Below are 57,671 nucleotides of genomic sequence, written 5' to 3'. Positions count from 1 at the left end.
TCGCGGGTCGTCGCGGATGCATCAGTCATCGTCCTCGGTCCCCATATAGGCTTCGCGCACGCGCGGATCGGCGCTGACCTCGTCATAGCTTCCCTGCGTGAGGATCTCGCCGCGCTGCAGCACCGTGATGTCATCGCCGATATCGGCAACAACCTTGATATTGTGTTCCACCATCAGGACGGCGCAGTCCCGGGCGACATCGGCAATCAGCCGGGCCATCGTCTCGACATCCTCCTGGCCCATGCCGGCGAGCGGCTCGTCGAGAAGCAGCACCTTCGGGTCCAGCGCCAGCGTGGTGGCGATCTCCAGAGCGCGCTTGCGCCCATAGGAGAGGTCCGCCGCCCGGTGATCGGCCATATCAGCAAGGCCGACGCGTCCGAGCAGCTCCATCGCGCGGGGCCTGAGCCGCGACAGGCTGGCGAGCGAGCGCCAGAACTGCACGGCAAGCCCGTTTTGCCTTTGCAGCGCCACACAGACATTGTCCACCAGCGACATGTCGCCAAAGGTGGCGGAAATCTGGAACGACCGGGCGACGCCAAGCCGCGCCACCTGCGCCGGCGCCATCCGGGTGATGTCCGTCTCACCGACCATGATCGTCCCCGCGCTCGGCTGCAGGAACTTGGTCAGGAGGTTGAACACCGTGCTTTTGCCGGCGCCGTTCGGACCGATCAGCGCGTGGATCCGGCCGTGACGGATGTCGATATCGACATTCGTCACGGCCTGGAAGTTCCCGAAACTCTTGCTGAGACCCCGTGCCGACAATGCGGCACGGGCGCTCTTCGACGCGGTATGCGCCGAAACGTTTGCCATCGTCATGAGGTCGCCTTACCCGTCGACGAGCGGGCAATCGCTCTGGTCGAGCGGCCGGAAAGCCTCGTCGCCCGGAATGGTGCGCAGGACCTTGTAGTAGTCCCACGGCCCCTTGGATTCCTCTGGCGTCTTGACCTGGACGAGGTACATGTCATGGACGACGCGGCCATCCTTGCGCAGGGAGGCATTGTGGTTGAAGAAGTCGTCGATGTCCATGCCGCGCATGGTTTCCATGACCTCGGAGCCGCTCTTTGCCTGGCCCGATGCCTCGGCGGCCTTGAGGTAGTTCATCACCGACGAATAGACGCCGGCATGCACCATGGTCGGCATCTTGCCGTCCATCCGTTCGCCGAACCGCTCGGACCAGGCGCGGGTTTCGTCGTTCATGTCCCAGTAGAACGCGGTCGTTAGCGTCAGGTTCTGCGCGATGTCGAGGCCGACGCCATGGACGTCGGTCAGAAACAGCAGCATGCCGGCAATATCCTGCCCGCCGGCGGTGATGCCGAACTCTTCCGCCTGTTTCAGCGCCGTCATGGTATCGCCGGAGGAGTTGGCAAGCGCAATCACATCCGCGCCGGAGGCCTGGGCCTGAAGCAGGTAGGACGAGAAATCGGAGGTTTCGCGCGGATGCATGACCTGCCCGACAACCGTGCCGCCGGCGGCCTTGACGGCCGCAGCCGTATCGGCCTCAAGCGCGTGGCCGAAGGTGTAATCGACAGTCAGGAAGAACCACGTCTTGTCGCCCTGCAGCGTCATCGCGCGACCGGTTCCGTTGGCCAGCGCATAGGTGTCCCAGGTCCACTGGGCGGTCGACGGCGAGCAGGACGCGCCTGTCAGCGCCGAGGAGCCCGCGGTCGAGATCAGCAGCGCCGTATCGCTCTGGCGGGTGATTTCCTGCACGGCGAGCGCCACCGAGGAGGTCGGCACGTCGGCGATCGCGATCACGTTCTGCTCGTCGATCCAGCGGCGCGCCAGCGTGGAGCCGACATCCGGCTTGTTCTGGTGGTCGCCGACGATGACCTCGACATCTTCGCCCAGAAGCTTGCCGCCAAAGTCCTCGACAGCCATCTCTGCGGCGACTTGCGAGCCCTTGCCGGAAAGATCGTAATTCATCCCCGACATGTCTGTCAGAACACCGATCCGATAAGGCTCGGCCTGCGCTCCCGCCGCCAGCGCGACGGAGAAGGCCGACGTCAGAATGGCCTTTGTTATTGCAGTCATAAATATTCTCCTCCCAATTGGCACCACTCGGGTGCATGAAAAAGCCGGGCGAACCCACGCGCCGGCCGGTGATCAGGCCCCGCCGCCGCCTTCGGCAAGCAGCTTGGCCAGCAGAAACTGGTCGCCCTCGGCGCCTTCGGCCCAATTGCGACGGGCATGAGCGTCGATGGCGGATTTGGTCATGCGCAGCGACATCGGCGGTATCTCCGCGATCGCGTTCGCCCATGTTTTCGCCTCTTCAAGGGCCTTGCCCTGATGAACCGTGCGGTCGGCGAGGCCGAGCGTCAGCGCCTCGTCGGCACCGATCGTTTCATCGCAGCACAAAATTCTCTTGGCGCGGCCCGCGCCGACGCGTTCGGTCAGAAGGGCCAAACCGCCCCAGCCGAGTGTCATGCCGAGACGCACCTCCGGAAAGCGCAGATAGGCACCCTCGGCCATGACGCGGAAATCGGCGCAAAGGGCGAGGATCGCGCCGCCGCCGATCGCCGGCCCCTCGAGCGCGGCGATGACGATCTGCGGAAGCCGCCGCCAGGCCGTGCTCATGCGCACGCCCGCATTCATCGAGAGATGACGGGCGACAGCCGGTGCCTGCGGGTTCCACAGCCGCTCATCCTTCAGATCGACGCCGGCAGCGAAGATCTTTGGCGTGCCGGCCAGAACGACCACCGAAACATCGGTATTCAGCGAGAGCTCGGTCGCCGCCGCTTCCAGCGCGCTGATCATCGCATGATCCAGCGCATTCGCCTTTCCGCCACGATCGAATCGTACGGTTGCAATCGCGCCCTGAACTTCAACCTCCACACCTGACATTGCGGCCATTTCCCTCGTCATTTCATCGTCGCCGAGCGACATACTACTAAGTATGTTGCACATTGAGGCCCAACAATGCAATATGAAATATGAGAGGACGAGGAGCCGACGTGCGTCCTGAACATGACCTTTTCTGAAGGAGGAGAAGATGGCCCGTATGTCTGAGGACAAGGCCCGCGGAACCGTTGCGCCGGCCGATCCGGCACTTGATCGCAAGCGTTCCGTTCTGCGCTATATTCTTGATGGATATGCACAAACCCAGCCAGAGGCGCCGTTCGTCCAGTTCTGGCCCGGCCCGACATGGACCTATGGCGAGTTGCATCGCAAGGTCCGCCTCAGGGCCAGCGCGCTGGCGCATGCGGGCGTCAAGCGAGGCGACCATGTGCTTTGTCTGATGGGCAACAGTCCCGATCTTTTATGCAGCTGGTTCGCAATCAACTATCTCGGCGCGGTCTATGTGCCGATCAATACCGGCGCGCGCGGTCACATGCTCGAACACATCCTCAACGATGCCGATGCACCCGTCCTGATTGCGCAGGCCGCGCTGATCGAGCGATTGGCGGAGGTGAAGCCCGGAAAGGTGGAGACCGTGCTGGTGGTCGAGGGTGAACCCGCCGTGATCGAGGGCTACGACATTCAGCCGCTGGTCGACCCGCAAGTCGAGGACGCGGAAGCGCTGAACCTCGCGCAGCCGATCGAACCCTGGGACCTGCATGCGATCATGTATACCTCAGGCACGACCGGCAACGCCAAGGGGGTGATGAGCACCTATGCCCAGCACTACACGATGGGGCCGGACGCTTTCGATTGTGTCGAGGCCGATGACCGCTGCATGATCTGCGGGCCGATCTTCCATTGTGGTTCGACGCTTTACGTGAACGCGATGCTGGCGCGCGGGCTTTCGATCGGCATGATGCGCGAGTTCAAGACCGATACGTTCTGGCAGGCCGTTCGCGAGACCGGCTCGACCTACTGCCTCCTTCTCGGCGTCATGGCCGCTTTCCTGCTGAAGGCGCCGGTCCGCGCGGACGATCGCGACCATCCGCTGCGCCGCGCCTTCATTACGCCCTTCGGCGAGGATGGCCCTCTGTTTGCCGAACGGTTCGGCATCGAGGCCTGGACCATCTACAACATGACGGAGATTGCGAGCCCCTTGCATGCCGGCCCCGGCATCAAGACCAAGGGGATCGCCGGCAAGCCGCGCCCCTGGTGCGAGCTTCGGATCGTCGATGAAAACGACATGCCGCTGGGCGACGGCGAGGTGGGTGAACTGATCATCCGGTCGCACCGCCCCTGGGCGCTGATGGCGGGCTATTACAACAATTCCGCGGCGACCGTCGATGCCATGCGCAATGGCTGGTTCCACACCGGCGACAGCTTCCGGCGGGACGAGGACGGCACCTATTACTTTGTCGACCGGCTCAAGGACGTCATCCGGCGGCGCGGCGAGAACATCTCGTCCTTCGCGCTGGAGAGCGAGGTCCTGAACCTGCCGGAGATCCGCGAATGCGCCGCCGTTGCGGTGCCGTCCGAGTTCAGCGAGGATGACGTGCTGATCGTCGTATCGCCCGCCAGCGGGCAAGGCATCGATCCGGCCTCCGTCATCGAGCGGCTCGCCGGGACGCTGCCGCGCTTCATGGTGCCGCGTTACCTGCGCGTCCTCGAAGACCTGCCGAAGACGGCATCCGGGAAGGTGCAAAAGCACCTGCTGCGCAAGGACGGCGTCACCGCCGACACCTGGGATCGCGAGGGCGCAAAAGTTGGGCGCGCGGCAGGAATGTAGCAGGAATTTGAGGAGCCGTGATCCACGCCCACCGCCCTGCGTCTCGGGCAGAAAGTTGAAGTGCAGATGGGCGGGATATCGTCGGGCAATTTCAAGAGGCACGCGCGCGGGCTTGGCGACATAGCGCGAAGCCGTCTTTACGGCGCCAGATCGTACACAAGCGCATCGGCCTTAATCTGCAACAGTGCCGAGGGGATAATGGCAGGCTACCTGATGGCCGTCGCCGAAATCCCGCAGTTTTGGGCGCTCGGTGCGGCAGCGATCGGTGGCGAACGGACAGCGGGTGCAGAACTTGCAGCCTTTCGGCGGGTCGAGCGGGCTTGGAATTTCACCTTCCAGCAGGATACGCTGACGTTTCCCGCGGTTTTCCGCCTGCGGCACGGCGGACAGCAATGCCTGCGTATAGGGATGCCGGGGCGCGCGATAGAGCGCATCGGTTTTTCCGATTTCCACCAGCGAGCCGAGATACATGACCGCGACGCGTGACGATACCTGACGGACCACGGCCAGGTCATGCGCGATGAAGATATAGGTGAGGTTCAGCCGTTCGCGCAGATCCGAAAACAGGTTGACGATCTGGGCCTGAACAGACACATCCAGCGCGGAGACGGGCTCGTCGGCAACGATCAGCTCCGGCTCGACCGCCAGCGCGCGGGCAATACCGATACGCTGGCGCTGACCGCCGGAAAATTCATGCGGATAGCGGTCGAGATATTCCGCGCGGAGGCCAACGATATCCATCAGCTCCTCGAGCCAGTGATCGACCGCGTTGCCCTTGCGGATGCCATGCACCCGCACCGCCTCGCCAACGATATCGCGCACGCGCCGTTTCGGGTTGAGCGAGGCCGACGGGTCCTGAAAGATCATCTGCATGCGCCGGCGCACCGGCAGCAGTCCGCGCTCGCCGGTGCGGGTGATGTCGCTGCCGTCAAATTCCAGCGTCCCGGAGGTCGGATCGTAAAGCCGCGTGAGGCAGCGGCCGAGGGTGGATTTGCCTGATCCGGACTCCCCCACGAGCCCCAGCGTTTCGCCCTGCTGGACTTCAAGCGTGATGTCGTCCACGGCATAAAGCGTCCGGCCCGAACCGGGCCGCATGGTCTTGCCGACGGTGAAGTGCTTGGAAAGGTCGCGGGTTGCGATCAGCGGCGTCTTCGCCGGCGCCGTCTCGCGGCTCGTCATTTCGCTCATGCGACCACCTCATGCCCCAAAACCATCCGTCGCGCCGTCTCGCGCTCGGCGCCATCAAGCACGCACAGCGCGGTATGGTCGCCGTCCCGGCGGGTCGGCGGACGGGCCTCGCATTCCGGCCTTGCAAACCGGCAACGCGGCGCGAAACCGCAGCCGGTCGGGGCCTGCTGCGGGGTTGGCGGCATGCCGGGAATGGAGGGAAGGCGTGACAGCTTTTCGCCGTAGAGCGGCGGGATGGAGGCCATCAGCCCCCAGCTATAGGGATGCATCGGCCGGTCGAAGACCTCCGCCGTCGTTCCCTTTTCCACCATCCGTCCGGCATACATGACATGAACACGGTCCGCGACTTCGGCGACCACGCCCATATCATGGGTGATGAGGATGATCGCGGAGCCGAACTCGTCGCGCAGCTTCAAAAGCAGATCCAGAACTTGCGCCTGCACGGTCACGTCCAGCGCCGTCGTCGGCTCGTCGGCAACCAGAAGCGAGGGGCTGCAGGACAGCGCCATGGCAATGACGGCGCGCTGGCGCATGCCGCCGGAAAGCTGATGCGGATAGCGGTCGACCGCCTCGTTGGGATTGGGCAGGCCGACGGATGTGAGGAGTTCGACAGCGCGCAGACGCGCGGCCTTCTTCGAAACATTCTCATGGGTGCGGATCTGTTCGGCAATCTGCCAGCCGATCGTATAGACCGGCGTCAGCGCCGTCATCGGATCCTGCGAAATCAGGCCGATTTCCTTACCGCGCAACCGCCGCAGCGCCCGGTCCGGCATTTCGAGCAGGCGCTTGCCCTGAAACGCGACGGAGCCCTCGACGAAGGTGGTCTTCGGATCGTTGAGGCCGAGCAGCGACAGCAAGGTCACCGATTTGCCCGATCCGGATTCGCCGACGATCGACAGGATTTCTCCCTTTTCAACACGAAAGGACACGTCGTCGATTGCCTTTACCCGTCCCCGGTCGGTGGCGAAGGAGACCGACAGGCCCTGTACATCGAGCAGCGGCGCGTTTGCGCTCTTTTCCATCAGCGTCCCCTCACACGCGGATCGATGACGACATAGATGATGTCGACAATGGCATTGGTGACCACGACAAAGAACGAAGCGTACATCACGGTCGCGAGGATCATCGGCAGGTCAAGGTTGAGCATGGCCTGATAGGTCAGGCGGCCAACGCCATTCAGACCGAACACGACCTCCGTCAACAGCGCGGCGCCGCCGACGAGAACGCCGAAATCGAGACCGAACATGGTGACGAACGGGATCATCGACATTCTGAGCGCATGGCGCAGCATGACGCGGCCGGGCGACAGGCCCTTGGCGCGGGCGGTGCGGACATAGTCTTCCTGATAGGCCTCCACCAGATTGGCCCTCAGAACCCGGCCATAAATGCCGATATAAAGGGCGGCCAGCGTAAACCACGGGATCACGAGCGTCTTGAACCACAGCCAGGGGCCGTCGAAGAACGGCTTGTAGCCGAGGCCCGGCACCCAGGAGAAAAGCCAGGTGTCATGAAACCGGCTCTGGGAAACGAGGTTCATCAGTTCTCCGAGCCAGAACACCGGCATCGACACGCCGATCAGCGCCAGGATCATCAGCCCCTTGTCGATCACCGTATCGCGGTACATCGCCGCCAGAACCCCGACCGCGATCGAGCCGAACACCCATAGCACCGCCGCGCCGAACACCAGCGACAGCGTGATCGGGGCCGCGCGCATCACCTGCGGCACCACTTCGAGCCCGCGATTGACGAAGGAGGTGAGATCGCGGGTGACGAACAGCTTCTTCATCATGACCACATATTGGACGGGCAGCGGCTTGTCGAAGCCGAAATCCTTGCGGATCGCCTGAACCGTTTCCTGGGCGGCATTGCGTCCTGCAATGCGCGCGGCGGGATCGGAACCGGGCGTTGCAAAGAAGATCAGGAACACGAGCGCCGAGATGCCGAACATCACGAAGATCATCTGGCCGAGGCGCTGAAGGATGGCAAAAAACATCGGATCGGCCCTCAGCGCATCTTGGTTCTGGGATCGAGCGCATCGCGCACGCTGTCGCCGAGCACATTCAGCGCCAACACGGTCAGCACGATCGCGATACCGGGGGCGAGCGCGACCATTGGCCGGGTGTAGAGCAGGCCCTGGCCGTCCTGAATGATCGTGCCCCAGCTCGCATCGGGCGGCTGGACGCCGATGGACAGGAAGGAGAGCGCCGATTCCGTGACGATGTTGAGCGCCATCATGATCGGGATATAGACGATCAGCGTGGTCGTCACATTCGGCAGGATATCCTTGACGAGGATTCGCCAGCGCGGAATGCCGAGGCCGCGGGCGGCAAGCACGAACTCGCTTTCGCGCAAAGACAGAACCCGCCCGCGGATCGGTCTTGCGATATAGGGAACGTAGATGATGCCGATGATTACGATCGGCAGCGCGAGGCTTCCCGAACTGATCTCGATCGGACCAAGAACGATCGTCTGCGACAGCAGCACGATCGAAAGCGAGATTGCGAGAAGATAGACCGGGAACGCCCACAGCACTTCCAGTATCCGCGACAGGACCATATCGACCCAGCCGCCGAAGAAACCGGCTGAAATGCCGATGGCCGCCGCCAGCACCAGACAGATCAGCGTTGCCGCCGATGAGATCAGCAGCGAGTTGCGCCCGCCGTAAAGCAGGCGGGCTGCGACATCGCGGCCCTGATTGTCGGCGCCGAGCATGTATTGGCCATGCCAGGTGGGGCCGATGGGAGTAACGCCGAGGCCGAGACCGGTGGTCGAGGCCTGCATGATCTTCTCCGCCTTGCCATCGATCTCGATTGTCCCGGAAAGATTGGAGCGAAACGGATCGGACTTCGCGACATATTGCGCATAGAGCGGCGCGGCGAGACAGGCGAGCACGATCACCACCAGCACGGCGAAGGCGGCGATGGCGGCCTTGTCGCGCGACAGGATCAGCCAGGCGCGCCGCATCGGGCTCTGTCCGGCGCGGCGTGCGGGTTCTGCCGTTGTTGCTGGTATCGCGGCGTCTGTCATGGGCATGAATCTCGTCTGGTCGGCGGCAGGGCGCAAACGCCCTGCCTGTGATGTCTTCCGGGCCCTGCCGCTTCCGGTCGCCGGCCTTCAGGCCATCAGACCGGGAGCGGCAAAGCCATCCTAGTTACTGCACCCAGGACTGGTCGATGAGCCAGCGGAACTGGTTGGAGAAGATGAAATTGCCAACGCGCTTGGATGTGAAATCGACATTCTTCGGCGTGAACAGCGGCGCAACCGGCGCCTGTTCCATGAATGCCTTGTCGATCTCTGCCCACATCTTGTTGGCGCTTTCCGGGTCGGTCACGGCCGTCTGCATGGCTTTCGCCATCTTGGCGTCGATCTCTTCGTTGCAATAGCCCGCGATGTTGATCGAGGCGTCCGAACCCTCGTTGAACGAAGCGCAGGACAGGAGAACGTTCAGGAAGTTCGAAGCCTGCGGATAGTCCATGAACCACTGCGAGACCGAGATCTGCACATTGTTGTCGGTGTTCTGGATATAGGTGAACTGGATGTTCGGCGAGATCGCCTGCATCGTGGCATCATAGCCGAGTTCGGCCAGAACGCTCTGCAGATAGGTGCCGACCGCCCGCGATGTCGCGGTGTCTTCGGCGACCACCGTCACCTTCTGCCCGGCTGTGCCGGATTCCTCGACAAGCTGCTTGGCCTTTTCCATATCGGGCGCCGTCCAGGTCGTGCCCGGATTTTCGGTATAGAGGCAGCTTTCCTCAAAGCCTGGGAACTCCGGCGGCAGGATCTGGCAGGTTGGCTGGGCGAGAACCGGACCGCCATAGATGTTGACCAGCGCATTGCGGTCGATGGCGTAGTTGACGGCCTGGCGCACCTTGACGTTGTCGAACGGCGCAAGATTGGTGTTCATCGGCGCATACCAGAAGGCGGCCAGCGGATTGACGTGAACCTGGTCGGCATATTGCGTGCCGAGTTCGTTCAGCCGGTCTGCCGGCGGCGGATCGAACATCCAGTCGAGCTGGCCGTTCTGGATCGCGTTGATCATCGACTCCTCGTTCATGCCGAAGCGGTAGACGATCTCGTCCGGGTAACCCTGCGGCTGGGCGTCGACGCTCCATTCGGAAAATTCCGGATTGCGCTTCATCACCATCTTGTCGTTCGGATCGTAGCTCTCTATCATGTAGGGACCGGTGCCCGGAATATAGCTGGTGCCGGCATCCGTCGCAGCCGTTTCGGCGGGCAGGATTGCCGCATGGGGAACGGCGAGCTTGTCGAAGAATTCCGAATCCGGCGCGACCAGATGGAAGGTCACGGTGCCGGCCTCTTCGTCAGCGACAACACCGCCTTCCAGTGTGCAGCTTGCCGCCTCGGCCAGGCATTTATCGGCGCCGACGATGTTGTTGTAGAACGAGCCGGAGGTCGGGCCGTTGATCTTGAAGATGCGCTGGAACGAGGCGACGACATCCTCCGCCGTCACATCCGTGCCATCGGCGAACTTGATGCCGTCGCGCAGCTTGAACACGTAGGTCGTACCGTCGTCCTGCGGTTCCGGGATCGCCTCGGCGAGATCGGGAACGATCTCGTAGCCTTCCGCGCGCGAGGCCTGTTTGAACTTCACCAGACCATCATAGAGGATCTGGAACACCTGCCAGAATTCGGCGGTGTAGTTGACATGCGGGTCGATGGTGCCGGCCGCCGAAACAGCGCCCAGCATCATGGTGCCGCCGCTGTGCTCTTTCAGAAGCGCGTCGCGATCCTGTGCCTGGGCAAGGCCGCCAAGCGCCGTCTGCGCAAGAAGGCCGACGGCGAGCGCGGCTCCTGCTGTCTTCAAATGCCTGATTGTCTTCATCACTGCTGTTCCTCTTTTGCTTTCTGGTTCAGGGTTGATCGCGCGCCGCTCAGGGGGCCTTTTCATCGAGATAGGCGCAGACCGCCGCCATGCAGGCGTCCCGCTCCTCGACATGCGGCATGTGGGACGACGCGCCGAACACGGTCCAGCGGACATCCGGGATTTCTTCAAGGTAAGGTGTGACGCAGGCCTGGGTCGCCTCGTCGAAACGGCCGGAGATCAGATAGGTCGGGGCTTCGATGGCTGAGAGCTTGCCGACCACCGACCAGTTCTTCATCGTACCGACGACATGGAACTCGTTCGGCCCGTTCATGGTGTGATAGACCGTCGGGTCGGCGTCGATCTGATCGAATGTGTGCTGGACCTCCGGCGGCATTGGCACGATGCGACAGACATGGTTCTGGTTGAACACGTCGGTGGCGGCCTTGTACTCGGCGCTGTCGGTCGTGCCGGCCTGTTCGTGCTTCAATAGCGTTTCGTGAATGCCGCCTGGAAGCGCCTTGCGCAGCCGGTTGGCTTCGGAAATCCAGGTTTCCATCGCGGCCGGGGAGTTGGCGATCACCAGCGCCTTGAGGCCTGCGGGGCAATCGATTGCGAATTCCGCCCCCAGCATGCCACCCCACGACTGGCCGAGCACACAATAGGCATCGCGAATGCCGAGATGGTCGATCAGGTTGTGCAATTCCTTCTTGAAGAAATCGACGGTCCAGAAATCGGCGCCCTTTTCCGGCAGATGCGTGGACTTGCCGTTTCCGACCTGATCGTAGTGAACGACGGCGCGCCCGCTTTCGGCGACATCCTTGTAGCTGTCGACATAATCATGGGTGCAGCCAGGACCGCCATGGACCACGATCAGCGGCGGCTTACCGGATTTCAGATCGCCGGTGATCCGGTACCAGGTCCGATATTCGCCATAGGGTGCAAAGCCTTCCGTCACTGACACGTCTTTCTCCTTGTCTTTCATGCGCCGCGTTTGGTGCGGCCCTCATTGTTGCAGATGGCTTTCGCCGCTTCCTCGATCGTCATCCGCCAGGTCATGGCAATGGCGCGCAGGGTCTTCATGGCCGCTTCCTGGTCGCGCGCGCCCTCTTCCATCAGCAGGAGAACGGCCTGGACGACCGACGGCCGCTGGCGCAGCCGGCCTTCTAGCGCGCGAATATCATCCGTCTGCCGGCGCATTGTCTCGAAGGCGTGGCTTGCAACAAGCAGCGCGCTGTAGACGCCGGTGGAGCCTATCGGCTTCAGGAGATGGGCATCGGCGCCCTGTGCAATCGCCCATTCGATCCGGCCGGGCGCTTCAGAACCGATCAGCGCGATGGTGGGCATGGGGGCACGACCCGGCTCCCAGGGAAACTGGCCTTCATGGCCGCCATCGACATCGAAAAACACAAAATCGGCTTCGGCATCCGCCAGATCGAGCTGCGGCCAGACCACCCGCGCCGAGATCCTCAAAAGCGCCAGTTGCCGCGCCAGCGCGTCGGCGGTTGCATGCGGCGGGTGGAGAATGAGAGCCTTCGTGCCGGCGAGGTCCGGTCGCTTGAACGTCTTCATCTGACCACCTTCAAACCTGCGGCGCCTTCGGCGCGCGGCATCGGCCGGAAGGCTTCGCGCGCGGGGTCACCGGAAAGATAGGGGTCGGCCACGATCGGTCCGATGCTGCGGTCGAACAGGCGGAACCGTCCGTCTTGCCCGACCTCCGCCATATGGCACGAAAGCGCTGCGTGCTGTGTCGCGGGATCGACCGTGAGCGCCCCGATCGGCGTATCGAACCGGCGCGACGTCACGACCCGGCGCACGATCCGCGGATCGTCCGTACCGGCCTCGGCAATGGCATGACCGAGCACCGAAACGGCGGAGTAGACCGAAGCGAAACATGACGAGACCGCCTTGCGGTGGCCCTGGCGCTCGGCAATCCGGGCCTTGAATGCCCGATTTTCAGGGGTGTCGAGCCCGTCGAAATAACTCGACGTGGTGATGTGTCCGTAGGCGGTCGCGCCGAGCACCTCGATGTCCGCCTCGGTCACGTTGCACGAGACGACCGGACAGCGCTCCGGCGCGAAGCGGTCATCCTCCTGCGCAAGCGCATGAAAGGCGCGGACAAAGGCATGAAGGCTTTCGCCAACCAGATTTGACAGGATGAAATCCGGACGGCGCTCGCGGATTTCCGCAATCAGATGGTCGCAGGATGTGTAGCCGAGCGGAAGATAGCGTTCACCGGCAAGGGAGCCGCCGCGCGCTTCCGCAAGCTCGCGGGCAATGCGCGCCACCTCCCAGCCCCAGATATAGTTGGAGCCGATGACGAAGGGCCGGTTGCCATGGCGCGGCATCACATATTCGAACAGCGGCAGGAGGTGCTGGTTGGGACACGCGCCGAAATAGAGCGTACTGTCGCTGGCCTCGTAACCTTCATACGGGAAGGCGTACCACAAAAGGCCGCCCTGTCTCTCCACCACCGGAATCACTTCCTTGCGGCCGGACGACGTGATCGTTCCGACGATATGCCGGGCGCCTTCGCCGAGCGCGACCTCCGCCAGATGCGCGTAGTGCTGGCCCTGCGGATCGGCGATCGAAGGCGCGAGACGAACGGGAAGATTTTCGTCCGCGTTGATCTCGGCGATGGCCGCAAGCGCGCCGGCAACCGCTTCCCGGCCGAGCGAGGCATAGGTGCCCCCGGCCGAAAACAGCAGCGCAACAGGATAAACAGGGCCTGATCTGGACACGTGCCTGCGATTCCCCAGTCAAAAAATAAAAAACCCCGTCGCGTCCTTGAAGGACGTTCAACGGGGCGCGGTTGCCGATGGCCAGTGGGGCCTATATCTAACCCGAAGCCTAAGCATGGATTAAAATTCAGTCAATAGCCGAGATTGCACATTTGTTGATCTTTTGCCGATTTCATTCATCATAAGCAAACCGCAGAAAAACCTTCTGTCGGTTTCTCTATCGCTGCCGAAATCTAGAGTATCCGGCTTGTTCAAGCGGGCTGACAACAATCTCGCCGCCTTGCACTCGAAGCGCGCTTACGCTTGCTCAAGCCGTTCGTAGCGCTGGTCATGGATGGTAGCAATAGGGTGATAGCGCCAGGAAAAGCCGCGAATGCAAGGGCATTTCAGCGCAGGTCCACTGGCATCAAAGCTGGAATGACGTTCGGAGATGATGGCCCTGCCGCCACGCTACAGCCAGTCGTCGTTTCTCAATGCGATGTCGATTGCTGGCCAGCGACCGTCATCCACGACCTCGCGCAGAACCTCGACCAGGATCTGGCGCACGGCGCGCACGGCGTCGGTCATCGGCCGGTTGGAGGGCCAGGTCAGCGAAATCGTGCGCCTGGCCTCGGGTTCGACGATCTTCCATGCCGCCAGCATATTCATGTCCCATCGGCTTCCCAGCAGCGCCCAGTTCATGATGGCGTAGCCAAGCCCGGCCTCGAGCAGAGAATAAAGGACATGGAGCCCGGTGATCTCGAACGCGGTGTTCAGCCGGATCCCCTGCGAGGTCGCGAGCTCCTCGATGGCGCGCCGCAACACCAGGCGTCTGTTTGTCTGGATCAGCGGATAGTCAGGCAGCGCGCTCAACGGCACTTCGCCTACGCGTGGCGACTGCCCGTCCCATTTTCCGACGAGATAGAGATGTTCCTGAAACAGCGCCACCGATTCCAGGTTCGGCAGGTCGGCGGCATTCGGCACCAGCCCGAGGTCGCCGCGGCCGGACGACATGATGTCGCCGCTTTCGAAACTCAGCCCTTCCACGATGCGCAGTTTCACGCGCGGCAAGTCCCGCGCCACACGCTCATACAGGGGGGCCGCAAGCAGATAGGCGGCAGTCAGCGGCAGGGCGACCATGACTTCGCCGCCAGGGCCGTCGTCGCCGGCGACATCGGCCGCGGCAAGATCGAGTTGCCGGAGGATCGCGGCAGCATGCTGCCCCAGCCTGACCCCGGCCGAGGTGGCCGTGACGCCCTTGTTCGTCCGCTCGAACAGCTTCACGCCGAGCTCCGCTTCCAGCGCGGCGATATGGCCCGAAAGAGCGGGCTGCGCCACATTCAGCCGTCTTGAGGCTGCGGAAAATCCGCCCTCGCGCAGAACGGCGTAGAAATACTGAAGTTGCCGTGAGTTCATGGCGTCGCCTCCCCTCGCTATATCAAAACCATATGGAGGCCAGCTGCAAATTGTTTTTTGGACATGGCCAGCGCTGGCGCTAGCCTGCCGATCAACATGCTCGGGAGGAGACGGATGAATCTGGGACGAGTCGTGCAGCGATCTGCATGCTACTGGCCGAATGCGCTCGCCGCCGTGGACAAGCGACGGCGGCTTACCTTCGCGCAGCTCGATGCGGAAACCAGCCGGCTAGCGAGCGGCCTGATGGCCGCGGGCTTTCCGGCGGGCACCCATGTCGCGATGCAGGCGCCGAATTGCACGGAAATCCTTGCGACCGAAATTGCCTGTTACAAGGGCGCGATGGTCAAGGTGCCGGTGAATGCGCGCCTCTCCGCCGAGGAGACGGTTCACGTCATCAACGACAGCCATGCAGAGGTCGTTATCGCCGGGCCGAAACACGCCGCCGACCTTGCCGAGCGTCGGGACCTTATGCCGCGCCTGAAGAAGGTCGTCGCGATTTCCGGCGATGCGGGCGACATCCTCTATTCCGACCTTCTGGAGTTGGGGAAAGCCGGGTTCGAAAGCCTTGAGACGAAGGAAACGGACCTTGCGGTGCTGCATTACACCTCGGGCTCCTCCGGCGTGCTGAAGGCGGCGATGCAGAGTTACGGCAACCGGATGGCGCTGTTGCGCAAGCACCTGGTCCGGCCGAGCAAGGACGGCGGCATCGGCGTAAGCATGGGGCATGTCGGCCCGATCACCCATGCCTCCGGTATGGCGATCCTGCCGACACTCTATATGGGCGGCTGCAATGTCCTCTTCGATCGGTTCGACATTCCGGAGTTCCTGGCGACCATCGAGCGGGAGCGGATCAACCGCATCTTCCTCGTGCCGACGATGGTCTCCCGCATTCTGGCGTCCGGCGAGGTGCAAAAGCACGACCTGTCCAGCCTGACCAGCGTTGCCTATGGCGCCGCGCCGATGGCACCCGCGGTGGTGGCCGAGGCGATGGAAACTTTCGGACCGATCCTGTCGCAGGGCTATGGCGCGGGCGAGACGACGTCCACCATCACGGTGCTCACCGCCCAGGACCACATCGACGCCCTGGCCGGCGATCGGACGAGACTCGCAAGTTGCGGACGCAGCTATTTCGAGAATGACGTCCGGATCCTGCGCGACGACGGCAGCGAATGCGCGCTCGGCGAGGCCGGAGAGATCGTCGTGCGCGGCCCCGATGTCATGCAGGGCTACTGGGGCGCGCCGGAACTTTCGGCCGAAGTTCTCAAGGACGGCGCCTACCACACCGGCGACGTCGCGACCCGGGACGACGAGGGCTTTATGTTCATCGTCGACCGCAAGAAGGACATGATCATCTCCGGCGGCTTCAACGTCTATCCGTCCGAGGTGGAAAAGGTGCTCTACAACCACCCCGCCGTTTTGGACGTGGCTGTTGTCGGCGTGCCCGATCGCGAATGGGGCGAGGCGGTGAAGGCCGTCATCGTGACCAGGGACGGAGCCGAGGTGTCGTCCGATTCCCTCGAGGCCCTCTGCCGGGAAAACCTGCCGGGGTTCAAACGCCCGCGCAGCTTCGATTTCGTGGACGACCTGCCCCGCAATCCCAATGGCAAGATCGTCCGCCGCAAGGTGCGCGATGCCTACTGGGCCCACTCAGAGAGGAAAGTATGATGTCGGATCGCCTGTCCCCAGACGCCCGCGAAAAGGCCCGCGCGCGTGCCCTCGGCGACTTCCGCGGCAGCGCGGCCGCCCTTGCCGCGGTCGAGCCCCTGGTCGACTTCCTGACCGGCGAGATCGCCGATTTCGAGCGAGAGAACGGCCTCGACTGGGATACGCCGGTCGCGCATGAAACGCTTCGGCAGGTCTGGAAAATGTCCGCCGATCGCGGCTTTTATTCCTATCTTCTGCCGAAGGAACTCGGTGGCCAGGGGCTTTCCGTCTCCGACATCTGCGCCGTGCGCGAAGCCGCGCTGACGACCGGTTCCGTGCTTGCGGCCCATGTGCTGGGCGACCTGTCCGGCCCGCCGCGCATCGGACACTTGTTCAAGCAGGCCAGCCCCCTCCAGGTGGAGACCTTCCTGAAGCCGGTCCAGACCGCCGAGCGCGCCGTCTGCTTCGCGCTGACCGAGACCGGAGCCGGCTCCGACGCGGCTTCGATCAAGACTCGGGCCGTGAAGACCGCCGAAGGCTACCGCCTGAACGGCGCGAAGCGATTTATCTCAGGCGGCAGCTTTGCCGATATCGCGATCGTCCTCGCCGTTACCGATCCCGACGCCGGCGCGCGCGGCATCTCCGCCTTTTTCGTCGACCTGCATGCCGAGGGCGTATCGAAACGCACGGATTATGAGGTTCTCGCGGGCAAGGGGGTCCATGCCGATCTGGTCTTCAATGATGTTCTGGTCCCGGCGCAAAACCTGATCGGCGAGGAAGGCGCCGGCTTCCGCCTCGCCATGGCCCGGATCTCGGTCAACCGACTGTTGCATTGTTCGACCATTCTGGGCTTCGCCCGGCTGGCGCTTGAACTCTCGATCGAGCGCGCGGGCGGGCGTCATCAGTTCGGCCGGCCGATCGGCGGCTTTCAGGCGATCCAGCACATGCTGGCCGACATGGCGACCGACCTCTACGCCGGCCGCGCAATGATGTTCGACGCCGCACGCCGTCTGGACGAAGGCCACGACATTCGCGCCGAGGCCTCGATGTGCAAGCTCTTCTGCGCCGAAAACGGGTTCCGTATCGCCGATCGGGCGATGCAGGTGCATGGCGGCGTCGGATTGCTCAAGGGCGGGCCGATCGAGTTCATCTTCCGCAACCTGCGCACTTTCCGGATCGTGACCGGCACGTCCGAGATCCAGAAGAACACCATCGCCAAGGCTCTGCTCGAGCGAGCCGACTGATGCCCGGCTTTCCGCAACCACTCTCGGGAAAGCGGGTGCTTGACCTCTCGCTTCTCTATCCCGGCCCCGCCACCGCCGCCACGTTGCGCACCCTTGGCGCAGACGTCACCAAGGTCGAACCGCCAGCCGGCGATCCGGCCGAACGCCTCTTTCCGGAAAGCTATCGCGTCCTCAATCGCGGCAAGACGGTCCTGCGGCTCGACCTGAAATCGGACGGCGGAAAAGCGGCGCTCGCCGATCTCGTCCTGCAGGCCGATGTCCTGATCGAGAGCTTTCGTCCGGGCGTTCTCGCCCGGCTCGGGATCGGGGTCGACTGGCTCCACGCGATAAAGCCGCGGCTCGTTATCGTCTCGATCAGCGGATACGGAGCAACCGGGCCTTATCGGCATTGGCCTGCTCATGATCTGTCCGTCCTCGGGGTCGCCGGATATTTCACGGCGCCATCCGAACTGGAACCGAGGGTCGTTCGCCCCAATATCCGGCTCGCCGATGCCCTGACCGTGAACGCGGCAAGCCTTGCCGCCTTCGCCGCGATCGTGGAGGCGGAGCGGACCGGCGAAGGCCAGGTGGTCGACACCTCCATTTTCGACGCGACCGCCGCCGCCTGCCTGACGATGTCCCTGTCGCGCCTCGACCCGGATGGCGCGCCGGCCGACCAGCCGCAGGTCATGGCCGACAGCGCGATCTACCGGTGTCGGGACGGAAAATTCATCGCCATCGCAACACTGGAAGACCATCTGTGGTCAGAATTCCTGAATGCCGGCACCCCTGAAGGGCACCCTCTCCGCGGCGAAACCTTCCGGACGCGGCAAGGCCGCGATGCGCAGAAAGCCCGTCTGGCCGACCTTTTGGCGCGGCTCTTCGAAGAACGCGATCGTGAAGACTGGATCAAGACCTTTGCAGCAGGCCGGGCGCCGGTGGTGCCGGTTTGGCAGGGGGGCGAGGCCCTTGACGACCCGCATCTCAAAGGGCGCGGGTGCATCGGCAGGTGGGAAGAGGACGGCACTTTCTTCGCGTTCCCGCATTTTCCGGCGGTGATCAACGGTTGTCGCGACCGGGCAGGCGAAAAGGCCGGCTTCCCGTCCGTTCCCGATCCGAACGCTCCAAAGCGGCAATAGTCCATATCGACACACCGCCTCTGTCCGGATCACGACCCGGTCTGCTACCGGAAGCGGCAGCGCTGCGGCTGTCGCTGCTGCCAGGAATCAGCTGCCAGGACAGTGCCTGTGGGACGTCGCTTACGCACCCAGGCCATAGACCGCTGCGCGTCGCTTCCTGATGGCCTCTGCCACCCTGTATGGCTCAAGGCGCATCCCGGGCGGGGACCGCATTTCCTTCCAGTCGGCCATCGCGCCAGGGCTCGTGTGAAACGGGGCCCCCGGCGTCGTAATAGGTGGTGGGGCCGTCGCGCTTGTCGTCCTTCCACATCTGCACTTCCTCAAGCGCGCCGTTTTCCGCCAAGATGTAGCTCGGCCCGTCCTTCATGCCGTTGCTGAAGCTTGTAACCGCCATGCGGTAACCATTGCCGTCGAACGTCGTCCAGCGGCCTTCCTTGATGCCGTGGTCGTAGCGGCCCTGCTTCGTTTCATCCCGGTAGGGCACCTGTTCCAGCCATTCGCCGTGCTTTTCGCCGTCGACATAGCGGCCGCCGGCAATCATCCGGTCGCCATCCAGCTCCTTGTAGGGGCCGTCCAATACGCCCGCGTCATAGGTGGCGAGCCGTTTGAGCTCGCCGTTCATCCTGTATGTGCGCTGCGCGCCGGTCAGCTTGCCGTCATCGTCATAGGTCTCGCGGATGATGTCGCTGGAGTGTTCCGTCCGGCGCCAGTCGCCGACGCGCTTGCCATGGTCGTAGTAGCCCCGGTCCCACTCCCGGCCGCGCCAGGTGCGGGTGTAAAGACCGTCCTCCTTGCCGTCGACATAGTGGACGCGGGTGGTGATCTGGTCGATTTCGGTGGTCGACACGAACAGCCCGCGATATTCGCCGTCAACCAGTTCGGTGCGGTCCAGCAGTTCATCGTTGAGATACTTCGTGAAGAGGAGATAGCCGTCGGCCTTGATCTCGGTTTCGGTGAAATTGCCGTAATGCTCGACGGTTTTTTGCCCTTCGCCGCGGCCGTCGATCTGCACCGGTTCCTGGAGCCAGATCAACTCACCGTCCTTCCACTTCCGGTTTCTCACCTCGCTGCCATCCTCGGCATAGTCGGTTTGGGCGACCAGTTCGCCGGATTCCGACCAGCGTTTTGCACTGCCCGTCGGTTTGCCCATCTCATAGTGGCGCTCGGCCCGGCGCGCGCCCGAGGGCCAGTATTCGGTGACGACCCCATCGGCCGCGCCATCGACATAACGGCCTTCCTCGATAAGGTTGCCGTCCTCATCGTAGTCCCTGTAGGGCCCTTCGCGCCGGCTCATCGTCCAGTGGATCTCGGCGGCAAGCTTGCCATTTTCGTGGTATTTGCGTTCCACGCCGTCGATATGGCCGTCGACATGATTGTTTTCGGCCGAAAGCGTGCCGTCCTCATAATAGAGCCGCCACGGGCCGTTTAGCACATCATCCTTCCAAGTGGTTTCGCGCTGGGTCTTGCCATCCGCCCAGTAGCGGACCTCCGTGCCGTTTTTCTTTCCATCCTCATAAGGCGTGCGGCCCACGACATTCTCATCCTCGTCGAAGGTCACCATCTCGCCGTCGCGGCGGCCGGCCTCGTTGAGCGGCACGCGGGTCTTGAGGTAGTCCGAGCCGGGATAGAAAGTCTCGATCTTTCCGACCTTGCGGCCTTCATCCAGCGTCGGAGCGGTGTTCCAGACGCGGGCGTAGCGGTCATCGTCTTCGTCGTAAATATCGATGATATAGACGCCGTCCTTTGCCTTTTCCGGCGGGGTGTAGCTGTAGGCCCCGTCCGGGGCGGGAGCCAGGTTTTCATCGACATTGGCGGCATGTGCCGCGCTTGCGGCAAGGGCGAGCAGAAGAGCGAGAGCGGTTTTCATCGGGCATCCTCCCTCGGTTCGGGCAGATCGGGAAAGCGGATTTCGAAGCGTCGTGTCACCGGGTCGGAACCAGTATCCGCTTCAAGGATGCGTTCGGGCCGGCCGGCGGCGCGGATGTTCCCGTCGTCGAAGAGCGCCGAAGCGAGCGTGTCGTCGGGGGAAAGGGGCGTGCCATCCGGCGTGACCAGCGCCAGCGCGGTGCCCTCGGCATTGACCAGCCGGAAACGCGCGTTGAATGCGCCGATCGTCATGGTGTTGTCTGCGCCGAGGGTTTCAGGATCGATCAGCCATGGCCGCGCGGGATCGAGCGCCTCGCTTGCCTCGCGCCATGCGATGGTGGTCTCGCAATTGATGACGACGGTGATCGGTTCATGCCCGTAGAAATGGGTGCGGATGCCGTCATCGGTCTGAAGCTGCAGCGTCGTCGTGCCGGTCCGTTCGTCCGCCTGCGTTTCGAAGACCAGGTCGTGACCGGCAAGCGATACGGGCTCATCCAGCTCCGCCGCGCAGTGCTGTGCCTGCGTCGTCGCGAGCCTGAAACGCAGCGCGGCCAGATCAAGGCCTTCGGGCGTGAGTGCATCGAGCGCCGGCGGCGCGCCAACCGGATAAAGCGCCCGCGTCTCGGGTTCAGTATCGGGATCGAGGCGTTTGCCGCGCTCGGTGCGGAAGGTGACCGCGCGGGTCGCGGCCGGCGTTTCGGCATAGCGCTCGACGCGGATCTCGATCTTTTCCGGCACGGTTTCAGCCTTGAGCACAACCTTGAGGCCGCTGTAATCCGGCAGTGCCAGTCGTCTTGCCTGGCTTTCTTCTGGCGTCAGCCAGTCCGCGCCGCTGTCGACGGCGTAGATCCGTCCCTTGACGTCGCTGCCTTCCGGGAAGGAGAGACCAAAGAAATCCCAGGTTTTTCCCGACAACAGCAGCTCATAGCCCTCATCTGTCGGCCGGAATTTTGCCGAAGCGCCGTTGCGGCCTACGCTGGCCTTCCCGTCCGCATCCGGTCGCAGCGTCAGCGTGAAAGGTTCCGACGGATACCAGTCGACATCGGCGGTGAGCGCCGTTGCCCGTTCCAGATCGTCGCGGACATCGCCGATGCCGACCGGGCGCGCCCGCGAGACCGTCCGAAACCCGCCATCGCCCGGAACAGTCACGGGCGAGGTGGCAATGAACTGCGTCGGCAACGCGGTTTCGCCGTCGAAGAGATGAAAATCATGAAGTGCGAAACGACCGATATTGCTGCCCGCTGCGGGATCGTGCGCGAAACTCAGCGTGTAGGTCTTGCCATGCCTGTCGGCTTCTCCCGGCTTGCCGGGAAACACCATGTCCGGCTCGGGCGGCATGACGATGGTTGAAAACGGAAAGGTCGGCATGTCATGCCATTCAGGCTCGCCCCGGAATGCGTGGGTGTAGAGCGGGAAGGGGCTTTCCGTGTTCGCCATCGCGATGGTCTGGCGCGAGAAACGCTCATCCTCCGCGCCGGGATTGATGCGCGTATCATAAGTCATCACTGACCGCTCGACCCAGCCGCTGCCGCGCGCCAGCATCGAAACGCCGGACAGTCTCGTATCCGCCGACGCGCCCTCATAGCTGAGGAAAACCGCATCCGGCGTCACCGAGGTGACCGTGATGTCCACGTCAGCGACGCCCGGCAGCGTGGTGGTGGTCGTCCAGCCTTTCTCGGCTTCGATTTCGACCGGCAGGACCGGCTGGCCGAGCTGGTCGCGCATCTGGGCCAGCATGGCTTCCGGCATCTCGGCATCGCCGCGGGGGGCGAAATCCTTGAGCCCGTGACTTTCCGGATCGATCGTGGCGGAAAAGCCCTCGCGCATCAGGTCGGCAAGATCGTCGGGCGCGTCGCCGAAGGCGGTGCTCGTCACTCTCGATCCCTCGTCATAGGCAAACCACAAAGGGAAGACATCCATGCTGATCTCGCCATCGTCGTCGCGATCGGTGACCGCAAAGCGGGTTAGCGCCGAAACGAACTGGTTGTCGCGGAAACTCGAATCACTGAAGCCGGAAGCCATGGAAATTTCGAGGTGATAGGTCCGTTCGCTGCCGACAGCCGGGTCGAAAATGATGGTCTCGGCCTTTGCCACGCCGGGAATGGCGGCGACAAGCAGGGCGAACCAGAAACGTCGTTCGGTCATGCTTTCTCCTTCGATGGCGCAGTCATGAAGGGGCGGGCTGAGAGAGGCAAGTAACTGTAAGTTGAGATTTACTCCCTGCCGGGAAAGATCGTTGTAACAAACGGATTTGTTTATGCTTTTTCACCGGGCTATAAGGCCCCCTCAGCCGGATTCGCCATACGGAACAACAGGGTCCCCAGCAGTCTTGTTCATGAAATCACGCCCGATTTTTCAGACAGTTTTTTATGTGCGTCATTGCAAAACGAATAGCGGGGACCGCCGTTTGTCAGCGGCGAAGCGGTTTGTCACGACCTTCCTGCTTGTGCTGATCTGGTTCGCGCCGGCCTTGGCGCGCGAGCGGATCGAGCGTTTCGAAAGCGATATTGCGATTGGCCCGACCGGCCGCCTCGATATTACCGAGACCATCGCGATCAAGGCGGAGGGATACCGGATCGAACACGGCATCTTTCGCGATCTGCCGATCGCGGGACGGACGGCGGAGGGCGGGGTCGATCCCGGCGCGCTGCAGATCTTTTCCGCCACGCTCGACGGCAAGCCGGTGCCCATGCGCGTTGCCCGCCGCAGCGACTATATCCGCATCTTTCTGGGAGATGCCGGAACCGATCTCGAACCAGGCGTTCACACCTTCCGGCTTTCCTATCGCACCGGCCCGCAGATCGAAAGCCGCGAGGGTCAGGACGAATTCTACTGGAATGTAACCGGCTCCTACTGGGCCTTCCCGATCGACAATGCCTCAGCGACCATTCATCTGCCAGAGGGCGCAGCGGCCACACAGATCGCCGGCTATACCGGCCCGCTCGGCGCGACGCGCGCGGAAGTGTCACGCGGCCTCAGCCCGGACGGCGCCACGGTCGATGTCTCGACCTACCGTATTCTTGACCCGGAGGAGGGTCTGACGGTCGCTGTCGGCTTTCCGAAGGGCTTCGTCAGCGAGCCGTCGGCCGCCGAGCGGTTCCGGTGGTGGGTGCGTCGCAATCCGGGCGTGGCGATTTCCGGCGTCGGCCTTGGCGCCCTCGGCCTCATGTTCCTGTTCGTCTCCCGTAGAATCAGGCGCCCCGGAGAGGATCAGGCCTCACGATACCCGGTGGTCGAGCGGCGAAAGCCGCCGCGCGGCACCACGCCGGCACAGGTGCAGTATATTTCGATGCGGCGGATGCTCGGCCATTCCGCGCTCCTCGCCACGGTCATCAATCTCGGCCTGCGCGGGCTGATGACCATCGTGCCCGAGGGCAAGGCCTGGCGGATCGTGCTGGACCCGGGCGATACCGGCGCGCTGGCACCCGGGGAGGAAGCGCTGGTTTCGGGCGTGCGCGCTGAAGGCGGCAGCGTCCTGGTCGAGCGCAAGAACCGGCAGGTCCTGCGGCGGCTTTACGGCGATTTCGCCCGCGCGGTGCGCACCACCCATGGCCGGCGGTATTACGCGCCGAACGGCAGGTGGAAGCTGGCCGCCGCCTTCCTCTGCTCCGGCCTTGCCGCGGCCCTTGCACTGACCGGCATGGATGGCGAAGGGTGGATCCTCGCCTATGGTCCGCTGCTGCCGATCGTGATCGGCCTTGCCTTTGCGGGCTTCGATGCGCGCGCCTCGGCGGATACGTTCAGCAATGCGGCGGGAAACGGCATGGGCGGGGGACTTGTCGCGAGCGCGGGGCTGTGGCTGGTGACGGGTTTCTTCACCGGCGCCTTCGGCTGGGCGACGGCGCTTGGCCTCGTGGCAACGCCGGTGCTGTTCTGGTGGTTTGCCGCGCGGATCGGCCAGCCGACGGAGGAGGGGCGGGCGCGTGAGGCGGAAATCGCGGGGCTGCGCCTCTATCTCGAACGCGTCGGCGACATGCGCCACGCCAATCGCAGCGAAAGGGACGCGCTACCGGCCCTTCTGCCCTTCGCGGTGGCGCTCAACATGAAGTCAGAATGGAGCCGCGCCTTCGACAGTGTCATGGAAGCCGGCTCCGGCACCATCAACCCGATCCCCTTCGGCCTGCACCCGACCTTCTACGATACGGGCGCGAACGGCGCGACCATCTTCGGCGCCTGCCAGGCGCTCAGCACCAACCTCACGGCCTGCATCTCCCCCAACGGATCGGGCTCTGGCGGCGGTTTTTCGGGCGGCGGCTTCTCCGGCGGGGGAGGCGGTGGCGGCGGTGGCGGCGGCTGGTAAACCGACCGCCACCATCGCTATCTTTGCGAGTGGGGCCAAAGGCCTTGATGATCGGCTAGAAGCGGACCTCGAAATGGTCCCCCATATCGGGCTCCTCGTCCGTCACCTTGGCCTTTGCGATCTGGATGGCAAACCCGATCGAGCCCTTGGTGGCCCAGACCTCGGCGAAGTCTGCTTTAGTCAAACACCTCTGCGAGGTCGGCGTAGCCGATGCCTTCCTTGATGTCGCGCAGGCGCGCATAGGTCACCGAAACCGCAATTGAAATCAGGGCCGTGGCGACGCCGTTGATGAGGCCGAGCACGATCGCGACGATGAGCGTCGGGATCGGCAACAGGCCTGCCGCGAGCGCGACCAGGAAGGTGATGACGAAGATGATGATGTAGGCGACCACGATGAAGCCGATGATCGGCCAGCGGTATTCCTTCGTCAGCTGACGGCTGCGCGCAAGGGCGCCGAAACCCATGCCCTCGATCATCACGACGGGGACGCAGACGGCCCAGACGCCGGCGAGCCAAAGCCCCGGAACGAGAAACAGTATAAAGGCAATGGCAACGCCGAAGGACGCAACCAGCGTGACCAGGATGAGCGCCGGCAGCCGGTTGATCACGGCTTTCAGATAGGCACCGAGGCGGACCGGACGGCCCGATTTCGTGTCATAGGCGGCCAGAACCATCATGCCGGTCATGATCGAATAGAGCAGCATCGGCAGTATCGCCGAAACGAGTATGATCATGAAGACGGATGGCGTCGCCTGACCCGGTGCGAACGGGTCGGCTTCCAGCCCGGTGCCCAGACCCGTGGCATAGGAGGCGAGCTCGACGAGAATGCCGGGGACGGCGGACAGGATGACAAAGGTCATGAAACGCTGGCGCAGCACGGAGAATGTTTCTCCGATCCGCTCGTTCACGCCAAAGGCGGGCTTGGCGGCCGTAGGGTCGGTGGATGTCATGTTTGGCTTGCTCCTTCAGATTCGTCGAAACCTGTCGCTGACTAACCGATGTGTCGAAAAAGTCCATGGTTTCAATGGAAAATGCCGTCAGTCGGCGACCGAACCCTCGCTTCCATAGTGCTTGTCGGCGCGCGCGTCGCCGAACAGTTTCTTCTGTTCGAGATAGCCCCGCTGGGCGGTGTAGAACGCCTGCAGGAATGCTTCATCCTCATGCGGCGCGACGGCCTCTTCATAGCCGATCTTGCGGCGAATGCGCATGGCGGCGTCGGAAAGCCGCGGACGGCTGATTTCGTTTCGCTCGCCGCGCAGCAGTTTTTCCAGAACCTGCAGCTCATAGGCGCCGTAAAGGTCCATCTGCGCGGGCGTGAAGACGAAGCGCTCGGCCGATGGCGTTGCGGGGGCGCTGGCCAGATCGGGCAGAAGCGCCGCAGCGGGCCTTGCAATCACCGCCGTGCCGGCGATCAGGTCGCCGATGCGCTGGCTGTGCGCGGTAAATGCCGGAAAGGCGATCACGACAATCAGCCATACCAGTGCGATCAAGGGGATCAAAATATTGTCGGGCGTTGCGGAAAACAGGATGAGGATCGGCGTGAAGATCTCGATTTCCTTGAGCAGATTACGCACCACGATCTGATGCACCGACAATCCGCCACCCTTAACGGAGACCGCGCGGATGCCAAGCATCCGCTTGCCCGGCGTGCGGCCGTTGGCGAGCAGTTCGGCGAGGATATAATAGGGCGTCCCGATGAACAGGAAGATCAGCGATGCGATTGCCGTGGCGGTCGCAAAATCCACCGATCCGATCAGCCCCACCGCCACCAGCAACAGCAGGCTGGCGCCTACCGTGATGATGATGTCGATGATTTGCGCGCCGGCGCGGGCGAACAGGCTGGCGATCCTGAGATCGAACGGCACGCCCTCGGGCGGGATGATGGTCAGCAGCCGGCCGCCCGCTTTCGCCTTCCCGCCGCTGCGTCTGGCGTTGGCGGCTCCGGGCTCTATTGTGGCTGTTTCGGCGCTCATGATATCGCCTCCGTGGTAACAGGGTGGGTGTTGCCGGCCTGCCGCCCGGCGCCGAGCAGCCAGCAGAACCAGAGCGCGCCGATGCTCCAGCCGATCGCGATCCGCCACACCGGCGCGGTCACGAGTTGCCGGGCGAAGCCTTCCAGCAGCCCGGCGGCCACCAGCATCAGGGCCGCCAGCACGGCGAGCTTGACCGCATCATGCGCGGCATCGGAAAGCGCGGCCTTGCGCGTTTTATCGCCGGGAAACAGAACCGCGCGCCCCAGCCGGAAGCCGCCTGCCGTGGCGATGGCGATGGCCGAAAGCTCGGTCACGCCATGGATCGAGAGCCAGGCGAACAGATCCAGCCCCAGGCCCTTGTCGGCATAGATCGCGCCGAGCGCACCGATGACGCTGCCATTGTAGAGCATCAGCAGCCCGCTCGGCACGCAAGCCAGGATGCCAAGGACGAAGGAGAAAATGGCGACCCTTGTATTGTGCGAAAACAGATAGGTCGCGAAAGCTCCGAGCTGGTCGAGCGCGCCCGGTTCGCTGTCGTAGATCACCCGGCGCAGCGCATCGGCGCTGGCCTGCGGTCCGCGCCCGGCCGCCAGGCTTTCCGGCACGAAGGCATAGAACCATGTCGGGTCCGTGCGCGTCAGCGCGAATGCGGCCACCCCGCCCAGAACCATCAGGACAAAGGCGATGGCAAGCTCGATACCCGAGCGGCGAAAGGCCAGCGGCGCGCCCTGGCGAAAGAAGCGGGACACGATGCCGCGAATGCTGGCGCGCGGCGCGTAGACCACCAGATAGGCCCGTGCGCACAGGCTCTCCAGATAGGCGACAATCGCGCTGTCGAGCGATATCTCTCGCGCCACCGAAAGCGCGTTGACCGCCTGCCTGTACAGCGTCACCAGATCGCGGGCATCCGAGAAGGCGAGGCTTTTCACGCCGCGCCGTTCCGCCTGGTCGAGAATGGTCTGCAGCCTGAGCCAGTCGCTTTCGCGCTCGAGGCGAAAACGGCTTGAACGGATGATTTCGCCGGATGTTTTCATATCAGCTCCCGGGAGCGGATGGAGAGATAGGTCGAGATCAGTTCCGGCCTCAGCCCGCCCGGCGCGGTTTCGATGACGAACACGCCAAGCCGGGAAAGCCTGTTCAGCACGCGCCGGCGCTCGCGCTCGAGATCGGCGGCAGCCGCGACCTCCGAGACCATGGCGAGGTTATTCACCGATTTGTGGTGATAGGCCGCAAGCAGCGGATCGCGCAGGCTGACGAAAACGACCACGTGATGCCGGTTCAGCATCTGCACGTTTTCAATCAGCAGCTCCGCCGTCGTGGTATCGACGAAGTCGGAGAACACGACGACAAGGCTGCGCCGGGACAGGCGCTGGTGCAGATGGCTGAGCGCCAGCGTGTGGTTGGTCTCCACCAGTCGGTAGTCCAGCGCCGCCGTGTGCGATCGCAGCTGCGCGAAGGCGCGCCGGCCCTCCATTGGCGGCACGAACAGGCGCGGCCTTGCGTCAAAGGCGAACAGCCCGACCCTGTCGCCGCTCTGGATGCCGGCCCAGGCCAGCGCCAGCGAGGCGTTGATCATGTGGTCGATCTTGGCGAGCCCGTCGATCGGCTCGCGCATCAGATGTCCGTTATCGAGCGCCAGCACGATCGCGTGGTTGCGTTCGGCCTGCATCTGGCGCGCCACCAGCCCGCCATGGCGCGCGCTCCGCTTGTAATCGATCATGCGGGTGTCCATCCCGGCCACGAATTCACGAAGCTGATGAAACTCCGAGCCCTCGCCATGGACGCTGGCGGCCTTTGCGCCAAACTCTGTCGTGGCGAGCTGCGTGTCGATCGCGCCCGAGGTGATCGCGCGGATGCTCGGAACGACGGCGATCTCGCGGTCGAGCGGATGGTTGGCGATGAGATCGAGAAGGCCGAGACGGCTTCTGCGCAGCGTCGAGACGGACGCGATCTTCCACTTGCCCCGTTTCAGCGCGCGGGCCGGCAGGTCGGCGGCGGCGATATGCGCACTCGTGGGCATCAGCCTGAAGTCACCTGGTCCGTCCAGCCCCTCCGGCCAGCGCAGACGGCCGGCGGTTGGCGCGACCGCGTGCGTGCCCTCCTTGCCCTTCAGTCGCAGCGCAACAACCCCTTCCTCGCCCGCAAAGATTTCGGCGGGTGCGTCGATTTCCATGGCGAAATGACGCGCGCCGGGGCTGACTGCCCAGTCCGCGATCACCGCCGCGCCGAGTAGCAGCCATGCCCCGGCCACGATTTCGACCGGAACCGCGGGTGCTGCGAGAACCGCGACCGTCAAGACCGCCAGAGCACAGGCCAGAGGAAGGAGCAGGACGGAGGGACGCATCAGCGGGGCGCTTCGGTTCTGTCGAGAATGCCCTCCAGCACCGCCTGCGGCGTGCGGCCCTCGATCTCGGCCGCCGGCCCCAGAACGATGCGATGGCGCATCACCGGAACGAACAGGCCCTTGACGTCGTCGGGCAGCGCATAGTCGCGACCGTCGAGCGCCGCGCGGGCGCGGACCGCGCCGCAAAGGGCGTCCGCCGCGCGCGTCGACACGCCGTGCGCGATATCGCCATCCTCGCGCGTTGCCCGGGACAGCGCCAGAACGTAACGCAATATTGTCTCGTCCAGGCGGATGTCGTCGATCAGCGCCTGTCCGGCGCGGATTTCCTCGAGACCGGCGACAGGGGTTATCGCCGCCTGCCGCGCATGGGCGTCGAGCCCCTGATTGGCGTGGCGCTTGAGGATTTCGAACTCCGCCGCTTCCTCCGGATGATCGATGACCAGCTTGAACAGGAACCGGTCGAGCTGCGCCTCGGGCAGCGGATAGGTGCCCTGCTGCTCGATCGGGTTCTGGGTCGCGATCACGAAGAAGACGTCGCCGACGGAATGGTCCACACCGTCGATCGTCGCCTGGCGTTCGCTCATCACCTGCAGGAGGGCGGCCTGGGTTTTCGGCGGCGCGCGGTTGATCTCGTCGGTCAGCAGGATATCGGTGAAGATCGGCCCCTTGATGAGTTCGAAGCGGCGCGCATCGAAGTCGAAGATGTTCGAGCCGGTCACATCCCCCGGCATCAGGTCCGGCGTGAACTGGATGCGCTTGAAATCGAGGGTCAGCGATGCGGCAAGGCTGCGCGCCAGCAGGGTCTTGGCCGTTCCGGGCGGCCCTTCCAGCAGGCAGTGGCCGCGCGCGAACAGCGAGATCAGCAGGAGTTCGACAATCGCCTCCTGCCCCTGAACCGCCTTTTCAATCTCACCGGTCAGCCGGTCGCGAAGGTCGCGCAGCGTATCCAAATGCATCGAGGGTCTCCTGAAATGCTTCTTCAAAGGGAATGAGCGCCGCGAGGCGCTGATGGGTCTCGGGGTCGTCTCCGGCCAGTTTGCCATAGGCCTCCGCAAGACGCTTGCCGGTTTCGGGAACGCGGTGGCTGACGCGGCGGATGATCTCGGAGGCGACCGCGTCCGCGGCCATCGGCCGGCGCGCGGGGCCAAGCACGATGCCGTCCAGCGTCTCGATGCGGGCCCGGATATAGGCCGAAACGAGATCGCGCTCGCTGCCCGCAAGCCGCAACAGCCTTGCCGAAGCCGTAATGGTGCGCGCCTTGGAGGCCATGTCGAGGGCATTGACTTCGCCGACCGGCGCGCCGAAACGGCGGCTTCCGCGCCAGAGCGCGAGCCCGGAGGCGATGACAAGGCCGACCCAGAACAGCGAGAACGGGTATTCGAAAAACCGGCCGAGATCGGCGAGCGAACGCGTCCGCGGGTCCTGGCCGCTTGTGTCGGTGATATTGGCGTAGGTGGTCGTGTCGATATAGACTGGCCGGCCCGCAGCAAGCGGGGCGATCATCGCCATTGCGATATCCGCATTGTCGCCATTGGCAAGCCCGTGATTGTCCACCAGATCGGGGTCGGATAGCAGGTAGAAGCTGCTGCCCTCGCCCCAGAGATCATCGCAGCGGGCAAGCAGCGTGCCTCTGCCGGCAAGGGACAGGACCGGCAGGCAGGCATCGTCGACGATATCGCTGAGCACCCGCGGCGCATAAAGCGCCGCCTCGCCGTCAAGCGTTTCGTCCGTCAGCTCTTTCGTGACGGGCGCTTGCACGAAACCATCGCCGGCCGCCGCGACCGTGGGGCCGCGCCAGAGGCCGAAGATCGTCATCTGTCCCGGCGGAATAAGCACATCGGGATCGGCGGTGCCGCTGGTGATCATGTCGCTGCGCCATTTGGGCAGGATCACAAGCGTATCCGCGCTTTCGATCTTCGACCGGAATGCTTCGAGCGAGAGGTTGCGCAGCGTCGCGCGCGGGCTTCCTGCCTCAAGCTCCTCGGTTTCCCGGGGGCCGACCGTCAGATCGGTGTCATAAAGCGGCAGGATGCGCAGGATCGGGGTCTTTTGCCCGATGATCTCCTCGGGCGCCGTCTTTTCAACCGCGATGTCCTGGTCTTGCAGCCAGATCGCGAGCCCGTCCGTGCCGATGGCGCTGCGGTCGATGCGGCTCGAAGGGGAGGAAAAATACATCAGCGCAAGCCCGGCAATCACAACCAAGGCCAGGATGATGAGAGGGGCGGAATTGCCGGAAGCATTGTCCTGCGGTCGGTCGCTCATGTTTTGGCCCTCCTGAGGAACGGGGCCGCAAGGTCGAGACAATGCTGATACTGCGCGGGATCGATGGCGTGGCCGCCGAAAACGACGCGCTCGACTTCCAAAGCCAGCGTCTCCAGCGCGTCGCGCTGGGCAAACCCGCCGGGCAGGCGCTGCATGATTTCCCGCGTGGTCAGGCTGCGCTTGACCGGAATGCTGTTTTCCTCAGCCGCGAGAACGAGAAAACGCTGGAGCACGGCGCGCAGGCCTTCGCGATGATCCGGTTCGCCGCGCAGTTGCTCGATAAGGTCATGGTCGATCGCGGACGACGCAGGTTGCTCGCGGCGTGGGGCGGCGGAAAAAGCGCGTCCCCCATTGGCGCCGGCAAGTTCCGCAAACACATTGCGGGAGCGGAAGGCAAGAACCGCCAAGGCCAGCACCAGAAACGCGATCAGCGCCCAGCCGGCCGACTTGCCGATGTCGAAATCGCCATGCTCAGGCCTGTCGGGAAGCTCGGGAACCTCCTTCTCGCCGGAACTGTAGCTTATGCCGGTCTGCAGTCCCTTGCCCTCGACCGCCTCGAGATAGGCCTCGCCCGAGGGGCCCCGGGGCGGATCGAGCGGACGGTCGGTCGCCTCCGTGCAACCGACGGCGAGACTTGCGATCACAAGCAGAAAGACCGCATAACCAGCTGACACTATACGGCTTTCTGCCTTCATCGAATCCGCCTTGTAGAACCCTGCCTTGGCCATAGCATGTGTTTAAGTCGGCTTCAAACGCGCGGAAACGTCGGGACCTGCTGTCGATTTATCTTTGAAACGGTTCTTCCTCAAAGCCTGTGATGCAGGGATAGCATTCTCGCGCTCATCGGGTTTGGGCCGACACGGATTTACATTGCTCGCTTCAGCGTTTTGGGCTTCCGAAACCGGGCGGTATTTTCCGGCTTTAAGAGGCGGGGTCAGACGTGAAGTATTCGCAGGCTGGAAAAACTCCGGCCCTGTCGCAGGCGGTCGCGCGGCGGATCATGGTTGGGTCTGTCGCCGGGCAAGGCGGCGCCTGTATTGCAATAATAGCATTTGACTGGCGATGCCGGGTTGCTCTTTTGCGTCACCCGCCTTCGGCGGCAAGATTCTGCTCGAGCAGTGTTCGGTCCACTACAGAAAACACGAGGCGGGCTCGATCCGCTGTCATACGGTTGGGGTGGCTATGAGCAAAAACAATTATAGATTGAATACAAAGCGGCATGCCGGCATAATCGGCATGAGGTGCGTTATCAAGATCGTGCCGAAAGTCGGCGACAGGTACGTCGATGACCGGATCACGGTTCTTTGAGACATGGCGGGCTGGCGGGATTGACAGTCCGGTTTCGGAGCGATGACATGAAGGCTATGGTTCTTCGGGCGTTGCGAACGCCGCTGGCTCTGGAGGAAAGGCCCGACCCTGTTCCCGGCGCGGGAGAGGTAAAGGTCAGGGTCGAGGCCTGTGCCGTCTGCAGGACCGATCTGCATGTCGTTGACGGTGATCTGCCCGAAACGCGGCTGCCCGTCATTCCCGGCCATGAGATCGTCGGGATCGTCGAACAGCTCGGCGACGGCGTGGCCTCGCTCGCCGTCGGGCAGAGGGTCGGCATTCCCTGGCTCGGGCACACATGCGGCCATTGCGCCTATTGCCTGGAAGACAGCGAAAACCTCTGCGACGACCCGCAGTTTACCGGCTGCACGCGGGATGGCGGGTTTGCCACGCATGTGATCGCCAATGCGGATTTTGCCTTTCCCATGGATGGGTTCGATGATCCGGCGGCCGCCGCCCCGCTGATGTGCGCCGGCCTGATTGGATGGCGGTCGCTGAAGATGGCGAGCGAGGGAAAGCGCATCGGGCTTTATGGCTTCGGCGCGGCGGCGCATATCCTTGCGCAGGTGCTCGTCTGGCAGGGTCGTGAAGTCTACGCATTCACGCGCGCCGGCGATACCGCGAGCCAGGACCATGCCCGGCGCCTCGGCGCTACCTGGGCCGGTGCATCTGAAGACGCGCCACCGCAGGCGCTCGACGCGGCCATCATCTTCGCGCCGGTCGGCGAACTCGTGCCTCTGGCGCTCCGCGCCACCCGAAAGGGCGGCAGGGTTGTCTGCGGCGGCATTCACATGAGCGACATTCCGGCCTTTCCCTACCGCCTGCTCTGGGAGGAAAGGCATATTCTGTCGGTGGCCAATCTCACCCGCCGGGACGGCCATGAGTTTCTGAAGGTCGCGCAGGCCGCCCGTGTTTCGACCACGATCAAGCGCTATCCGCTCGAAGCGGCCAACCGCGCCCTCGATGATCTGCGGCATGGTCGTTTTCAGGGCGCCGCGGTTCTGGTTCCCTGATGAAACGGAGCCGGCGGTTGCCGCCTCGTTTATTGACAATGATCAACGCCTTTGCCGACGAACTGTGGTCGAATGAATCCATCCGACGCGCACAATGGAGGCCGACATGATTGCGGATTTGTTTGTTCACCTCGATGGGAGCGATGGCGACAAGGACCGCCTTGAAGCCGGGCGACAGATCGCGGTGATGTTCGATGCCCATCTTTCCGGCGTCTTCGTCAATCGCCTGCCCGACATGCCGGCGGCGGAGATTTACAGCTATTCGGCGTCCGCTCTCGATGACATGCAAAGACAGGCACGGGAGAAGGGCGACAGGATTGCCGCAAAGCTCGAAGATCTGCTTGCCGGCCTTGATGTCCGGAACGAACTGCGCCGTTTCGATGTGCTGTCGTCCAGGTGGCAGCAGACCATCCTGGCAGAGGCAAGGCTATACGACCTGTTCGTCACGACGATGCCGCAGGAGGGCGACCATGAAGCCGCGGCGCTGGTGGAATCCATACTGTTCGGGGCCGGGCATTCGGTCTTGCTTGTGCCGCCGAAATGCGTTTCTGCCCTTGATTTCTCAACCATCGTGCTCGGCTGGCGCAACACGCGGGAGGCCGCACGGGCTGTCGATGAGGCCCTGCCATTCCTCAAACGGGCCGAACGCGTGTCGGTCTGCATGATCGGCGACAACGAACTGGGCCGGATCGAGCGGGTCACCCAGGGCAATGACATCGCCCGCCATCTCGCCCGCCACGGGGTTCCGGTCGAGCTCAACCCCCTGCCGGAGGGCAAGGGCGTGGGCGCCACCCTGCTCGACGAGGCCGAACTGCTCAACGCCGGCCTGATTGTCATGGGTGGCTACGGCCATACGCGTCTGCGCGAATGGGTACTTGGCGGCGCGACGCGGGAGGTCCTGAAGAGATCGGAAGTTCCCGTTCTGATGGGGCACTAGAACGCGGCCGGCCGGCGGGTCGCATTCGAGGATCGCACGAAATGCCGGGGAGTGCCTGCCTGCAGACTGTCACACGAGCGCACCGCCTAACCTTGATGCAGGTGCTCGGCGCGAGACGGTTGACCTTGTGCGATACGCTTTTCAGAGCAAGCCTCTGCCGGATAAAGATGGCCCCATGGAAACCACCCGAACCGATCGCCTCAAGACTGTAGTTCTTCTGCTGGCCGCTGCCGGGTTGGCGTTGGGCCTTGTGTTCCACTTCACGGCGCGGGCCGGTATCGCGGACCTCGTCTGGACGGCCGGTGTCGTTCCCGCGCTTGTTGTGCTTGTGGTCGAGATCCTGCGCGGCCTGCGCGCTGGCGAGGCGGGCCTCGACATCGTCGCCGCGCTCTCCATGTCGGCGGCGCTCGTCTTTGGCGAGACGCTCGCGGCAGCAGTCATCGCAGTGATGTATTCCGGCGGCACATTCCTCGAAGCCTTCGCCGAGGGTCGCGCCCGGCGCGAGATGTATGATCTCCTGTCCCGCGTGCCGCGGACAGCGACCCGGCATCGCGATGGCGGGATCGAAGAGGTGCCGCTCGACGAAATCGTGCCTGGCGACCGCCTGCTGATCCGGCAGGGCGATGTGGTGCCGGCGGACGGCACGGTGGCCTCCGAAACGGCCTTCCTGGATACCTCGGCGCTGACCGGCGAGTCCCTCCCGGTACGCCTGGCGCACGGGGACGACGCCATGAGCGGGTCGACCAACGCGGGCGAAGCCTTCGACCTGACGGCCGCGCACGAGGCGAAGGACAGCACCTATGCCGGGATCGTCCGGCTGGTCGAAGAGGCGCAGGCGTCGAGGGCGCCGATGTCACGGCTGGCGGATCGCTGGTCGCTGGGCTTTCTCGCGGTTACCGTCGGGATAGCCTTTGCCGCCTGGTGGGTTTCGGGCGATCCGGTCCGGGCGGTTGCCGTGCTGGTCGTCGCCACGCCCTGTCCGCTGATCCTCGCCGTGCCTGTGGCGCTCGTCGCGGGCCTTTCGCGCGCGGCGTCTTTCGGCGTGCTCATCAAGGGCGCGGGGACGCTCGAGACGATGGCGCGCATCCGCACGCTGATCCTCGACAAGACCGGCACGCTGACGGAGGGCCGACCGCAGATCGTCTCGATCGACAGCCATGAGGGCATGGCGGAAAACGATATCCTGCGGCTCGCGGCATCGCTTGACCAGGCATCGAAGCACCCGGTGGCGCAGGCCGTCGTTGCCGCAGCGAAAGAGCGGGGCTTCTCTCTGCCCGTTCCCTCGGACGTGGCGGAGATCGCGGGCGAAGGCGTCGTGGGGCATGTCGAGGGCCGCAACGTCATTGTGGGTGGAGACGCCTTTGTCGCCTCTCGCGTCGGACGGCGACCCGGCGATCATTCCGCCATCGCCGCCGGGTCGGTCCTCGTGGCTGTCGCTGTAGACGGGCGCATGGCCGGTCACCTCGTCATGTCCGATCCCTTGCGCGAAGGCGCCGGCGCGATGCTGGACGGTCTGCGCCGCGAGGGAGTAGCGCGTATTCTTCTTGCCACCGGCGACCGCACGGAAGTGGCCGAACGGGTGACCGAGGGGGTGGGCATTGATGGGCTGCGCGCCGGCCTCACGCCGGACCAGAAGGTGCTTCTCGTGCTGACCGAGTGCAAGCGCGGGCCGGTGATGATGGTGGGAGACGGCGTCAACGATGCCCCGGCGCTTGCCGCCGCCGACGTGGGCGTTGCGATGGGGGCTCGGGGTGCGGCAGCTGCTGCCGAGGCGGCGGACGTGGTGCTGTTGGTGGACCACCTCGACCGGCTCGGCTCGGGTATCCAGATTGCGCGCGGTGCGCGCCGCATCGCCGTCCAAAGCGTGGTTGCAGGGATCAGCCTTTCAGTGCTCGGGATGATCGCCGCTGCCTTCGGCTATCTCACCCCGGTGCAGGGCGCGCTTTTGCAGGAGGCGATCGACGTCGCCGTGATCCTGAATGCACTCCGCGCTCTAAGTATCGCCCCGCGCGCGCCCGCTTCCCTCCGGCAGGAAGGCGCGCCCGGTCATTTCGATAGCGCGCAAGAAGCCAGGGCATGAACCGGCTCTTTCATTTTGAGATCGACATAATGAATCGCATCGAATGGGACGGAGATACCGGTCGCCGGTATCGGTTTACACGACCAACCAAGACCCGCATGGTGAAAGTGCTACATGACCTCACGGCCGCAACCGGAACGCGGCGGCGCTAGCGGAGGCCTGGGTCGATGGCCATGTCCATGCCTTTGCGTTTTTCGGGGCCGTGCCGGCGATCTTCACTTTCTCTCTGCAGATGGTCCGGGAGAAGAACTTCATCCTCTGCCTTGCGAACGACTTGCCCTTCGGCTTCTGCTGTCGAATGTCAGACTCAGGCCATTGCCAGATAGAAAGGCTTCATTCTTCTTCAAATGGTCGGCGCTGGTCGAACGGGGGCGAAGGTAGGGCATCACTCACGCCAGAAAGTCGAGCACCATCCGGTTGAACTTGTCGGCGTGTTCCCACTGAACCCAGTGGCCGCATCGATTGAAAACGTGCAGCTCCGACTTCTCTATGCCCGCCACCAGCCTGAGGCCGGTGTCCATCGGCACGAAGCGGTCGTTGCGACCCCAGACGATCAGCGTTTCGGCGGTGATTTCGTGCAGCCGGTGATCGACATTGGGGAACTGGCGCGGATTGATCGCCAGGCTCTTGACGAAATTTTCCAGGTGGTCGCGGCGCGCCAGAATGTTCTTCAGCCGGGTCTCGAACAGCTCTTCGGTGAGGTCGCTCGGATCGAAGACGAAAACATCCATCATCTTCTTCAGGTTCTCGATGGTGGGATTGCGATAAAGCGCGCCGATTAGCTTGATGCCTTCGGCGGGCTGCGGCGTGAACAGGCTGGTGCCGCCGGTGCCGCCCCCCATCAGGATCAACTTGCTGACCTTTTCGGGATGCGCGAGCGCGAAGGCAACCGCGCTGTGGCCGCCCATCGAGTTTCCGATGATGTGTATCTTCTTGAGCGCCAGTTTTTCGACAAGGCCGTTCAGCATCCGCGCGTTCAGATCGGAGCGGGAGCCTTCGGAGATGACCGTGTCGCTTTCGCCCCAGCCGGGGCAATCCATCAGCACGACGCGATAGCCGGCGTCGGTCAGGGGTTGAATATTGCGATTGAAATTCGCCCAGCCCGTGGCGCCTGGACCGGAACCGTGGAGCATGATCACCGTCTCGCCGCCGAGGCCGGGATCGCAATCATTGTAGTGAATTTTCAACGTGCTGTCGCCGTGGGCGATCTCGGCGAAACGGCTGGTCGCTTCCGCCGTGAATAGCTGGGCCATGAAGTCTCCTCCGGTGATGGCGCTTTCTTCGAGGCGAACCTAACGATCTCGCCCCGGCGTGCGCAAACGGCCAGCCCATGCTGTGCACATTGTGCACGAGGCCGATTTGGCGATTGTCCGGTTCGTTTTGCCTCTGTTAGCCAGTGAAAAGCAGACGACGCGGACCCAATGCTGTGAGGAGCGGCGTTCGCGCACCGTTTTCATGATCGAAGGCCAGCGCCGCGCATGTCGCGGCCGGGACGCAATGTCCAGGAAGCCCGCAGGCGGTTTCCCGGCCGGAACAGTGTTGCCATTTTCAGGGAGGCTTTCCATGGCATTTTCAGATCAATTCGACCCCGGCCCGCAGATTGCCCAGTGCGGCACCGTCAACCTAGGCACGAAAGACATCGAAAAGTCGCTATTCTTCTTCCGCGACACGCTGGGCATGGAAGAGGTCGAGCGCAAGGGCAACGTGTCCTATCTGCGCTGCTATCAGGAACTGGGACATCATTCCCTGGTTCTGACCGAACAGGAAGAGGCCGTCGTCAATGCGTTCTCATTCCGCGTCAAGCGCCCGCAGGATGTCGCGCTGTTCCATGAGGAGCTGACCCGGCAGGGCATCGAGGTTCTCCAGGTTCCGGCCGGCGCCGAAGCCGGACGCGGCGAAGCGATCCGTTTCCTTCTGCCCGGCGGCGGTCATCCGTTCGAACTTTATTACGACATGGAAAAGCCGCTGGCGCCGGAAAGCATGCGCTCGCGCCTGCCGTCCAACAGTTCGAAACGTCGCGGCCTCGGCGTGCGCCGGATCGATCATTTCAACATCCAGACCTCGCCGGACACCATCAATCAGGCCGAAAGCTGGGTGCGCGATACGCTCGGTTTCAAACGCCGCGAGTTTGCCCATCTGCCGAACCGGCCGGGAACCGTGCTGGCTTCCTGGATGTCGGTGACGCCGCAGGTGCATGATCTGGCTATTGTCGCCAACGGCCTCAACAAGACCGCTCAGCTTCATCACATCGCCTTCAACCTGCAGGATTTTTCCGACGTCCTGACGGCGGCAGATACGTTGCGCGATCTCGACGTTTCCTACGGCGTCGGACCGGGCAAGCACGGCATCGGCCAGGCGATGTATCTCTATATCCATGATCCGGGGTCCGACCACCGCGTCGAGCTCTACGCCGGCGGCTACCTGATTTTCGATCCCGACTGGAAGGCGATCGAATGGGAACAGGAAGCCTTTCCCGATGGCATGACTTGGTATGGCGATCCCATCGACACATCGACGGGCAGCCGCGGGCGCCACACCACCGGCTGCGCCGGGCTCTATCGCAACGAACCTGTCCCCGCCCCGGCCAAGTAGTCTTCGACCTTGCGCGCCGCTTCCCGAAGCGGCGCGAGATATTTCTCGGATGCCTGCGACAGGCTCATGGCCGAACGCAGCATCACGACATTGATGCAGCCGGCCACCTTGTCGCCATGCATGACCGGCACCGCGAGCGCCATGATCTTCTGCTCGCGGGTCCAGTCGCCATTGGCAAATGCGTAACCGTTTTTCCGGTAGTCATCGAGCTGCGCCTCGAAGGCGCTCCGCGCCGATGGCTCCGCCAGAAGCGAACCCGGCTGCCGCGCAAGGCCAGCAAGCAGTTTTTCGCGTTCCTCATCCGGACAGAAGGCGAGATAGGCGCGTCCGAGCGCCGTTGTGGTCAATGGCAGGCGACGGCGCACCGTGACCTTGTGAAACGACAGCGGGCTGAAACGGTGCGTGGTCTCGCGCACCTGCATGGAAAGCCCGTCAAGCGTTGCCAGGTCCGAGGGCCAGACCACCTTTACCAGCAGTTCGCCGAGCACGGCGGAGGCTGCTTCCGAAATCCACTCGTCTTCATTGTAGCCGTCGCTCAGGCCGTAGACCCCGGCCGTCAGCCTGTAGCTGTCGTCAGACGTCGACCGGCGCACCAGCCCCTCGTTCTGAAGCGTTTCCAGAAGCCGGCGCACCGTCGTGCGATGCAGCCCTGTCGCCGCGCTCAACTCCCGCACCGTGGCCCACCCGCCCTCGGCCTGGTTAAGCGACCGCAACAAAGCGAGGCCGCGCGACAGACCCTGCACGGTCTTGTAGGGCGTAGGGCTTGCCTCTTCCATTTGGTCCTCCGGAAACGTGCACTATGTGCACATATCTCTCATGATCATTGTTCACTTGGCAAGCCTGCTGGTAGCTCATCTGCATTGCCGGGGCGCGGAGGAGAACGTCTCCCGGACGATGAGACCGAGGAGCCAGATCATGACAATTCCCGCCAGTTCACATCACGATGCCGGTGCGGCGGCTGCGACTGCGCGCGCGACCCCGATGAAGACGCGGGTGCTGATTGCCGGCGCGGGCCCCGTCGGCCTGACGCTTGCCAACTATCTTGGCGGCTACGGCGTCGAGACGATCGTGATCGAGGCGCTGCCGGAGCTGATCGATTATCCGCGCGCCATCGGCATCGACGATGAGGCGATGCGCACGATGCAGGGCATCGGGCTCGCCGACAAGATCGAGCCGCATACCACGCCGCTGCACTGGATGCGGTTTTTGACCGCGAAAGGTCGCTGCTGGGCTTCTCTCGAGCCGAAAACCGACGAGTTCGGCTGGTCGCGCCGCAATGCCTTCATCCAGCCGCAGGCCGACCGGATTCTTTATGAAGGGCTTTCCCGCTACAGCCACGTGAAGGTCCTGTTCTCGACCGAATTCAAAAGCCTGAAGCAGGACGCCGATGGCGTGGTCGCGACGGTGGAAGGCCCGGATGGGCCCTTCACCATCGAAGCGGACTACCTGGTCGGCGCCGATGGCGGCCGGAGTCCGGTGCGCAGCGCCCTGGGACTTGCCTTCGAGGGCAAGACCGCCGCCAACAAGTGGATGGTCGTCGATGTCGAGAACGATCCCGTCGGTACACCCAATCTCTACCTGGTCTGCGATCCGAAGCGGCCTTACGTTTCCGCCGCCCTGCCGCACGGCGTGCGCCGGTTCGAATTCATGGTGATGAAGGACGAGGACGACGCGCATTTCGAGCGCCCAGACGTCATGCGCAGCCTGCTGGCCAAGGTGCTGGAAAAGCCGGAAGAAGCGAAGCTGATCCGCCGCCGGATCTACAATCACAATGCGCGGCTTGCCAATCGCTTCCGCGTCGGGCGGGTCGTGCTTGCCGGAGATGCCGCCCACATCATGCCGGTCTGGCAGGGGCAGGGGTACAACAGCGGCATTCGCGACGCCGCCAATCTCGGCTGGAAGCTGGCAATGGTGGTGAACGGCCGCCTGGGCCCGGATCTTCTCGATACCTATGAGAGCGAGCGGCGCAGCCATGCCAAGGCGATGATCGACCTTTCGGTCATGGTCGGCAAGGTGTTCAATCCGCCCTATGCGTTTCTCGGCACGGTGCGCGATGGCGTCACCTGGTTTTTAAACCTGTTCCCCGCCGTCAAACGCTACTTCGTCGAGATGCGCTTCAAGCCGATGCCGCGCTTTACCGAAGGCGCGCTGGTGCCGAGCCGGGTCAAAAGCAAGGAAAGCCCGGTCGGTCGCCTGTTCATCCAGCCGCAGGTGCGCACGGTCACGGGCGAGGTCAGGCGCATGGACGATCTGATCGGTCCCAATTTCGCAATCCTCTCCTGGGGCAACAATCCGCTGCAATATATGGATGCCGACCAGATCGCGATGTGGCAGGCCCTCGGCGCGGTGTTCATCTGTGTGAAGCCGGACGTGCAGCTCGGCGTCCGGCCCGATGAGGCGCTCGGTTTCGGAACCGACGCGATGAACGGCGTTATCGAGATCGGCGATCAGCAGGGGCGGCTGAAGGAATGGTTCGGCAACTGGCCGGAATCCGTGGTCTTCCTGCGGCCCGACCGCGTGGTGGCGGCAACGGCCACGCCGCTGACGGTGACGGAGGTCTCGCGCTCGCTGGCGCGCGCCATGTCCTATCCCGGCAAGCCGCAGCCGATGGCGCTGGCGAAGGAGGCGTGATCATGGTCGATGCCGCACTGGTCCGGCAACTCGCGGGCGCGCTTCTTGCCGCCGAGGAAACGGCAAAGGCAATCGCCCCGATCCGTGACGCCATGCCCGATGATGGCGGCGAGACCGCCTATGCGGTCCAGCGCGCCAATGTCGAACATTGGGTGGCGTCTGGTCGCAGGATCGTCGGCCGCAAGATCGGGTTGACGGCCAAGGCCGTGCAGGCGCAGCTTGGCGTCGATCAACCGGATTTCGGCACGCTTTTCGCCGACATGATCTATGGCGATGACGAGGAAATGCCGTTTACGCGGGTAATGCAGCCGAAGGCGGAGGCGGAAATCGCGCTGGTGCTGAAGGCTGACCTCCCGGCGACCGATACGACGCTGGTCGAATTGATCCGCGCCATCGATTTCGCCCTTCCCGCGATCGAGGTCGTCGGCAGCCGGATCGCGGACTGGAATATCCGCTTTAACGACACGGTTGCCGACAATGCATCGTCCGGGCTCGTGGTTCTGGGCGGCGTTCCGGTGCCGCTTGCCGGCCTCGATCTCAAGACGCTGTCAATGGCCATGACCCGCAACGGCGAAACGGTTTCGACCGGTTCCGGGGCGGCCTGCCTCGGCCATCCGCTCAACGCGGCGCTGTGGCTGGCGCGCAAGATGGCCGCCTTCGGCACACCGCTTCTGGCGGGCGATCTCATCATGACCGGCGCGCTCGGGCCCATGGTTCCGGTTTCGCCCGGAGACCAGTTTGAGGCCGACATTGAAGGCCTTGGATCGGTTCGCGCCGCTTTCGGCAACAATCGGGACTGAACAGCAAGCCGGCCCGGGTTTCACGGAGGAGACGCGGCTGCCGCATCATATTTTTGAGGAGGAAGACCGAAATGATCAAACGCAGACATTTTCTCGGGGCGGCGCTGGCCGCGACCGCATTGACCGCGGGGCTTCCCGCCTTCGCCGCGGATGATACCGTCAAGGTTGGCGTGGTTCTGTCGCTGTCCGGGCCGTTCAGCATTTACGGCACCCAGATGCAGAACGGCATCGACCTGTTCATGAAGCAGCATGGCGACGAGGTTGCGGGCAAGAAGATCGAACTGATCGTCAAGGATGACGGCGGCATCGCTCCCGACCGCGCCCGCCGGGCCGTTCAGGATCTTCTCGTGCGCGATCATGTCGATGTTCTCGCAGGCTTCACCTTTACGGCGTCAGCCATGGCTTCCGCGCCGCTGGCCGAGAAAACCAAAACGGCGATGATCGTCATGAACGCATCGTCGTCGCATATCACCGATGCCAATCCCTATATGATCCGCGTCGGCCAGACCCTGCCGCAGATCACCGAGCCGGCCGGCCGCTTTGCCGCCGAACAGGGCTATGAAAACGTCTATACGCTGGTGGCCGACATCACCGCCGGTCACGATGCGGAAACCGCCTTCATTCGCGGGCTGACGACCAATGGCGGCACTGTTGCGGGAAGCCTGCGGGTTCCGGCGCAGAACCCGGATTTCGCGCCATTCATCCAGCGGATCAAGGATGCCAAGCCGGATGCGGTGTTCGTCTGGCTGCCGCCGGGCGAGGCGACCATCAACTTTATCAAGGAATTTGACCAGCGCGGCCTCAAGGAGGCGGGCATCACCATGCTCGGCACGGGCGACCTCACCGACGAGCTGACCATCCGCCAGACCGGCGAGGCCGGCCTTGGCGTGGTGACCACCGGCCATTATGCGATGGCGCATGATTCCGACCTCAATCGGGAATTCGTGGAGGCCTATCTTGCCGACAACCCCGATGACCCCTGGCCGAACTTCCTCTCGGTTTCCGCCTATGACGGCATGGCCGCGCTTTACTACGCGCTGGAAAAGACCGGCGGCGATGCCTCGGGCCCGGCCATTGCCGAGGCGCTGAAGGGCACGACGATAGAAAGCCCGCGTGGACCGATCACCATCGATCCGGAAAACCGCGACATTGTTCAGACCATCTATGTCCGCAAGGTCGAGGCGGTCGACGGCAATCTCGCCAATGTCGAGTTCTTCGAGTTTCCCGAGAGCCGGGACATGACGCCCTGAAGCCTGGGGCGGGGCGGCTTTGCCGCCCGCCTTCCTTTTTCGGAGCTTTGAATGGCAGGTAATATTGTCGGCATTCTCTTCGACGGACTGGCCTATGGCAGCTTGCTGTTTCTGGTCGGCGTCGGGCTTTCCATCACCATGGGACTGATGAATTTCATCAATCTGGCCCATGGATCGTTCGCCATGATCGGCGGTTATGCGAGCGTCTATCTGGCCAACAGGGCGGGCATTCCGTTTCTGGCCACCCTGCCGCTCGCCTTTCTGGCCGCCGGGTTCTGCGGCATCGTTGCCGAGCGGCTTCTGTTTCAACGGCTCTACAAGGCCCCGCATCTCGACCAGATGCTGTTTACCGTCGGCTTCGTGTTCTCCTCGATTGCGGCCGCGCACTATTTCTTCGGCGCCTCGCAGCAATTGGTCGCAATCCCGGATATGCTGCAAGGGCAGGTCCGGTTCATGGGCGTTGATTTCGGCAAATACCGGCTGCTTCTGATCGCCTTTGTCGCGGCCGTCACGCTGGCGCTGCACCTGATGCTGTCGAAGACCCGCTTCGGCGCGGAAATCCGCGCCGCCGTCGATAATCAGGATGCGGCGGCGGGCCTCGGCATCAATGTCAATCTGGTGTTTGCGCTTTGCTTCGCGCTGGGCACCGGTCTTGCCGGTCTTGGCGGCGCGCTGGGCGTGGAGGTGCTGGGCCTCGACCCGACCTTCCCGCTGAAATACATGGTCTATTTCCTGCTGGTCGTGGTTGTCGGTGGCGCCGGTTCGATCAAGGGCCCGTTGATCGCGGCTCTGCTCCTTGGCGTTTTCGATGTTGCTGGCAAATATTTTGTGCCGGAAATCGGCGCTTTCATCATCTATGTCATGATGATCGTGCTGCTGATCGCGTTTCCCAACGGACTTGGGGGTAAACGCGCATGACGATCCGTTTTCAGGCCGTTCAGAGGCTGGCGTCGCCGCGGCCGCGCCTTGCCGAAATTGTCTTCTGGCTGCTGCCGGCCGCCCTCTATTTACTGTTCCCCTACGACCGGGCGCTCGCCCTGTCGCTGATGACCTATGCCATCGCGGTTCTGGGCCTCGATCTGGTGCTCGGCTATGCCGGGATCGTGTCGCTCGGCCATGCGGCCTTTTTCGGCATCGGCGCCTATACGGCGGGGCTTCTGTCCGTCCATGGCTGGCGCGAGCCTCTGAGCGGGCTTCTGATCGCAGGCGCGCTGACGCTCGCGATCGGTTACCTGACGAGCTTTCTCGTCGTGCGCGGCAAGGATCTGACACGGTTGATGGTGACGCTCGGCATCTGTCTCGTCGCCTATGAAATCGCCAATCGCATGAGCGGCGTGACCGGCGGCGTGGATGGGCTTTCCGGCATCGAGATGGCGCCGCTTCTCGGCCTCTTCGAGTTCGATTTCTTCGGCAACACCGCCTACTGGTATGCTTATGCGGTCCTCGTGATCGTTTTTGTCGCGCTGAAGTTTTTTGCCTCTTCGCCGCTCGGCCTGTCCCTGCGCGCCATCCGCGAGGGCGTCAACCGGATGCCCGCCCTTGGCGCGTCGGTCAACAACCGGCTGCAGGTCGCCTTCACCCTTTCGGCCGGGATCGCCGGCATTGCCGGCGGCCTCATGGCCCAGACGACGCAGTTCGTCGGCGTCGATTCCCTTTCCGTTACCCGTTCGGCCGAATTTCTGGTGATGCTGGTTCTTGGCGGCACGGGCAGGCTTTATGGCGCGGTGATCGGCACGGCCGTGTTCGTGGTCGCCCATGATTTTCTCAATGATGTCGATCCCGTCTACTGGGAGTTCTGGATGGGCGTTCTGCTGATGGCGGTGGTGTTTTTCCTGCGCGGCGGGCTGACCGGCGGCGCCAGCGATCTGGCGCGCTTCATCGCATCGAAAGGCCTTCCGGGGCTGCGCAAGAGGGAGCCGGCGGAATGAAACACGATACCAGTTTCCTTTCCAAAAGCGCGGGCTTTGCGCTGGCAACCGAGGGGCTGTCGAAAAGCTGGGGCGGGTTTCAGGCCAACAGCGATATAAACTTCGCCCTGCCCACCGGCGCGCGCCATGCGCTGATCGGGCCCAACGGCGCGGGAAAGACCACCTTCATCAACATGCTGACCGGCGTGTTGCCGCCGACCGCCGGCAAGGTGTTCATCGGCGGCGAGGATGTGACGCAGACCTCGCAGGAGGAGCGCGTGCGCAAGGGCATGGCCCGCACATTCCAGATCAACACGCTGTTTCCCAAGCTCACGGTTCTCGAAAGCGTGCTGCTGGCGATACTGGAGCGCAAGGGGCTTACACGCCACTGGTTCCGGCCGCTGCAAAGCCACACGGTCGAGATCGAGGAAGCGCTCGACCTGATCCAGGATCTCGGGCTTGAAAACCAGGCCGGCAGCACGGTCGAGACGCTTGCCTATGGCAAGCAGCGCCTTGTCGAGATTGCGCTGGCGCTGGCGTCCAGACCTCACATTCTGCTGCTCGACGAGCCGGCGGCCGGCATTCCGGCGGGTGAAAGCACCGAGGTTTTCAACGTCATTGCCAGACTGCCCGCCGATGTCAGCATTCTGTTCATCGAGCACGACATGGAACTGGTGCGCCGCTTTGCCGAGCGCATCACCGTTCTGGTTTCGGGCAGGGTGCTGACCGAGGGAACGCCGGACGAGATCATGAGCGATCGGCGCGTGCGCGAAGTCTATCTCGGGGAGGGCGGCCATGACTGATCTTCTGACCCTTGAGGGCGTTTGCGCCGGTTATGGCGAGGCCAGCGTGCTCGACAATATCTCGTTTTCCATGGCTGGTGGCGACAGTATCGCGCTTTTAGGGCGCAACGGCGTCGGCAAGTCGACGCTGATGCGCACGCTGATGGGGCTGACGCGCCATCAAGCGGGTGTGATCCGTTTCAACGGCGCCGATATCACGTCGCTTGCCACCCACAAACGCGCCCATGCCGGTCTCGGCTGGGTGCCGCAGGAGCGGGCGATGTTTCCCTCGCTCACCGTCGAGGAACATCTGACGACGGTGGCGCGGCCGGGGGATTGGGATCTCGCCGCGGTCTACGAGGTCTTTCCGCGCCTCAAGGAGCGCCGAGCCAATATGGGCAATCAGCTTTCCGGCGGCGAACAGCAGATGCTGGCGATTGCCCGCGCGCTGATGACCAATCCGCGCCTGCTGCTGCTCGACGAGCCGATGGAAGGCCTTGCGCCGATCATCATTCAGGAACTGACCGATGTCGTGCGGGGGTTGATCCGCGAGCGGGGGCTTTCGGTGATCGTGGTCGAGCAGCATGCGCGTCTGGCGCTGTCGATGACGGCGCGGGCCATCGTGCTCGATCGCGGGCGGATCGTCCATCAGTCGACAAGCGCGGAACTCCTCGATGATGACGAAAAGCTGAGCCGCCTGGTGGCGGTCGCCGCCTGACCAGGTGGACGAAGGATTGACGGAAAGGACATGTCATGACGGAAAAGATCAAATGCGCGATCATCGGCTCCGGGAATATCGGCTCGGACCTGATGATCAAGGTGATGCGAACCTCGGACGTGATTGAAATGGGCGCCATGGTCGGCATCGACCCGCAGTCCGACGGCCTGGCGCGGGCAAAGCGGCTCGGCGTGGCGACCACCCATGAAGGCATTGAAGGTCTTCTGAAAATGCCGGAATACAGGGATATCCAGGTCGTTTTCGACGCGACCTCGGCGCGCGCCCATGTCTCCAACAACGCCCTCCTGCAAAAGGACGGCAAGAAGGTCATCGATCTGACGCCGGCGGCGATCGGCCCGTTCACCATTCCGGCGATCAATGGCGACGCCAATATCGACGAGCCCAATGTCAACATGGTCACCTGCGGCGGCCAGGCGACGCTCCCGATGGTCCACGCCGTGGCGCGGGTCTCCCGCCGCACCGTCTATGGCGAAATCGTTGCCTCGATCGCCTCGAAATCCGCCGGTCCCGGAACCCGCGCCAATATCGACGAGTTCACAGAAACCACGTCGAAGGCGATCGAGCTTCTGGGCGGGGCCGAACGCGGCAAGGCGATCATCATTCTCAATCCCGCCGAACCGCCGCTGATCATGCGCGATACCGTTTTCGTGCTGTCGCAGGGGGCCTCGCGGGACGATATCGAGCGTTCCGTTGCCGAGATGGCCGAGACGGTGCGTGAGTATGTGCCGGGATACCGGCTGAAGCAACGCGTCCAGTTCGAGGAAATCGGCGACAACCAGCCGGTGCGGATACCGGGTATCGGTCTCGCGACGGGACTGAAGACCACGATCTTTCTGGAGGTGGAAGGGGCGGCCCATTATCTGCCCGCCTACGCCGGAAACCTCGACATCATGACGTCCGCGGCGCTCAGAACCGCCAATCACTGGGCCGCGAAAAACATCAGGGAAAGGGCCGCGTGATGAGCCGAGCCAACAAGGACAAACTCTATATTCAGGACGTGACGCTGCGGGACGGCATGCACGCGATGCGCCATCAATACAGCCTCGACGATGTCCGCGATATCGCCCGCGCGCTGGACCGGGCCGGCGTCGATGCTATCGAAATCACCCATGGCGACGGTCTGGCGGGCTCGACCTTCAATTATGGCTTTGGCCGTCATGATGATGTCGAATGGATCGCTGCGGTCGCCGAGGTGTGCAAAAACGCCGCCGTCACCGTCCTGCTGCTGCCCGGCATCGGAACCGTGCACGAGCTCGAGCAGGCCCATCAGGCCGGCGCGCGCTCGGTGCGGATCGCGACCCATTGCACCGAGGCGGATGTCTCGCGCCAGCATATCGAGGCGGCGCGCGCGCTCGGCATGGATACGGTCGGCTTCCTGATGATGGCGCATATGGCGGAGCCTGCAAAGCTTGCCGAGCAGGCGAAGCTCATGGAAAGCTATGGCGCGGAATGTGTCTATGTGACCGATTCCGCCGGCGCGCTGTTGCCGGATCAGTATCGCGAGCGCGTGACGGCGCTGCGCGCGGCGCTGAAGCCAGAAACCGAGGTCGGCGTCCACACCCATCACAATCTGTCGCTGGGCGTTGCCAATGCCGTTGCCGGCATCGAGGCGGGTGCGACGCGCGTCGATGCCTCGCTTGCGGGCATGGGCGCCGGCGCCGGCAATGCGCCGCTTGAAGTGCTGATCGCTGTCCTGAACCGGATGGAGATCGACACGGGCTGCGATCTGTTCGCGCTGATGGATGCCGCCGACGATCTTGTGCGTCCGTTGCAGGAACGCCCGGTCCGCGTCGATCGCGAAAGCCTTTCGCTCGGCTATGCCGGCGTCTATTCCAGCTTCCTGCGCCATGCCGAAAACGCGTCGAAGACCTACGGCGTCGATGCGCGCGACATCCTGATCGAACTCGGCGAGCGCCGGATGATCGGCGGCCAGGAAGACATGATCGTCGACGTCGCTCTCGACATGCTCGAAACGCGCCGGAAGCATTCGGCCTGACGACGTATTGCGGGGAATACGCCCGCTTTGTTTTCCCAGAGCATTTCCGGTGAACGCCGGAACTGCTCTGTTAGTTTGTTTTGACGCGCGTCCGGACGAAAATCCGGCCGCCACTTTTCCTGGACGCGCTCCAGGCAACAGGGCAGGCGCCAAGGCGGGACGGTGCTCGCATTTGCTCTATCGCGCGCTCTCCAGCGCCAGCCGCGCCTTGCGGTGTTCGGCCTGTACGTCGGGGTCGGGGTCGAGGCCGGCGGCGAGGAGGCGTTGGGTGTAGAGTTCCCGCGGGTTTTCGAAAATCTGGCGGACGGTCCCCTGTTCGACGATCTCGCCGCGCTGCATCACCAACACACGGTCGGCGAAGTCGCGCACCACGGGCAGATCGTGGGCGATGAAGATGAAGGCGATGCCGAGCCGGTCGCGCAGTTCGCCGAGAAGGGCGATCACCTGCGCCTGGATCGAGACGTCGAGTGCGGAGACCGCCTCGTCGCAGATGATCACCTCCGGTTCAAGCGCAAGCGCACGGGCGATCGCGATGCGCTGGCGCTGGCCGCCGGAAAACTGGTGCGGGTGACGCGACGCATGCTCGGGCTTCAGCCCCACCTGCTGCAGCAGCTCGTTCACCCGGTCGCGCCATTGCGCTTTCGGCAGGATCTCGGGATGGATCACCCAGGCCTCGGAGATGATCTGGTAGATCGACATATGCGGGTTGAGCGACTGCGTCGGGTCCTGGAAGACCATTTGAAGGTGACGGCGGACAGCGCGCATCTGCCGGTGCGATTTGGTTAGCAGATCCTCGCCCTTCCAGAGCACCTTGCCGCCGGAGGCCTCCTCAAGCCTGAGGATCAGCTTGGCGACGGTCGATTTGCCCGAACCGCTTTCGCCGACGACGGCGAGCGTTTCGCCGGCATGAAGTTCGAAATCGGCGTTCTTCAGCGCGGTGAACGCGCCGTAGGTCTTGGTGAGGCCTAAGACCTGCAGGATCGGCTGGCGCGCGCTTTCGCCCGTTCGCATCTCGCCCTTGCCGGGGGCTGCGGCCAGAAGCTTCCGGGTATAGGGGTGCTGGGCGTTGTGATAGAGCTCGCGCGGCGTGCCGGTCTCCACGATCCGTCCGCCCTCCATCACCACGGCCCGGTCCGCCGCCTCGGCGACGACGCCGAGATCGTGAGTGATCAGCAAGAGGCCCATGCCGGTTTCCGCCTGCAACTCCTCCAAGAGCGACAGCACCTCCGCCTGCACGGTGACGTCGAGTGCGGTCGTCGGCTCGTCGGCGATCAGGATATCGGGTTTCAGCGCCAGCGCCATGGCGATCATCAGCCGCTGGCGCTGGCCGCCGGAAAACTGGTGCGGATATTTCCTCAACGCGGCCGCGGCGTCGGGAATGCCGACGCGTTCCATCAGCTTCAGGGCGCGTGCGAATGCCTCGTCCTTGCCCTTGCCGTGGCACATCGCCGCCTCGGCGATCTGCCAGCCGACCGGATAGACCGGGTTGAGGTGGCTGAGCGGGTCCTGGAAGATCATCGCGATCCGCTTGCCGTTGATCCGGCGGCGTTCCTCGCTGGAAAGCGTCAGCAGGTCGCGGCCCTCGAACAGCACCTCGCCGCTCACGATCTCGCCGGGCGGGCAGTCGATCAGGTTCATGATCGCCGAGGCGGAGACCGATTTGCCCGAGCCGCTTTCGCCGAGGATCGCCAGCGTCTCGCCCCGGTCCAGATGCCACGATACGTCATTGACCGCATCGACCGTACCGCGCGCGGTGTGGAAACGGACCGAGAGGTTGCGCACTTCGAGGAGGTGGGAACTAGCCATTGGACTTTCCTCCGATTTCGAGTCGCCAGCGCTGGGTCGGGTTCAGCGCGATCCGCATCCAGCTCGAAAGCAGGTTGAGCGACATGGTGGTCAGGATGATCGCAAGGCCCGGCCAGAAGGCGAGCCACCATGCGCTTGTCAGATATTGCCGCCCCTGGCTCACCATCAGCCCCCAGGTGATTTCCGGCGGCTGGATGCCGATGCCGAGGAAGGAAAGCGCGGATTCGGCCAGCATCACGAAGGCGAAGTCGAGCGTCGCGATCGTCAGCAGCGTCGGCAGCACCACCGGCAGGATGTGAAACAGCACGATGCGGAGATTGGACGCGCCCATGACCTGCGCCGCCTGCACGAACATGCGCTTGCGCACTTCCAGTACCTCGGCGCGGGTGGTGCGCAGATAGATCGGGATGCGGGTGATGGCAAGCACCAGCACCAGATTGGCGATCGACGGCTCCAGCACGTAAAGCACGGTCACGGCGAGCAGCAGCGAGGGAAACGACATGATGACGTCGGCAAGCCGCATGATGATTTCGCTGTGCCATCTGTCACGGTAGCCGGCGATGAGGCCGAGCGTGGACCCGATCACCAGCGAGGCGGCGACCGCGCCGGCGGACACCACCATGGTGTTGCGGGCTGCGACGATGATGCGGGCGAGAAGCGGCCGGCCCAGCGCATCGCCGCCGAGCAAATAGAGAAAGCCGCGCTCGAACGAAAACGGCGGCGCGTTGCGGGCGCGCAGGTTCTGCTTCGCGGCAACGCCGTCCAGCAGCAATGGCCCCAGCACCGCGCAGGCCACGATAACGATCAGGAACAGCACGGCCGCGAAGGCGAGCTTGTCGGCCCACAGCATTTTGAGAAAGCGCCGGAAGGCGCCGGGTTCCTGCCGGGCCATGGTCTCGCCGCCGGTTTCTGTGATGGGTGCGCTCATCGGCGGTCCTCAGGTTCGTATGCGCGGATCGAGCACCGCATAGGCAAGGTCGATCAGGAGGTTCATGATGAAGATCGCGATCGCGGTCACCATGATCGCGGCGAGAATGACGTTGAAATCGCGCTGCATGATGGAATCGATCATCAGCTTGCCGACGCCGGGAAAGCCGAAAATGGTTTCCACGACCACGGCGCCGTTCAAAAGCGCGGCTGCCTGATCGCCGATCACGGTGATCACCGGCAGCATGGCATTGCGCAGCGCGTGGACGAAGATGATCGGCCGGTTCTTAACGCCCTTGGCGCGCGCCGTCTTCACATAAGCCGAGCCGAGCGCGTTGATCATCGATCCGCGCACGATCTGCAGGATCAGCCCGAACGGCCGGATGAACAGCACGGCGACCGGCAGAACCCAGTGCCAGGGGGTGCCCGTACCCGAAGTGGGAAGCCAGCCAAGCGTGACTGAAAAGATCACGATGCCGACGATCGCCACCCAGAAATCCGGGGCCGAAGCGCCGATCAGCGACAGGACGGAGGCCGCCCGGTCGAACCAGGTGCCGACATTGAAGGCGGCGATCGCGCCGACCGTGATGGCGGCGGCGGTCACCAGAACCATGGTGATGAAGGCAAGCTGCAGCGTCCAGGCGAAGGCCTCGATGACCACTTCCAGCGCGGGGCGGGCCTTTCGCAGGCTCTCGCCGAAATCGAGCCGGGCGATATCGGTGACATAGTGCCAGAACTGCACCAGAACCGGATCGTTCAGGCCGTGGATCTCGCGGAAGTTCTCGCGCATCGCCTCGGATGCGTCGACCGGCAGGTAAAGCGATGTCGGATCGCCGGTCAGCCGGGACAGGAAGAACACAAGCACGATCAGGACCAGCAGCGAGACGAAGCTCGTCAGCCCGCGTTTTCCCAGCGTTTTCTTCATCGTGTTCTCTCGTTTTTCAAAAGGGAAGCACGCGCGGGAGAACCGCGCGCGCTCATTTTTCGGCAGATCTTACTTCAGGCCGATTTCGGCAAGCTGAAGCTGGCTGTTGGTCGCGATTGTCGGCGTGAAATCCACGTCTTCGCCGACGCGGGCGAAGCCTACCATGTGGAACAGCAGCACGTCCGCGATCACATCGTCATGCAGATAGCCGAAGAGTTCCGACCACAGCGCGTCGCGCTCTTCGCCGGTTGCCGCGGTTGCTTCCTCGATCAGTTCGTCGGCATGCGCATCGGCAATGCCCGACTGGCGGCCTTCGGAGTGGTACTTGAAGAACATCGAGAATACCGGATCGCCGCGCGAATTGTCATGCTGCGCGCCGACCAGGATCGGGCCGCGATCATCGACATAGGGCTTGGAGTAGAACTGTTCGTGTTCCGCCACCTCGACCATCTGGAGCTTCACGTTGAAGCCCGCCTCGTTCAGCATGCTGGTGATCGCCTCGTAGAATTCGGTCGCGCCGGGGAAGTTGCCGGTGCGGCCGACCAGCAGGATCTCGGTGTCCACCGGAACGCCGTCCGCTGCGGCTTCCTCGAGAAGCGCGCGAGCGCGTTCGGGATCATAGGGCCAGGCCTCGGTGTCGGGGTTCCAGCCGAGCGTCGTCGGCACGTTGATCGCGGTGGCGATATCCGCGCCTTCGGGCAGGATGGTGCCGATGAAGGCTTCCCGGTCGATGGCGATGTTCAGCGCTTCGCGCACGCGCTTGTCGGAAAGCGGCGGGACGGAGTGGTCGATCCGCAGATAGGTCGTCTCCGAGTTCGGGTAGGCGTGGTCGAGATCGGTGGTGGCGTCGATGGCCGAGATCGAGGGCGCGATGTCGGCCTCGCCGGTCTCTACCATGGCGGCGCGCACGGCGGCGTCGGAACGGAAGACATATTCCGCCGTTTCCACGGCCGGGGCCTCGCCCCAGTAGCCGTCGCGGCGCGTCAGCGTGATGGACTGGCCCGGCGTCCAGTCGGACAGCACGTAAGGTCCTGTGCCGATCGGCTCGCGGGTGAATTCGACCGGCGTTTCCGACGGCACGATGGTCAGAAGCGACAGCAGCAGCGGCAGGATCGGCTGCGCGGGATCGGTGGTGAAATCGATCGTGTGCTCGTCCACGACCTTCGGCGTGATCGTGATCCCGTCATAATAGCGCGAGATCTCGCAGACGATCTGGTCGCTCTGCGCCCTGTCGAAAGAATGCTTGACGTCTTCCGCGTCAAAGGCCGAACCGTCGGAGAACGTCACGCCCTCGCGCAGGTGGAAGCGCCAGGTGTTGTCGTCGGTCATTTCCCAGCTTTCCGCCAGGCGCGGTTTCAGCCCCTCATCGCCGCGAACGTCGAGTTCCGTCAGCGTTTCGGAGATGTTCTGGAGCACGATGCGCCCGATATTGGAGCGCGTCGCCATGCATGGCTCGACCAGATCCGGTTCTTCCGCAAGCACCACGGTGACCGATCCTTCCTCCTGCGCAAAGGCCGGCGTCAGCGATGACGCCAGCATAAGCCCGGCAAGCAAAGTTCTGCGTTTCATTGTTTTCCTCCTCCAGGAACGTCGCAGCATAATGTCTTTTCAGGCCCTTGCGCCGCTGCCCGCGCGAAAAAAGGTCTGACATGGCCCGTCTGTTGTTGCGCAAATCCGGCCTGAATGCCGGATCAAGCTTCCGGCGATATTGGTAAAGTTGATAAACTTTGTCAAATGACTTCTCGGTTTAATTGCTGCATCCGAATTTGATATCGAATTAAATATATGAAATAAAATGATAAATTTACATATCCATGCGAGCCCTTGAGAATCTAGCCAAAAACTTCAACTTGACAACTTGTTTTCCGGTCTGTTTTTTGAAGGCCAGAATCAAGCGGAGGAGCATGTGCATGACGCCGGAGGAAATCGCCCGGAAGATGACGGGAAAATTTGAGGCGCGTCCCGACGGCAGGCAGGCCGTTCTTCCCGCGCCGACGGTGCAGAACCATGCCGCGTTCCTGTCGCGCCTGCCGGGCGGGCGCCTCGTTTGCGCCTGGTTCGGCGGCACGCTGGAAGGCAAGTCCGACATTTCCATCCACGCCTCGCTGCTCGATTCCCACACGGGGGAATGGGGCGAGGCGGTGCGGCTGACGGATGATCCCGACCGTTCGGAACAGAACCCGGTGATTTTCGTGACGCCAAAGGGCGATATCCTGCTTTTCAACACCGCCCAGCCCGCCGGCAATCAGGACGAGTCGCGCGTCTTCGTGCGCCGGCTCACGCTGGAAGGCGGCCGGCTGGCGGCTGCTGAGGCGCGCGAAATGGGCCTGCCGCCCGGCACCTTCGTGCGCGCCGCTCCCTTTGTGCGCGATGACGGGGCCTGGTGTCTGCCGCTCTTCCGCTGCAATCCGCAGCCCGGCATTCGCTGGACCGGCGCCTTCGATACCGCGGCGGTCGCCGTCAGCACGGATGATGGCGAAAGCTGGGAGGTCGTCGACGTTCCGGACTCGGCCGGGTCCGTGCACATGACGCCGGTGAGCCTGGGCGGAGGCGAGATGATCGCGCTCTATCGCCGGCGCCAGTCCGATTTCGTTCATCGCTCCGAAAGCCATGATGGCGGGCGAAGCTGGAGCGCGCCCGCGCCGACGGATGTGCCGAACAACAACAGTTCCGTCAACGCCGTGCGCCTTGAAGGCAATATCGTGGCGATGGTCTGCAACCCGGTCTCGGCCGCGCAGTCGGAAGCGCGCCGCGCCTCGCTCTATGACGAACTGGAGGCGGACGACGCCCGGCCGGAGGCCCGCGAAGGCTGCAACCCGATCTGGGGCGTCGAGCGCGCGCCGCTGACGCTCTGTCTTTCGGGCGATGGCGGCCGCACCTTTCCGGTGCGCTACACGATCGAGGAAAGCCCCGGCACCTGCCTTACCAACAATTCGCTCGATGGCCGCAACAAGGAGCTTTCCTATCCGGTGCTGCTGCTGCGCGAAGATGGCGGGCTCGATATCGCCTACACGCTTTACCGCCGGGCCATCCGGCATGTCGCGCTCGATGCCGCAACCGTTGCGGCGCTTGTCGCGCAGGTTCCGGACCACCGGACGTGAAAGGAGAGAAAATGAACAGCATGGATCGCCCGATCACGCTCCATCAGCCGAAGCGACTTGAGGTCGGCGTCGGCACGGCGGCAACGCTCGGCGACTGGGCCGCTGACGCCAAACGGCCTTTCGTCATCGCCGGCGGCCCCACGGCCGATTATGTCGAGCGGCTTCGTCTTCCCGGCGATGTGCGGGTCTATGCCGAAGCGCCGCCGGAGCCCGATCTTCCCGCCTTCGAGGCGGTGCTGGATGCGGCCCGCGCGCACAGGCCGGACCTGATCGTCGGTCTTGGCGGCGGCTCCGTTCTCGACGTCGCCAAGCTGACGGCGGCGCTCTGGGACGGGGCGCAATCCGTCCGCGATGTCGTGGGGCCGAACAAGGTCGCCGGCAGGCGCACGCCGCTGGCGCAGGTCGCGACCACGGCGGGCACCGGTTCTGAAGCCGGTATCCGCGCGCTGCTGACCGATCCCGAGACCAAGTCGAAACTCGCGGTCGAAAGCCCGTTCCTGCTGGCCGATATCGCCATCCTCGATCCGGAGCTCACCTATTCCGTGCCGCCGGCGGTAACGGCGGCGACGGGCATCGATGCGCTCGCCCATTGCGTCGAGGCCTTCACCAATATCCGGGCGCACGACCTGATCGACGGTTACGCCCGGCTCGGCATTGGCCTGATCGGCCGATATCTCGGCCGTGCGGTTGAAAACGGAAATGATGCCGAGGCGCGCGCGGGCATGATGCTCGCCTCGTATTACGGCGGCATCTGCCTGGGGCCGGTCAATACGGCGGCGGGTCATGCGCTCGCCTATCCGCTCGGCACCCGGCTCGGCCTTCCGCATGGGCTCGCCAACGCCATCATCTTTCCGCATGTGCTGGCCTTCAACCAGCCCGTGGCGGCGGAAAAGACCGGCGAGATCATGGCCGCGCTCGGCCTTTCGGCGGAAACGCCGGACGCGGTTCAGCGCGCCGCCCATCAGTTCTGCGCGGATCTCGGTGTCGAGATGCGGCTTGCCGCCCATGGCGCCGACGAGGCGGACCTGCGGCTCTGGGCCGAGGAGGCCCACGCGATCCGCAGGCTGATGGACAACAACCCGCGCGACATATCGGTCGACGATGTGCATGCGATTTACCGGGCGGCCTTCTAGGCGTTGCTGCAAAGGGGAGCGCGGCTGCCTCGCCGCCTCCAGTTTGCTGACAAACGTCTCCCACATACCGGGTCATCCTCGGGCTTGACCCGAGGATCCAGACCGCCCGGCGAGGTCTCGCCATAAATCTTTGAAAAAATCAGTGACCTAACCGCCTGGATGCTCGGATCAAGTCCGAGCATGACCCAAGAACGAACGGTCGATG

At 63.6% G+C, this 57,671-nt stretch carries 49 protein-coding genes (1 of these 49 running past the window's edge); 20 read left to right on the top strand and 29 right to left on the bottom strand.

Translation table 11 applies throughout. The features are described from left to right. The 4 genes from V6767_RS10965 to V6767_RS10950 all read right to left on the bottom strand — a co-directional run. Positions 1-29 carry the beginning of an ABC transporter ATP-binding protein gene (locus tag V6767_RS10965; protein WP_448428433.1) on the bottom strand. 715 nt of this gene lie to the left of the window's left edge, so 29 of the gene's 744 nt are visible here — the first part of the coding sequence; the start codon lies at positions 27-29; the stop codon falls past the left edge of the window. Continuing rightward, a complete protein-coding gene (locus tag V6767_RS10960; protein WP_448473529.1) occupies positions 22-816 on the bottom strand; it encodes an ABC transporter ATP-binding protein in 795 nt (264 codons plus the stop codon). The genes V6767_RS10965 and V6767_RS10960 overlap by 8 nt, the downstream gene beginning before the upstream one ends. 9 nt (positions 817-825) lie before the next feature. Continuing rightward, complete coding sequence (locus V6767_RS10955; RefSeq protein WP_448473528.1) at positions 826-2,031, bottom strand: ABC transporter substrate-binding protein; 1,206 nt, start codon at positions 2,029-2,031, stop codon at positions 826-828. Between the two features lie 72 nt (positions 2,032-2,103). Beyond that, positions 2,104-2,841 carry an enoyl-CoA hydratase/isomerase family protein gene (locus V6767_RS10950; RefSeq protein WP_448473527.1) on the bottom strand — a complete coding sequence of 246 codons (738 nt, stop codon included), beginning with the start codon at positions 2,839-2,841 and terminating at the stop codon, positions 2,104-2,106. Between the two features lie 148 nt (positions 2,842-2,989). Here V6767_RS10950 and V6767_RS10945 point away from each other — a divergent pair, with 148 nt between their 5' ends. Then, on the top strand, positions 2,990-4,624 hold the full coding sequence (locus V6767_RS10945; RefSeq protein WP_448473526.1) for an AMP-binding protein: 1,635 nt from the start codon (positions 2,990-2,992) through the stop codon (positions 4,622-4,624). A 171-nt stretch (positions 4,625-4,795) separates the two neighbouring features. On the opposite strand, the gene V6767_RS10940 is transcribed toward V6767_RS10945, so the two are convergent. The 9 genes from V6767_RS10940 to V6767_RS10900 form a co-directional block, all read right to left on the bottom strand. After that, a complete protein-coding gene (locus tag V6767_RS10940) occupies positions 4,796-5,812 on the bottom strand; it encodes an ABC transporter ATP-binding protein (protein ID WP_448473525.1) in 1,017 nt (338 codons plus the stop codon). Continuing rightward, the gene (locus V6767_RS10935; RefSeq protein WP_448473524.1) at positions 5,809-6,834 is read right to left on the bottom strand and encodes an ABC transporter ATP-binding protein; all 1,026 of its coding nucleotides are present in this window, start codon (positions 6,832-6,834) and stop codon (positions 5,809-5,811) included. The genes V6767_RS10940 and V6767_RS10935 overlap by 4 nt, the downstream gene beginning before the upstream one ends. Next, on the bottom strand, positions 6,834-7,805 hold the full coding sequence (locus tag V6767_RS10930; RefSeq protein ID WP_448473523.1) for an ABC transporter permease: 972 nt from the start codon (positions 7,803-7,805) through the stop codon (positions 6,834-6,836). Before V6767_RS10930 ends, V6767_RS10935 begins: the two co-directional genes overlap by 1 nt. 11 nt (positions 7,806-7,816) lie before the next feature. Continuing rightward, positions 7,817-8,845 carry an ABC transporter permease gene (locus V6767_RS10925; RefSeq protein WP_448473522.1) on the bottom strand — a complete coding sequence of 343 codons (1,029 nt, stop codon included), beginning with the start codon at positions 8,843-8,845 and terminating at the stop codon, positions 7,817-7,819. Between the two features lie 118 nt (positions 8,846-8,963). Then, on the bottom strand, positions 8,964-10,655 hold the full coding sequence (locus V6767_RS10920) for an ABC transporter substrate-binding protein (RefSeq protein ID WP_448473521.1): 1,692 nt from the start codon (positions 10,653-10,655) through the stop codon (positions 8,964-8,966). 49 nt (positions 10,656-10,704) lie between these two features. Then, on the bottom strand, positions 10,705-11,619 hold the full coding sequence (locus V6767_RS10915; protein ID WP_448473520.1) for a proline iminopeptidase-family hydrolase: 915 nt from the start codon (positions 11,617-11,619) through the stop codon (positions 10,705-10,707). Further along, positions 11,616-12,206, bottom strand: coding sequence for an ANTAR domain-containing response regulator (locus V6767_RS10910; protein WP_448473519.1), 591 nt, complete (start codon positions 12,204-12,206; stop codon positions 11,616-11,618). The genes V6767_RS10915 and V6767_RS10910 overlap by 4 nt, the downstream gene beginning before the upstream one ends. After that, positions 12,203-13,375 carry a transporter substrate-binding protein gene (locus V6767_RS10905; protein WP_448473518.1) on the bottom strand — a complete coding sequence of 391 codons (1,173 nt, stop codon included), beginning with the start codon at positions 13,373-13,375 and terminating at the stop codon, positions 12,203-12,205. The genes V6767_RS10910 and V6767_RS10905 overlap by 4 nt, the downstream gene beginning before the upstream one ends. Before the next feature lie 450 nt (positions 13,376-13,825). After that, positions 13,826-14,770, bottom strand: coding sequence for a LysR family transcriptional regulator (locus V6767_RS10900; RefSeq protein WP_448473517.1), 945 nt, complete (start codon positions 14,768-14,770; stop codon positions 13,826-13,828). A 114-nt stretch (positions 14,771-14,884) separates the two neighbouring features. Between V6767_RS10900 and V6767_RS10895 the strand changes: the two genes are divergently transcribed. From V6767_RS10895 to V6767_RS10885, 3 genes are read left to right on the top strand one after another with little or no spacing between them, the layout of a single operon-like run. After that, positions 14,885-16,435: an AMP-binding protein gene (locus V6767_RS10895; RefSeq protein ID WP_448473516.1), complete on the top strand. Its 1,551-nt coding sequence runs from the start codon at positions 14,885-14,887 to the stop codon at positions 16,433-16,435. Next, on the top strand, positions 16,435-17,658 hold the full coding sequence (locus V6767_RS10890) for an acyl-CoA dehydrogenase family protein (RefSeq protein ID WP_448473515.1): 1,224 nt from the start codon (positions 16,435-16,437) through the stop codon (positions 17,656-17,658). Before V6767_RS10895 ends, V6767_RS10890 begins: the two co-directional genes overlap by 1 nt. After that, positions 17,658-18,776: a CaiB/BaiF CoA transferase family protein gene (locus tag V6767_RS10885; RefSeq protein ID WP_448473514.1), complete on the top strand. Its 1,119-nt coding sequence runs from the start codon at positions 17,658-17,660 to the stop codon at positions 18,774-18,776. Before V6767_RS10890 ends, V6767_RS10885 begins: the two co-directional genes overlap by 1 nt. Before the next feature lie 184 nt (positions 18,777-18,960). On the opposite strand, the gene V6767_RS10880 is transcribed toward V6767_RS10885, so the two are convergent. After that, the gene (locus V6767_RS10880) at positions 18,961-20,643 is read right to left on the bottom strand and encodes a hypothetical protein (protein ID WP_448473513.1); all 1,683 of its coding nucleotides are present in this window, start codon (positions 20,641-20,643) and stop codon (positions 18,961-18,963) included. After that, positions 20,640-22,787 carry a hypothetical protein gene (locus V6767_RS10875; RefSeq protein ID WP_448473512.1) on the bottom strand — a complete coding sequence of 716 codons (2,148 nt, stop codon included), beginning with the start codon at positions 22,785-22,787 and terminating at the stop codon, positions 20,640-20,642. Before V6767_RS10875 ends, V6767_RS10880 begins: the two co-directional genes overlap by 4 nt. Positions 22,788-23,049: 262 nt before the next feature. Between V6767_RS10875 and V6767_RS10870 the strand changes: the two genes are divergently transcribed. Then, complete coding sequence (locus tag V6767_RS10870) at positions 23,050-24,942, top strand: DUF2207 domain-containing protein (protein ID WP_448473511.1); 1,893 nt, start codon at positions 23,050-23,052, stop codon at positions 24,940-24,942. Positions 24,943-24,997: 55 nt separating this feature from the next. Here V6767_RS10870 and V6767_RS10865 read toward each other — a convergent pair whose 3' ends face one another. The 8 genes from V6767_RS10865 to V6767_RS10830 all read right to left on the bottom strand — a co-directional run bounded on the left by V6767_RS10865 (position 24,998) and on the right by V6767_RS10830 (position 32,195). Next, positions 24,998-25,126: a hypothetical protein gene (locus V6767_RS10865; protein ID WP_448473510.1), complete on the bottom strand. Its 129-nt coding sequence runs from the start codon at positions 25,124-25,126 to the stop codon at positions 24,998-25,000. Further along, on the bottom strand, positions 25,119-25,892 hold the full coding sequence (locus V6767_RS10860) for a hypothetical protein (protein WP_448473509.1): 774 nt from the start codon (positions 25,890-25,892) through the stop codon (positions 25,119-25,121). The genes V6767_RS10865 and V6767_RS10860 overlap by 8 nt, the downstream gene beginning before the upstream one ends. Positions 25,893-25,979: 87 nt before the next feature. Beyond that, positions 25,980-26,915 (bottom strand): RDD family protein, encoded by a 936-nt coding sequence (locus V6767_RS10855; protein ID WP_448473508.1) that lies wholly within the window; start codon positions 26,913-26,915, stop codon positions 25,980-25,982. Further along, entirely contained in the window at positions 26,912-27,949 is a 1,038-nt protein-coding gene (locus tag V6767_RS10850) for a stage II sporulation protein M (RefSeq protein WP_448473507.1), read from the bottom strand. The genes V6767_RS10855 and V6767_RS10850 overlap by 4 nt, the downstream gene beginning before the upstream one ends. Beyond that, a complete protein-coding gene (locus V6767_RS10845) occupies positions 27,946-29,259 on the bottom strand; it encodes a DUF58 domain-containing protein (protein WP_448473506.1) in 1,314 nt (437 codons plus the stop codon). Before V6767_RS10845 ends, V6767_RS10850 begins: the two co-directional genes overlap by 4 nt. Continuing rightward, positions 29,259-30,215 carry an AAA family ATPase gene (locus tag V6767_RS10840; RefSeq protein WP_448473505.1) on the bottom strand — a complete coding sequence of 319 codons (957 nt, stop codon included), beginning with the start codon at positions 30,213-30,215 and terminating at the stop codon, positions 29,259-29,261. The genes V6767_RS10845 and V6767_RS10840 overlap by 1 nt, the downstream gene beginning before the upstream one ends. Next, entirely contained in the window at positions 30,169-31,521 is a 1,353-nt protein-coding gene (locus tag V6767_RS10835; RefSeq protein WP_448473504.1) for a hypothetical protein, read from the bottom strand. The genes V6767_RS10840 and V6767_RS10835 overlap by 47 nt, the downstream gene beginning before the upstream one ends. Further along, the gene (locus V6767_RS10830; protein ID WP_448473503.1) at positions 31,518-32,195 is read right to left on the bottom strand and encodes a DUF4129 domain-containing protein; all 678 of its coding nucleotides are present in this window, start codon (positions 32,193-32,195) and stop codon (positions 31,518-31,520) included. Before V6767_RS10830 ends, V6767_RS10835 begins: the two co-directional genes overlap by 4 nt. A gap of 681 nt (positions 32,196-32,876) precedes the next feature. Between V6767_RS10830 and V6767_RS10825 the strand changes: the two genes are divergently transcribed. The 3 genes from V6767_RS10825 (at position 32,877) to V6767_RS10815 (ending at position 36,877) form a co-directional block, all read left to right on the top strand. Then, positions 32,877-33,860 carry a zinc-dependent alcohol dehydrogenase family protein gene (locus V6767_RS10825; RefSeq protein ID WP_448473502.1) on the top strand — a complete coding sequence of 328 codons (984 nt, stop codon included), beginning with the start codon at positions 32,877-32,879 and terminating at the stop codon, positions 33,858-33,860. Positions 33,861-33,966: 106 nt separating this feature from the next. After that, the gene (locus V6767_RS10820) at positions 33,967-34,797 is read left to right on the top strand and encodes a universal stress protein (RefSeq protein WP_448473501.1); all 831 of its coding nucleotides are present in this window, start codon (positions 33,967-33,969) and stop codon (positions 34,795-34,797) included. 175 nt (positions 34,798-34,972) lie between these two features. Continuing rightward, positions 34,973-36,877: a heavy metal translocating P-type ATPase gene (locus V6767_RS10815; protein WP_448473500.1), complete on the top strand. Its 1,905-nt coding sequence runs from the start codon at positions 34,973-34,975 to the stop codon at positions 36,875-36,877. A gap of 389 nt (positions 36,878-37,266) precedes the next feature. Here V6767_RS10815 and V6767_RS10810 read toward each other — a convergent pair whose 3' ends face one another. Continuing rightward, positions 37,267-38,130, bottom strand: coding sequence for an alpha/beta fold hydrolase (locus V6767_RS10810; protein WP_448473499.1), 864 nt, complete (start codon positions 38,128-38,130; stop codon positions 37,267-37,269). Between the two features lie 310 nt (positions 38,131-38,440). On the opposite strand from V6767_RS10810, the gene V6767_RS10805 reads away from it, so the two are divergent. Next, positions 38,441-39,469, top strand: a complete 1,029-nt coding sequence (locus tag V6767_RS10805) for a VOC family protein (RefSeq protein WP_448473498.1) — start codon at positions 38,441-38,443, stop codon at positions 39,467-39,469. Here the strand turns inward: V6767_RS10805 and V6767_RS10800 are convergent. Further along, on the bottom strand, positions 39,433-40,245 hold the full coding sequence (locus tag V6767_RS10800) for a DNA-binding transcriptional regulator (RefSeq protein ID WP_448473497.1): 813 nt from the start codon (positions 40,243-40,245) through the stop codon (positions 39,433-39,435). The two genes, V6767_RS10805 and V6767_RS10800, sit on opposite strands and share 37 nt — an antisense overlap. 139 nt (positions 40,246-40,384) lie before the next feature. Between V6767_RS10800 and V6767_RS10795 the strand changes: the two genes are divergently transcribed. The 9 genes from V6767_RS10795 (at position 40,385) to dmpG (ending at position 49,574) form a co-directional block, all read left to right on the top strand. Continuing rightward, a complete protein-coding gene (locus V6767_RS10795; RefSeq protein WP_448473496.1) occupies positions 40,385-42,100 on the top strand; it encodes a bifunctional 3-(3-hydroxy-phenyl)propionate/3-hydroxycinnamic acid hydroxylase in 1,716 nt (571 codons plus the stop codon). 2 nt (positions 42,101-42,102) lie between these two features. Beyond that, positions 42,103-42,900 (top strand): 2-keto-4-pentenoate hydratase, encoded by a 798-nt coding sequence (mhpD, locus tag V6767_RS10790; RefSeq protein WP_448473495.1) that lies wholly within the window; start codon positions 42,103-42,105, stop codon positions 42,898-42,900. A 71-nt stretch (positions 42,901-42,971) separates the two neighbouring features. Continuing rightward, entirely contained in the window at positions 42,972-44,150 is a 1,179-nt protein-coding gene (locus tag V6767_RS10785; protein ID WP_448473494.1) for an ABC transporter substrate-binding protein, read from the top strand. A gap of 51 nt (positions 44,151-44,201) precedes the next feature. Then, entirely contained in the window at positions 44,202-45,068 is an 867-nt protein-coding gene (locus tag V6767_RS10780; protein WP_448473493.1) for a branched-chain amino acid ABC transporter permease, read from the top strand. Continuing rightward, the gene (locus V6767_RS10775; RefSeq protein ID WP_448473492.1) at positions 45,065-46,078 is read left to right on the top strand and encodes a branched-chain amino acid ABC transporter permease; all 1,014 of its coding nucleotides are present in this window, start codon (positions 45,065-45,067) and stop codon (positions 46,076-46,078) included. Before V6767_RS10780 ends, V6767_RS10775 begins: the two co-directional genes overlap by 4 nt. Then, entirely contained in the window at positions 46,075-46,860 is a 786-nt protein-coding gene (locus V6767_RS10770) for an ABC transporter ATP-binding protein (protein ID WP_448473491.1), read from the top strand. Before V6767_RS10775 ends, V6767_RS10770 begins: the two co-directional genes overlap by 4 nt. After that, complete coding sequence (locus tag V6767_RS10765; protein WP_448473490.1) at positions 46,853-47,557, top strand: ABC transporter ATP-binding protein; 705 nt, start codon at positions 46,853-46,855, stop codon at positions 47,555-47,557. The genes V6767_RS10770 and V6767_RS10765 overlap by 8 nt, the downstream gene beginning before the upstream one ends. Before the next feature lie 35 nt (positions 47,558-47,592). Next, the gene (locus V6767_RS10760; protein WP_448473489.1) at positions 47,593-48,537 is read left to right on the top strand and encodes an acetaldehyde dehydrogenase (acetylating); all 945 of its coding nucleotides are present in this window, start codon (positions 47,593-47,595) and stop codon (positions 48,535-48,537) included. Continuing rightward, positions 48,537-49,574, top strand: a complete 1,038-nt coding sequence (dmpG, locus tag V6767_RS10755; protein WP_448473488.1) for a 4-hydroxy-2-oxovalerate aldolase — start codon at positions 48,537-48,539, stop codon at positions 49,572-49,574. Before V6767_RS10760 ends, dmpG begins: the two co-directional genes overlap by 1 nt. Before the next feature lie 177 nt (positions 49,575-49,751). On the opposite strand, the gene V6767_RS10750 is transcribed toward dmpG, so the two are convergent. The 4 genes from V6767_RS10750 to V6767_RS10735 form a co-directional block, all read right to left on the bottom strand. Continuing rightward, complete coding sequence (locus V6767_RS10750; RefSeq protein ID WP_448473487.1) at positions 49,752-51,380, bottom strand: ABC transporter ATP-binding protein; 1,629 nt, start codon at positions 51,378-51,380, stop codon at positions 49,752-49,754. Beyond that, the gene (locus V6767_RS10745; protein ID WP_448473576.1) at positions 51,373-52,272 is read right to left on the bottom strand and encodes an ABC transporter permease; all 900 of its coding nucleotides are present in this window, start codon (positions 52,270-52,272) and stop codon (positions 51,373-51,375) included. Before V6767_RS10745 ends, V6767_RS10750 begins: the two co-directional genes overlap by 8 nt. Positions 52,273-52,317: 45 nt before the next feature. Then, entirely contained in the window at positions 52,318-53,232 is a 915-nt protein-coding gene (locus V6767_RS10740) for an ABC transporter permease (RefSeq protein WP_448473486.1), read from the bottom strand. A 69-nt stretch (positions 53,233-53,301) separates the two neighbouring features. Then, positions 53,302-54,801: an ABC transporter substrate-binding protein gene (locus V6767_RS10735; RefSeq protein ID WP_448473485.1), complete on the bottom strand. Its 1,500-nt coding sequence runs from the start codon at positions 54,799-54,801 to the stop codon at positions 53,302-53,304. A gap of 341 nt (positions 54,802-55,142) precedes the next feature. Here V6767_RS10735 and V6767_RS10730 point away from each other — a divergent pair, with 341 nt between their 5' ends. Then, positions 55,143-56,333: a sialidase family protein gene (locus tag V6767_RS10730; protein WP_448473484.1), complete on the top strand. Its 1,191-nt coding sequence runs from the start codon at positions 55,143-55,145 to the stop codon at positions 56,331-56,333. Positions 56,334-56,344: 11 nt separating this feature from the next. Continuing rightward, positions 56,345-57,466 (top strand): iron-containing alcohol dehydrogenase, encoded by a 1,122-nt coding sequence (locus V6767_RS10725; RefSeq protein ID WP_448473483.1) that lies wholly within the window; start codon positions 56,345-56,347, stop codon positions 57,464-57,466. Positions 57,467-57,671 lie beyond the last annotated feature (205 nt).

The sequence above is a fragment of the Martelella sp. FLE1502 genome, from assembly GCF_053484255.1.
This window is presented reverse-complemented; position numbering and strand designations above follow the sequence as displayed.

Bases quoted from the DNA above. Each gene is read 5' to 3' on its own strand.
- V6767_RS10960 (WP_448473529.1), bottom strand. From the start codon at position 816: ATGACGATGGCAAACGTTTCGGCGCATACCGCGTCGAAGAGCGCCCGT.
- V6767_RS10955 (WP_448473528.1), bottom strand. From the start codon at position 2,031: ATGACTGCAATAACAAAGGCCATTCTGACGTCGGCCTTCTCCGTCGCG.
- V6767_RS10950 (WP_448473527.1), bottom strand. From the start codon at position 2,841: ATGTCAGGTGTGGAGGTTGAAGTTCAGGGCGCGATTGCAACCGTACGA.
- V6767_RS10945 (WP_448473526.1), top strand. From the start codon at position 2,990: ATGGCCCGTATGTCTGAGGACAAGGCCCGCGGAACCGTTGCGCCGGCC.
- V6767_RS10940 (WP_448473525.1), bottom strand. From the start codon at position 5,812: ATGAGCGAAATGACGAGCCGCGAGACGGCGCCGGCGAAGACGCCGCTG.
- V6767_RS10935 (WP_448473524.1), bottom strand. From the start codon at position 6,834: ATGGAAAAGAGCGCAAACGCGCCGCTGCTCGATGTACAGGGCCTGTCG.
- V6767_RS10930 (WP_448473523.1), bottom strand. From the start codon at position 7,805: ATGTTTTTTGCCATCCTTCAGCGCCTCGGCCAGATGATCTTCGTGATG.
- V6767_RS10925 (WP_448473522.1), bottom strand. From the start codon at position 8,845: ATGCCCATGACAGACGCCGCGATACCAGCAACAACGGCAGAACCCGCA.
- V6767_RS10920 (WP_448473521.1), bottom strand. From the start codon at position 10,655: ATGAAGACAATCAGGCATTTGAAGACAGCAGGAGCCGCGCTCGCCGTC.
- V6767_RS10915 (WP_448473520.1), bottom strand. From the start codon at position 11,619: ATGAAAGACAAGGAGAAAGACGTGTCAGTGACGGAAGGCTTTGCACCC.
- V6767_RS10910 (WP_448473519.1), bottom strand. From the start codon at position 12,206: ATGAAGACGTTCAAGCGACCGGACCTCGCCGGCACGAAGGCTCTCATT.
- V6767_RS10900 (WP_448473517.1), bottom strand. From the start codon at position 14,770: ATGAACTCACGGCAACTTCAGTATTTCTACGCCGTTCTGCGCGAGGGC.
- V6767_RS10895 (WP_448473516.1), top strand. From the start codon at position 14,885: ATGAATCTGGGACGAGTCGTGCAGCGATCTGCATGCTACTGGCCGAAT.
- V6767_RS10890 (WP_448473515.1), top strand. From the start codon at position 16,435: ATGTCGGATCGCCTGTCCCCAGACGCCCGCGAAAAGGCCCGCGCGCGT.
- V6767_RS10885 (WP_448473514.1), top strand. From the start codon at position 17,658: ATGCCCGGCTTTCCGCAACCACTCTCGGGAAAGCGGGTGCTTGACCTC.
- V6767_RS10880 (WP_448473513.1), bottom strand. From the start codon at position 20,643: ATGAAAACCGCTCTCGCTCTTCTGCTCGCCCTTGCCGCAAGCGCGGCA.
- V6767_RS10875 (WP_448473512.1), bottom strand. From the start codon at position 22,787: ATGACCGAACGACGTTTCTGGTTCGCCCTGCTTGTCGCCGCCATTCCC.
- V6767_RS10860 (WP_448473509.1), bottom strand. From the start codon at position 25,892: ATGACATCCACCGACCCTACGGCCGCCAAGCCCGCCTTTGGCGTGAAC.
- V6767_RS10855 (WP_448473508.1), bottom strand. From the start codon at position 26,915: ATGAGCGCCGAAACAGCCACAATAGAGCCCGGAGCCGCCAACGCCAGA.
- V6767_RS10850 (WP_448473507.1), bottom strand. From the start codon at position 27,949: ATGAAAACATCCGGCGAAATCATCCGTTCAAGCCGTTTTCGCCTCGAG.
- V6767_RS10845 (WP_448473506.1), bottom strand. From the start codon at position 29,259: ATGCGTCCCTCCGTCCTGCTCCTTCCTCTGGCCTGTGCTCTGGCGGTC.
- V6767_RS10840 (WP_448473505.1), bottom strand. From the start codon at position 30,215: ATGCATTTGGATACGCTGCGCGACCTTCGCGACCGGCTGACCGGTGAG.
- V6767_RS10835 (WP_448473504.1), bottom strand. From the start codon at position 31,521: ATGAGCGACCGACCGCAGGACAATGCTTCCGGCAATTCCGCCCCTCTC.
- V6767_RS10825 (WP_448473502.1), top strand. From the start codon at position 32,877: ATGAAGGCTATGGTTCTTCGGGCGTTGCGAACGCCGCTGGCTCTGGAG.
- V6767_RS10820 (WP_448473501.1), top strand. From the start codon at position 33,967: ATGATTGCGGATTTGTTTGTTCACCTCGATGGGAGCGATGGCGACAAG.
- V6767_RS10815 (WP_448473500.1), top strand. From the start codon at position 34,973: ATGGAAACCACCCGAACCGATCGCCTCAAGACTGTAGTTCTTCTGCTG.
- V6767_RS10810 (WP_448473499.1), bottom strand. From the start codon at position 38,130: ATGGCCCAGCTATTCACGGCGGAAGCGACCAGCCGTTTCGCCGAGATC.
- V6767_RS10805 (WP_448473498.1), top strand. From the start codon at position 38,441: ATGGCATTTTCAGATCAATTCGACCCCGGCCCGCAGATTGCCCAGTGC.
- V6767_RS10800 (WP_448473497.1), bottom strand. From the start codon at position 40,245: ATGGAAGAGGCAAGCCCTACGCCCTACAAGACCGTGCAGGGTCTGTCG.
- V6767_RS10795 (WP_448473496.1), top strand. From the start codon at position 40,385: ATGACAATTCCCGCCAGTTCACATCACGATGCCGGTGCGGCGGCTGCG.
- mhpD (WP_448473495.1), top strand. From the start codon at position 42,103: ATGGTCGATGCCGCACTGGTCCGGCAACTCGCGGGCGCGCTTCTTGCC.
- V6767_RS10785 (WP_448473494.1), top strand. From the start codon at position 42,972: ATGATCAAACGCAGACATTTTCTCGGGGCGGCGCTGGCCGCGACCGCA.
- V6767_RS10780 (WP_448473493.1), top strand. From the start codon at position 44,202: ATGGCAGGTAATATTGTCGGCATTCTCTTCGACGGACTGGCCTATGGC.
- V6767_RS10775 (WP_448473492.1), top strand. From the start codon at position 45,065: ATGACGATCCGTTTTCAGGCCGTTCAGAGGCTGGCGTCGCCGCGGCCG.
- V6767_RS10770 (WP_448473491.1), top strand. From the start codon at position 46,075: ATGAAACACGATACCAGTTTCCTTTCCAAAAGCGCGGGCTTTGCGCTG.
- V6767_RS10765 (WP_448473490.1), top strand. From the start codon at position 46,853: ATGACTGATCTTCTGACCCTTGAGGGCGTTTGCGCCGGTTATGGCGAG.
- V6767_RS10760 (WP_448473489.1), top strand. From the start codon at position 47,593: ATGACGGAAAAGATCAAATGCGCGATCATCGGCTCCGGGAATATCGGC.
- dmpG (WP_448473488.1), top strand. From the start codon at position 48,537: ATGAGCCGAGCCAACAAGGACAAACTCTATATTCAGGACGTGACGCTG.
- V6767_RS10750 (WP_448473487.1), bottom strand. From the start codon at position 51,380: ATGGCTAGTTCCCACCTCCTCGAAGTGCGCAACCTCTCGGTCCGTTTC.
- V6767_RS10745 (WP_448473576.1), bottom strand. From the start codon at position 52,272: ATGGCCCGGCAGGAACCCGGCGCCTTCCGGCGCTTTCTCAAAATGCTG.
- V6767_RS10740 (WP_448473486.1), bottom strand. From the start codon at position 53,232: ATGAAGAAAACGCTGGGAAAACGCGGGCTGACGAGCTTCGTCTCGCTG.
- V6767_RS10735 (WP_448473485.1), bottom strand. From the start codon at position 54,801: ATGAAACGCAGAACTTTGCTTGCCGGGCTTATGCTGGCGTCATCGCTG.
- V6767_RS10730 (WP_448473484.1), top strand. From the start codon at position 55,143: ATGACGCCGGAGGAAATCGCCCGGAAGATGACGGGAAAATTTGAGGCG.
- V6767_RS10725 (WP_448473483.1), top strand. From the start codon at position 56,345: ATGAACAGCATGGATCGCCCGATCACGCTCCATCAGCCGAAGCGACTT.